Origin of the sequence: Streptomyces sp. NPDC093071, from assembly GCF_044754545.1 — a bacterium.
In the GTDB taxonomy this organism is placed as follows: Bacteria; Actinomycetota; Actinomycetes; order Streptomycetales; family Streptomycetaceae; genus Streptomyces.
The window spans coordinates 344,151-401,821 of the sequence record NZ_JBIVPH010000001.1; the positions used below are offsets into that span (position 1 = coordinate 344,151).

General features: G+C 74.7%; 44 protein-coding genes, 1 tRNA gene and 2 pseudogenes (2 of these 47 cut by a window edge). 20 read left to right on the forward strand and 27 right to left on the reverse strand.

What is annotated here, in order from left to right:
• Positions 1-209: the 3' portion of a hypothetical protein gene (locus ACIQD7_RS01390; RefSeq protein ID WP_121830067.1), read on the forward strand. The gene continues 10 nt to the left of window position 1, outside the view; the window shows 209 of its 219 coding nt (coding positions 11-219); the start codon falls outside the window, past its left edge; the stop codon is at positions 207-209.
• Positions 210-322: 113 nt separating this feature from the next.
• Entirely contained in the window at positions 323-553 is a 231-nt protein-coding gene (locus ACIQD7_RS01395) for a hypothetical protein (RefSeq protein ID WP_402438427.1), read from the forward strand.
• Between the two features lie 28 nt (positions 554-581).
• On the opposite strand, the gene ACIQD7_RS01400 is transcribed toward ACIQD7_RS01395, so the two are convergent.
• Both ACIQD7_RS01400 and ACIQD7_RS01405 read right to left on the reverse strand, forming a co-directional pair.
• A complete protein-coding gene (locus tag ACIQD7_RS01400; RefSeq protein ID WP_402438430.1) occupies positions 582-947 on the reverse strand; it encodes a hypothetical protein in 366 nt (121 codons plus the stop codon).
• Positions 948-1,089: 142 nt separating this feature from the next.
• The gene (locus ACIQD7_RS01405) at positions 1,090-2,052 is read right to left on the reverse strand and encodes a pirin family protein (RefSeq protein WP_402438433.1); all 963 of its coding nucleotides are present in this window, start codon (positions 2,050-2,052) and stop codon (positions 1,090-1,092) included.
• A 94-nt stretch (positions 2,053-2,146) separates the two neighbouring features.
• Here ACIQD7_RS01405 and ACIQD7_RS01410 point away from each other — a divergent pair, with 94 nt between their 5' ends.
• From ACIQD7_RS01410 to ACIQD7_RS01425, 4 genes are all read left to right on the forward strand, one after another.
• On the forward strand, positions 2,147-2,638 hold the full coding sequence (locus ACIQD7_RS01410; protein WP_402438436.1) for a carboxymuconolactone decarboxylase family protein: 492 nt from the start codon (positions 2,147-2,149) through the stop codon (positions 2,636-2,638).
• Between the two features lie 151 nt (positions 2,639-2,789).
• Entirely contained in the window at positions 2,790-3,284 is a 495-nt protein-coding gene (locus ACIQD7_RS01415; protein WP_391052986.1) for a SigE family RNA polymerase sigma factor, read from the forward strand.
• Complete coding sequence (locus ACIQD7_RS01420) at positions 3,281-3,754, forward strand: hypothetical protein (RefSeq protein WP_402438440.1); 474 nt, start codon at positions 3,281-3,283, stop codon at positions 3,752-3,754. The genes ACIQD7_RS01415 and ACIQD7_RS01420 overlap by 4 nt, the downstream gene beginning before the upstream one ends.
• Positions 3,755-3,862: 108 nt before the next feature.
• Positions 3,863-5,140: a mannosyltransferase family protein gene (locus tag ACIQD7_RS01425; RefSeq protein ID WP_402438443.1), complete on the forward strand. Its 1,278-nt coding sequence runs from the start codon at positions 3,863-3,865 to the stop codon at positions 5,138-5,140.
• Here ACIQD7_RS01425 and ACIQD7_RS01430 read toward each other — a convergent pair.
• The 5 genes from ACIQD7_RS01430 to ACIQD7_RS01450 form a co-directional block, all read right to left on the reverse strand.
• Positions 5,115-5,807, reverse strand: coding sequence for an HAD family hydrolase (locus ACIQD7_RS01430; protein WP_402438446.1), 693 nt, complete (start codon positions 5,805-5,807; stop codon positions 5,115-5,117). The two genes, ACIQD7_RS01425 and ACIQD7_RS01430, sit on opposite strands and share 26 nt — an antisense overlap.
• On the reverse strand, positions 5,800-6,891 hold the full coding sequence (locus ACIQD7_RS01435) for an ABC transporter ATP-binding protein (protein WP_402438449.1): 1,092 nt from the start codon (positions 6,889-6,891) through the stop codon (positions 5,800-5,802). The genes ACIQD7_RS01430 and ACIQD7_RS01435 overlap by 8 nt, the downstream gene beginning before the upstream one ends.
• A gap of 6 nt (positions 6,892-6,897) precedes the next feature.
• Complete coding sequence (locus ACIQD7_RS01440) at positions 6,898-7,821, reverse strand: ABC transporter permease (protein WP_402438452.1); 924 nt, start codon at positions 7,819-7,821, stop codon at positions 6,898-6,900.
• Positions 7,809-8,729 carry an ABC transporter permease gene (locus ACIQD7_RS01445; RefSeq protein ID WP_402438455.1) on the reverse strand — a complete coding sequence of 307 codons (921 nt, stop codon included), beginning with the start codon at positions 8,727-8,729 and terminating at the stop codon, positions 7,809-7,811. The genes ACIQD7_RS01440 and ACIQD7_RS01445 overlap by 13 nt, the downstream gene beginning before the upstream one ends.
• A 62-nt stretch (positions 8,730-8,791) precedes the next feature.
• On the reverse strand, positions 8,792-9,910 hold the full coding sequence (locus tag ACIQD7_RS01450; protein ID WP_402439671.1) for an ABC transporter substrate-binding protein: 1,119 nt from the start codon (positions 9,908-9,910) through the stop codon (positions 8,792-8,794).
• 296 nt (positions 9,911-10,206) lie between these two features.
• Between ACIQD7_RS01450 and ACIQD7_RS01455 the strand changes: the two genes are divergently transcribed.
• The gene (locus tag ACIQD7_RS01455) at positions 10,207-10,956 is read left to right on the forward strand and encodes a GntR family transcriptional regulator (RefSeq protein WP_161373649.1); all 750 of its coding nucleotides are present in this window, start codon (positions 10,207-10,209) and stop codon (positions 10,954-10,956) included.
• Positions 10,957-10,965: 9 nt separating this feature from the next.
• Here the strand turns inward: ACIQD7_RS01455 and ACIQD7_RS01460 are convergent, their stop codons facing one another.
• Together ACIQD7_RS01460 and ACIQD7_RS01465 are read right to left on the reverse strand one after the other, a co-directional pair.
• Positions 10,966-15,789 carry a DNA repair ATPase gene (locus ACIQD7_RS01460; RefSeq protein WP_402438459.1) on the reverse strand — a complete coding sequence of 1,608 codons (4,824 nt, stop codon included), beginning with the start codon at positions 15,787-15,789 and terminating at the stop codon, positions 10,966-10,968.
• A gap of 98 nt (positions 15,790-15,887) precedes the next feature.
• Entirely contained in the window at positions 15,888-17,939 is a 2,052-nt protein-coding gene (locus ACIQD7_RS01465; RefSeq protein ID WP_402438462.1) for a flotillin family protein, read from the reverse strand.
• Positions 17,940-18,492: 553 nt separating this feature from the next.
• Between ACIQD7_RS01465 and ACIQD7_RS01470 the strand changes: the two genes are divergently transcribed.
• Positions 18,493-19,554: a PucR family transcriptional regulator gene (locus ACIQD7_RS01470; RefSeq protein ID WP_402438465.1), complete on the forward strand. Its 1,062-nt coding sequence runs from the start codon at positions 18,493-18,495 to the stop codon at positions 19,552-19,554.
• 42 nt (positions 19,555-19,596) lie between these two features.
• On the opposite strand, the gene ACIQD7_RS01475 is transcribed toward ACIQD7_RS01470, so the two are convergent.
• Positions 19,597-21,552, reverse strand: coding sequence for a potassium channel family protein (locus ACIQD7_RS01475; RefSeq protein WP_402438469.1), 1,956 nt, complete (start codon positions 21,550-21,552; stop codon positions 19,597-19,599).
• Between the two features lie 344 nt (positions 21,553-21,896).
• Between ACIQD7_RS01475 and ACIQD7_RS01480 the strand changes: the two genes are divergently transcribed.
• A complete protein-coding gene (locus tag ACIQD7_RS01480) occupies positions 21,897-22,958 on the forward strand; it encodes a BTAD domain-containing putative transcriptional regulator (RefSeq protein ID WP_402438472.1) in 1,062 nt (353 codons plus the stop codon).
• Between the two features lie 20 nt (positions 22,959-22,978).
• Here ACIQD7_RS01480 and ACIQD7_RS01485 read toward each other — a convergent pair whose 3' ends face one another.
• The 8 genes from ACIQD7_RS01485 to ACIQD7_RS01520 all read right to left on the reverse strand — a co-directional run bounded on the left by ACIQD7_RS01485 (position 22,979) and on the right by ACIQD7_RS01520 (position 35,689).
• Positions 22,979-24,013, reverse strand: a complete 1,035-nt coding sequence (locus ACIQD7_RS01485; protein WP_402439673.1) for an alpha/beta hydrolase — start codon at positions 24,011-24,013, stop codon at positions 22,979-22,981.
• Between the two features lie 134 nt (positions 24,014-24,147).
• On the reverse strand, positions 24,148-26,631 hold the full coding sequence (locus ACIQD7_RS01490; protein ID WP_402438476.1) for a penicillin acylase family protein: 2,484 nt from the start codon (positions 26,629-26,631) through the stop codon (positions 24,148-24,150).
• A 48-nt stretch (positions 26,632-26,679) separates the two neighbouring features.
• Complete coding sequence (locus ACIQD7_RS01495) at positions 26,680-28,140, reverse strand: serine/threonine-protein kinase (protein WP_402438478.1); 1,461 nt, start codon at positions 28,138-28,140, stop codon at positions 26,680-26,682.
• Entirely contained in the window at positions 28,137-28,946 is an 810-nt protein-coding gene (locus ACIQD7_RS01500) for a serine/threonine protein kinase (protein WP_402438480.1), read from the reverse strand. Before ACIQD7_RS01500 ends, ACIQD7_RS01495 begins: the two co-directional genes overlap by 4 nt.
• A gap of 440 nt (positions 28,947-29,386) precedes the next feature.
• A complete protein-coding gene (locus ACIQD7_RS01505; RefSeq protein WP_402438482.1) occupies positions 29,387-31,414 on the reverse strand; it encodes a family 43 glycosylhydrolase in 2,028 nt (675 codons plus the stop codon).
• Positions 31,415-31,491: 77 nt separating this feature from the next.
• On the reverse strand, positions 31,492-32,988 hold the full coding sequence (locus ACIQD7_RS01510) for a hypothetical protein (protein ID WP_402438484.1): 1,497 nt from the start codon (positions 32,986-32,988) through the stop codon (positions 31,492-31,494).
• Positions 32,989-33,034: 46 nt separating this feature from the next.
• Positions 33,035-34,579 (reverse strand): peptidoglycan DD-metalloendopeptidase family protein, encoded by a 1,545-nt coding sequence (locus ACIQD7_RS01515; protein WP_402438486.1) that lies wholly within the window; start codon positions 34,577-34,579, stop codon positions 33,035-33,037.
• Between the two features lie 126 nt (positions 34,580-34,705).
• A complete protein-coding gene (locus ACIQD7_RS01520) occupies positions 34,706-35,689 on the reverse strand; it encodes an alpha/beta hydrolase family protein (protein ID WP_121831645.1) in 984 nt (327 codons plus the stop codon).
• Positions 35,690-36,265: 576 nt separating this feature from the next.
• On the opposite strand from ACIQD7_RS01520, the gene ACIQD7_RS01525 reads away from it, so the two are divergent.
• On the forward strand, positions 36,266-37,216 hold the full coding sequence (locus tag ACIQD7_RS01525; RefSeq protein ID WP_402438488.1) for an aldo/keto reductase family oxidoreductase: 951 nt from the start codon (positions 36,266-36,268) through the stop codon (positions 37,214-37,216).
• A gap of 99 nt (positions 37,217-37,315) precedes the next feature.
• On the opposite strand, the gene ACIQD7_RS01530 is transcribed toward ACIQD7_RS01525, so the two are convergent.
• Positions 37,316-37,477 (reverse strand): BTAD domain-containing putative transcriptional regulator, encoded by a 162-nt coding sequence (locus ACIQD7_RS01530; protein ID WP_402439675.1) that lies wholly within the window; start codon positions 37,475-37,477, stop codon positions 37,316-37,318.
• 47 nt (positions 37,478-37,524) lie between these two features.
• Positions 37,525-37,665: pseudogene (locus ACIQD7_RS01535) on the reverse strand (FAD-dependent oxidoreductase); the annotation flags it as partial.
• A 200-nt stretch (positions 37,666-37,865) separates the two neighbouring features.
• On the opposite strand from ACIQD7_RS01535, the gene ACIQD7_RS01540 reads away from it, so the two are divergent.
• Entirely contained in the window at positions 37,866-38,234 is a 369-nt protein-coding gene (locus tag ACIQD7_RS01540) for a hypothetical protein (protein ID WP_402438490.1), read from the forward strand.
• 83 nt (positions 38,235-38,317) lie between these two features.
• Positions 38,318-39,220, forward strand: coding sequence for an NAD(P)-dependent oxidoreductase (locus ACIQD7_RS01545; protein ID WP_402438492.1), 903 nt, complete (start codon positions 38,318-38,320; stop codon positions 39,218-39,220).
• A gap of 279 nt (positions 39,221-39,499) precedes the next feature.
• On the opposite strand, the gene ACIQD7_RS01550 is transcribed toward ACIQD7_RS01545, so the two are convergent.
• The 4 genes from ACIQD7_RS01550 to ACIQD7_RS01565 all read right to left on the reverse strand — a co-directional run bounded on the left by ACIQD7_RS01550 (position 39,500) and on the right by ACIQD7_RS01565 (position 44,354).
• Positions 39,500-40,120: a TetR/AcrR family transcriptional regulator gene (locus ACIQD7_RS01550; RefSeq protein ID WP_276209173.1), complete on the reverse strand. Its 621-nt coding sequence runs from the start codon at positions 40,118-40,120 to the stop codon at positions 39,500-39,502.
• 115 nt (positions 40,121-40,235) lie between these two features.
• Positions 40,236-40,961 carry a zinc-binding alcohol dehydrogenase family protein gene (locus ACIQD7_RS01555; protein ID WP_402438494.1) on the reverse strand — a complete coding sequence of 242 codons (726 nt, stop codon included), beginning with the start codon at positions 40,959-40,961 and terminating at the stop codon, positions 40,236-40,238.
• A 500-nt stretch (positions 40,962-41,461) separates the two neighbouring features.
• Positions 41,462-41,535: transfer RNA gene (locus ACIQD7_RS01560), tRNA-Pro, on the reverse strand.
• Between the two features lie 53 nt (positions 41,536-41,588).
• On the reverse strand, positions 41,589-44,354 hold the full coding sequence (locus ACIQD7_RS01565; RefSeq protein WP_402439677.1) for an AAA family ATPase: 2,766 nt from the start codon (positions 44,352-44,354) through the stop codon (positions 41,589-41,591).
• A gap of 200 nt (positions 44,355-44,554) precedes the next feature.
• Between ACIQD7_RS01565 and ACIQD7_RS01570 the strand changes: the two are divergent.
• A pseudogene (locus ACIQD7_RS01570) lies at positions 44,555-45,094 on the forward strand (DUF309 domain-containing protein); the annotation flags it as partial.
• Positions 45,095-45,325: 231 nt separating this feature from the next.
• On the opposite strand, the gene ACIQD7_RS01575 reads toward ACIQD7_RS01570, so the two are convergent.
• Positions 45,326-45,709 (reverse strand): DUF488 domain-containing protein, encoded by a 384-nt coding sequence (locus tag ACIQD7_RS01575; protein ID WP_402438496.1) that lies wholly within the window; start codon positions 45,707-45,709, stop codon positions 45,326-45,328.
• A gap of 29 nt (positions 45,710-45,738) precedes the next feature.
• Positions 45,739-46,341, reverse strand: coding sequence for a TetR/AcrR family transcriptional regulator (locus ACIQD7_RS01580; protein ID WP_121833008.1), 603 nt, complete (start codon positions 46,339-46,341; stop codon positions 45,739-45,741).
• A gap of 150 nt (positions 46,342-46,491) precedes the next feature.
• Between ACIQD7_RS01580 and ACIQD7_RS01585 the strand changes: the two genes are divergently transcribed.
• The 7 genes from ACIQD7_RS01585 (at position 46,492) to ACIQD7_RS01615 (ending at position 57,074) form a co-directional block, all read left to right on the forward strand.
• A complete protein-coding gene (locus tag ACIQD7_RS01585; protein WP_402438498.1) occupies positions 46,492-47,403 on the forward strand; it encodes a phosphatase PAP2 family protein in 912 nt (303 codons plus the stop codon).
• Complete coding sequence (locus tag ACIQD7_RS01590; RefSeq protein ID WP_402438501.1) at positions 47,400-48,431, forward strand: DMT family transporter; 1,032 nt, start codon at positions 47,400-47,402, stop codon at positions 48,429-48,431. The genes ACIQD7_RS01585 and ACIQD7_RS01590 overlap by 4 nt, the downstream gene beginning before the upstream one ends.
• Positions 48,432-48,513: 82 nt before the next feature.
• Positions 48,514-49,542 carry an SPFH domain-containing protein gene (locus ACIQD7_RS01595; RefSeq protein WP_351971798.1) on the forward strand — a complete coding sequence of 343 codons (1,029 nt, stop codon included), beginning with the start codon at positions 48,514-48,516 and terminating at the stop codon, positions 49,540-49,542.
• Positions 49,539-50,438: a hypothetical protein gene (locus tag ACIQD7_RS01600; protein ID WP_402438503.1), complete on the forward strand. Its 900-nt coding sequence runs from the start codon at positions 49,539-49,541 to the stop codon at positions 50,436-50,438. The genes ACIQD7_RS01595 and ACIQD7_RS01600 overlap by 4 nt, the downstream gene beginning before the upstream one ends.
• 343 nt (positions 50,439-50,781) lie before the next feature.
• Positions 50,782-51,639, forward strand: coding sequence for a GNAT family N-acetyltransferase (locus ACIQD7_RS01605; protein ID WP_402438505.1), 858 nt, complete (start codon positions 50,782-50,784; stop codon positions 51,637-51,639).
• Positions 51,640-51,987: 348 nt separating this feature from the next.
• Positions 51,988-53,790, forward strand: a complete 1,803-nt coding sequence (locus tag ACIQD7_RS01610) for a S8 family peptidase (RefSeq protein ID WP_402438507.1) — start codon at positions 51,988-51,990, stop codon at positions 53,788-53,790.
• 227 nt (positions 53,791-54,017) lie between these two features.
• On the forward strand, positions 54,018-57,074 hold the full coding sequence (locus ACIQD7_RS01615) for an AAA family ATPase (protein ID WP_402438509.1): 3,057 nt from the start codon (positions 54,018-54,020) through the stop codon (positions 57,072-57,074).
• Here ACIQD7_RS01615 and ACIQD7_RS01620 read toward each other — a convergent pair.
• Positions 57,064-57,671: the 3' portion of a 1,4-alpha-glucan branching protein gene (locus tag ACIQD7_RS01620; RefSeq protein ID WP_402438511.1), read on the reverse strand. Its footprint extends 79 nt past the window's final position; the window shows 608 of its 687 coding nt (coding positions 80-687); its start codon lies beyond the right edge, outside the window; the stop codon is at positions 57,064-57,066. The genes ACIQD7_RS01615 and ACIQD7_RS01620 overlap by 11 nt on opposite strands.

Consider the following 57,671-nt stretch of genomic DNA (forward strand, 5'->3'; position numbering starts at 1 on the left):
TCGACCTGGACAAGGTGCTGGACAAGGCGTGGGCGGACAAGAGCCTGCCCGAGATCCTCGCGGCCCCGGTCGCCGCGCTCAAGGGCGTGTCCGACCGGGACGGCGAACTGCTGCGGGAGGCCTTCGGGGTCGAGACGGTCTCCGACCTCGCGGAGCTGAAGTACGCGCGCTGGGCGCAGGCGCTCGCCGCGCTCGCCACCGCCAAGTAGCCCCGCCACCGCCGAGTGGTCCCGCCCCGTTCCGCCCGGCACCCCCACACCGCCCGGGGGTGCCGCCGCGGTCCGGCGCCCGCCCGCTCCCGTCCGGCCTTCGAGGTGCCGCCATGCCCAGGAACGAGGACGAGCACGCGTACAGGTCCGCCCTTCTCGTCGGCGGTCCGGCCGACGGCGTGCGCCTGGAGGTGCGGGGGTCCCCCGACGTGATCCAGGTGACCGTGCCGTGCCGGGTCGAAACCCCCGGCAGCGATGTGCGGGCGGCCGCCGTCTACGTCTACCGACGGGAATCCGGCGGGTCCGCGAGCCCGCGCTACGGCTTCGATCCCGCGAGCCCCTGAGGGCGGGAGCCCGTACGCCCGGATCCGGTCAGGCCCGGTCCGTCAGCTCTTCCGCGAACACCTGGGAGAGGGGCTGCGGACCCACGTACTGCTGGCAGTTGCACTGTCCGGCCTCGTAGCGCAGGGGCTTCTTGTTCTCGTCCCAGGCGGTCGGCACCTCGACGCGCTCGTGGCACCGGCCCTGCTTGTCGTGCTTGGCGAGGTGGTGCGTGCATCCGCACACGGGCTCCGGCGACTTGTGCGCCGCCTCGATCGCCAGCCGTTCCTGCTTGGCGGCCTCCAGCAGCTCCATCCTGCGCTCGTGCCGGTGCTTCAGCGCGGTGCGGACGTTGTCCGCCGCCCATGCGAAGCCGCCGGTCCAGAAGAGTATGAGGACCACCCAGATCCAGTTCATCCGCGTCACCTTCCCCGTTCCCCGAGGATTCCAGGATAGGGCGGGCGCCCCGAAGACCCCGAGGACTCCGCGCGGCGAACGCGCCGGGGCCCCGGGTGGCCGCCCGTGGAAGCACGGTCGCCCCGCCCCCAGGTTTCCCGCGTCAGCGCACTCGCCCGCGCGGCTTCAGCGGGGTCGTGGGCAGTTCCGGTGCGGGCAGGCGGTCGCCGGGGTAGCCGGCGACCTCGCCGAAGCGGTCGGAGGCGGCCGCCCAGTCCTCGCGCGCCTGCCGGATCTCCTCGTCCGTGCGGCCCACGAAGTTCCACCACATGACGACCTCCTCCTCGAACGGCGGGCCGCCGAGGAGGACCGTGCGGGCCGGTGCGTCCGATGCGTTCGTGAGGGTGAGGGTGGTGGAGCCGGGGGCGGTGTAGCCCAGTTCGGCCGGGCGCAGGAGGGTGCCGGAGAGGCGGACCTCGCCTTCGTCGACGAGCAGGCCGTGCTCGAAGGCGGGGTCCGTGGCGAGCGTGACGGTCGCCCCCGGGTCGAGGCGGAGTTCGGCGCCGAGCAGGGGGGTGAACGTCCGTACCGGGGAGGTCTCGCCGGCCAGGGAGCCGAGGAAGACCCTGACGTCCGCCCCGTCGAGGCGAACGGTCCCCGGCGCGTAGTGCTGGAAGTCGCGGGCCGCGTTCCGGTGCTCCCCGGGGAGGGCGACCCACAGCTGTACGCCGTGCAGGAGCGTGGTGCGGGCGGTGGAGACCTCCGAGTGGCTGATGCCGCGGCCGCCCGTCATGAGGTTGAGTTCGCCGGGCCGTACGAGCGCGTGGCTGCCCAGGCTGTCGCGGTGCTCGATCTCCCCGTCGAACAGCCAGCTCACGGTCTGCAGACCGATGTGCGGGTGCGGGGCCACGTCCATGCCGCCGGACTCCGCGACGTCGTCGGGGCCGTAGTGGTCGGCGAAGCACCAGGCCCCGATGAGGGTACGGGCCCGCTGCGGGAGCGTGCGCCGTACGGTCATCGCCCGCGGGCCGCCCAGGGGGACGTCCCGGGCGGACAGCACCTCGACCCCGGATCCCGCCGTTCCGGATCCTGCCGCCCCGGGCCCCGTCTCCGTCTTGCCGCTCATCCTCGACCCCTCCAGAAGCTTATAGTTTTATTTTAAACAATCATGGGCGATGATAGCTTCCGCAGCCGCGGAGATCCCGGAGAAGGAGTGCGCAGTGAGCGACACGGCAGGAGCCCCCGCCGCCGGGCGGATCCCCCTCGACAAGCAGAGCCCCCAGGCCTACCACGCCCTGGTCCGGACGGCCGAGGCGGTGCGGGCGACGGCCGCCGACGCCGGGCTCGACCGGCTCCTGGTGGAGCTCGTCAACCTCCGGGTGTCCCAGATCAACGGCTGCGCCTCCTGCCTCGACGTGCACACCCGGGCCGCCCTGCGCGCCGGCGAGACGACCCGCCGCCTCGGCGTGCTCGCCGCCTGGCGGGACACCGAGCTCTTCACGGCGCGCGAGCGCGCGGCGCTGGCCCTGGCCGAGGCCGCCACCCACCCCGCCGACGCCCTCGTGCAGGAGAGCGCCTGCGCCGACGCCCGCCGGACCCTCAGTGACGACGAGGTCTCCGCCGTGCTCTGGGTGGCGATCACCATCAACGCCTTCAACCGCGTGTCGATCCTGAGCAAGCACCCCGTACGGGACGCCTCCCCCAAGGCCTGAGCGACAGGGCACCCCTTAGGGTCGACGGTCTGCGGACGACCGCGCGGATCCGCGGTGTGACCGGGCTCACGCGCTTCCTCCGGAAACCGTGTAGACCGTCGAGGCCGTGCCAGGCGTATGCCCGGTGAAGCGAGAGACCCGGGAGTTGCCCTTGACCGTCGAAGAGTTCGAAGCGTTCTACGTCCAGTCGGTCGGGCGGCTCACCGGACAGCTCTACGTCATGCTCGGCGATCTGCAGGAGGCTGAAGACGTTGTCCAGGAGGCGTTCATCAAGGGCTGGACCCGGCGGCGCCGGCTGGACGGCGACAGCGGACCGGAGGCGTGGATCCGCACGGTCGCCTGGCGCCTCGCCGTGAGCCGCTGGCGCTTCCGGAGGCGTACGGCCGACGCCTGGAGCCGGCGGGCGGCCCCGGCCGACACGGCCGGGCCGGGACCGGAGCACGTGGTCCTGGTCGACGCCCTGCGCACGCTCCCCGCCCAGCAGCGGCGCACCGTCACCCTGCACTACCTGTGCGACCTCACCGTCGAACAGATCGCGGGCGAGACCGGGCTGTCCGCCAGCACCGTCAAGACCCACCTCGGCCGGGGGCGCGCCGCCCTCGCCGACCGGCTCAAGGACACCGAGCAGGAGGCCGGATCCCGGTGAACGATCACTCCGACCCCTCCCTGAGGGCCCTCTTCCGGGCCGCCGCCGACCACGGCAGCCGGGAGGCCACGACGCTCCCGGTCGCCCAGGTCGTCGCACGGGGCAGGCGGGCCCACCGGCGCCGGCTGGCCCTCGCCACGGCCACGGCGGGCGTCGCCGCCGTCCTCGGCGTGGCGACGGCCGCCACGCTCGCCCCCGGCCCCGCCGGTCCCGTCCTGCCCGCGACCAGCCCCTCCGTGCCCCTGCCCGGCCCCAGCTCCACCGACCTCCCCGGGCCTCCGCCCCGGGAGACGGAGAGCGCCCCTCCGCCGAATCCCGGCAGCACGACGGAGGGTCGGCGGACCTACCCGCCGGCGTCCCCCGGCGGGTCGGCGACCACGTCCCCCGGCGGCTCGGGCACGACGACCGAGCCCGTGACGACCGGACCGGCGACGACGGCACCGGCGACCGCGACGACGACGCGGGGCTGACCCGCCGCACCGCCCCCTCCTTTCACCGCACCCTCGCCCCTCGTGCCCCCCTCGCCGCCCCATGGGGGTGACCGTGCGTACCCATGCCCTCACGGAGAGACCTCACCCATGCCGATTTCGGCACCACCCTCCCCCCGGCGTGCCCCCGTACGGGGTGCCTCCGCCGTGCGCCCGGTTCCCTCGGAAGTGCCCTCCCGGGCCGCGTCGCCCCGGCTCCGCCCCGCCGACCGCGAGGTCCTGTGGCTGTACCTGATGACGCGGGCCGCCGTGTGGACGACCGCGTACTGCACCCGCTGGCTGTTCCCGGCGTCCGGTGACGCCCGGGTGCCCGCGCCGGTCCTCTCGCCCTTCGAGCACTGGGACTGGGGGCACTTCCTGAACATAGCCAGGGACGGCTACTTCCCCGAGGGGCCGGGTCCCGGGGACAACCGGGAGGCGTTCTTCCCCGGACTCCCCTTGGTCCTGCGCGCGGTGCACGTCCTCGTGCCGCACTGGACCGTCGCCGGGCTCCTCGTCTCCCTCGTCGCCGGGGCCGTCGCCGCCGTGGCCCTCGCCCGGATCGCCGAGCTCCACCTGCCCGGTTCCGGCGCGGGCCGCCGCGCCGCCCTGTTCCTCCTGGTGTCGCCCTGCGCGGTCTTCCTGGCCGCCGGATACAGCGAGGCCCTCTTCCTGGCTTTCGCCCTGCCCGCCTGGCTCGCGGCCCGGCGGCAGCGGTGGCTCCTCGCCTCGGTGCTCGCCGCCGGCGCCACCACTGTGCGCATCAGCGGGCTCTTCCTCGCCGCCGCGCTCGTCGTCCTCTTCCTGACGACCCTGACGACCAGGACGACCCTGACGACCAGAACAACCAGGACGACCCTGCCGACGCGGCGGGGCGAAGGAGCGAGCCGGAAGCGCGATGCCGTCTGGCTCGTCCTGCCCGGCCTGCCCGCGCTCCTCTACTTCTGGTACCTGTACGGGCGGACCGGCGACCCCATGGCGTGGAAGCACGCGCAGGAGCGCGGCTGGTACCGCCACTTCCGCGCCCCCTGGGAGGCCTGGTCGCAGACCTGGCACGAGGCCTTCGACCGCACCCAGGCCACCGGCTACGCGGCCCAGTTCCAGGCGGACCTGCTCGCCATGGTCCTCGGCCTGCTGCTGCTCGCCTTCCTCGTCGTGCGGCGCCGCTGGCCGGAGGCCGTGTACATCGCGCTGACGCTGTGGGCGCTCGGCACCTCGTACTGGTACATGTCGGTCGCCCGCAGCACCCTCCTGTGGTGGCCGCTGTGGGTCGGGCTCGCGGTCTGGAGCGCGCGCCGGCGGTGGGTCGCGATCGCGTACCTCTGTCTGGTCGCGCCGCTGAGCACCGTCCTGGCGATCACGTTCATGTCGGGACGCTGGGCGGGCTGACGGCCGGGGAGCGGCCGTGCCGCACGTGGCCGCGCAGGGTGGCAAGGGAGACCTCCTCCAGGCTCTCCGCGAAGACCCGCCCCGGTCCCGGCTCCACCGGGAGCAGGGAGGGGACGACCAGGACGACGCAGCCCGCCGCGTCGGCCGAGGCGGTGCCGTCCGGCGAGTCCTCGACCGCCACGCAGGCCTCGACCGGAACTCCCAGGCGCCGGGCGGCCGTTCGGTACGGATCGGGGTGCGGCTTCGTCCGGACGGTGTCGTCGGCCGAGAGGGTGAAGGCGAACGGGACGCGGGCGAGCGCGCCACCGGTCACCGCGTCGACCACCGACCGGGGAGAGGCGCTGACCAGGGCGAACGGCACGGCCGCGCGCTCCAGTTCGGCGAGCAGTCGGCCGGCTCCCGGGCGCAGCGGGGCGCCCGTGTCGACGCGCCGCCGGAACGCGGTGGTGAGTGCGGAGGCGACCCCGGCCGTGCCCGACATGCCGGTGGTCCGTACGAGGTGGGCGGCGGTGTCCTCGACGGCGCGGCCGACGACCTCGGGGGCGTCGGCGGCCGTCAGGCGGTGGCCGAGCCGGGCGGCGACCTCCTCGGTGGCGTCCCACCAGAGGGTCTCGGTGTCGACGAGGGTGCCGTCCATGTCGAAGAGGACCGCGGCGAGTTCACTCACCGGCCATCTCCCGGGCCACGACCAGGGCGGGGTGGTGGACGACGCCGAGGGCGACGCGCACGCCCGGGGCGAGCGCGCCGGCGTCCCGCGACGGCAGGTCGGCCTTGACCGGGGTGCCGGCGCGGTCGAGGTGGACGCGGGTGACCGGGCCGAGGAAGGAGGTGGAGACCACCGTCGCGTCGCCGTCGGGGTCCTCGGTCACGGTGAGGTTCTCGGGACGGACGAGGACGTCGACCCCGGGCCCCTTCGGCGCCTCGCCGTCGACGGGCAGCCGGACGCCCGCGACCTCGACGAGCCCGGGGCCCGCGAGGCGGCCCGGCAGCCGGTTCATGGTGCCGATGAACGAGGCGACGAACGCGGTCGCGGGGCGCCGGTACAACTCGGCCGGGGTCGCGCACTGTTCGAGGCGCCCGGCGTTGAGGACGGCGACGCGGTCCGCCATGGACAGCGCCTCCTCCTGGTCGTGGGTGACGAAGACCGTGGTGATGCCGAGGTCGAGCTGGAGCCGCCGGATCTCCTCCCGGAGGCTGAGGCGGACCTTGGCGTCGAGCGCGGAGAGCGGTTCGTCCAGGAGCAGGACGCGGGGGCGCAGGGCGAGGGCGCGGGCCAGGGCCACGCGCTGCTGCTGGCCGCCCGACATCTGGTGCGGGTAGCGGTCGCCGTGCCGCGGCAGGCCCACCAGGTCGAGGAGTTCGGCGGCGCGGGCGTGCCGCTCGGCCGCCCCGGCCTTCCGCACGCGCAGGCCGAAGGCGACGTTGTCGCGGGCGGTGAGGTGGGGGAAGAGGCTGTACGACTGGAAGACCATCCCGGCGTCGCGGCGGTGGGCCGGGACGTGGGTGATGTCGGTGCCGTCGACGAGGACCTCGCCCGCGTCGGGCCGCTCGAAGCCGGCGAGGACGCGCAGGGCGGTGGTCTTGCCGCAGCCCGACGGGCCGAGCAGGGCGAGGAGTTCGCCCGGTTCCACCGTCAGGTCGAGTCCGTCGAGGGCGGTGGTGGGGCCGAACGAGCGGCGCAGGCCGCGGAATTCGACGCGGGCGCCGGTGACGGGGGCGGTCCCCGTCCGTTCCGCTGTTGCTGAGGTCATGGCGGGTCAGGACTCCTTGGGGGCGGTGCGGCGAGCAGGGCGGGGGCCGGTCGGCTCCGTTCCCGCCCGGGACAGGACGAGCAGCAGGGCCCAGGTGACGAGCAGGCTGAGCAGGGAGACGGCCACCGACATCCGGGCCTGGGCGCCGGAGATGGAGACGATCCACACCGCGAACGGCCGGAAGCCGAGCAGCGAGGCGACGGTGAACTCGCCGAGGACCAGGGCCAGGGTGAGGAAGGCGGCGCCCGCGAGCGAGGGCCGCAGGTTGGGCAGGATCACGCGGACCAGCACGTACGTCCGGCCCGCCCCGCAGTTGCGGGCGGCCTCGACGAGGGTCGGGACGTCGACGGCGCGCAGTCCCGCGTCGAGGGAGCGGTACACGAACGGCAGGGCCATGACGGTGTACGCGAGGACCAGGACGACGGGGAAGTCCTCGTTCTGGACGGCGAGGAACGTCTGGTAGAGCGGGGTCCGCGCGAGGTGGTCGGGGCCCCAGCGCAGGACCGTGGTGATGCCGGTGACCAGGGCGATCGGCGGCACCACGAGCGGCAGCGTGCACAGCACCTCGATCACCGGGCGCAGCCGGGGCGCGCCGAGCCGTACGGCCACCAGGGCGGGCACGGCGAGCAGCAGGGACAGCGCGATCGTGGCGGCGGCGAGACCGAGGGAGAGCGTCAGGCTGCTCAGGAAGCCCTCGGCGCCCAGGAGTTCGGTGTACGCGGCGAAGGAGACGCCCTGGCCGGGGGTGTGCACCGTGAACACGAACGAGGCGATCAGCGGGACCAGGAAGTACGCGCCGCCGAGGCCGAGGACGAGTCCGCGCCAGACGCGGGGGCGGGGGCGGGCGTTCCGTACGGGAACGGCGGTCCCGGCCGTCCGCGCCCCGGTCTCCGGCGCGGTGTCCGGGACGGTGGGGGTCATCGCAGCCATCGGGCGCTCCTGCGCTGGAGGGGGAGGTAGAGGGCCATGACGAGTCCGGCGACGAGGACCATGTCGAGGCCGAGGGCGAGGGCGACGTTCTCCTGGCCGACCAGGACGTTCCCGGAGAGCGCGTCGGCGATCTTCAGGGTGACCAGGGGGACGGAGCCGCCGACGAGCGCGGCGGCCGTCGCGTGGGCGGCGAAGGCGCTGCCGAAGAGCAGCACGAACCCGCCGAGCAGCGAGGGCGCGAGGACCGGGAGGCCGACGTGGCGCCAGTACTGCCATCCGCCGGCGCCCGCGTTCCGCGCGGCCTCGCGCCACTGGGGCCGCAGTCCGTCGAGGGCGGGGGCGATCACCAGAACCATCAGCGGAATCAGGAAGTACAGGTAGACGACGGTGAGGCCGGTGAACGAGTACAGGTTCCAGCCGAGGGAGGTGAGGTCGGCGAGCTGGGTGACGACGCCGGAGATGCCGAGGGTCGCGATGAACGCGAACGCGAGCGGGACGCCGCCGAAGTTGGCGAGGACGCCGGAGGCGGTGAGGACCGCGCCGCGCAGGGCCCGGGAGCGGGAGGTGACGACGGCCTGGGCGATGAGGACGCCGAGGACGGAGCCGAGGAGCGCGGTGAGGGCGGAGAGCTGCACGCTGCCGGTCAGGGAGCCGAGGTAGGGGCCCTGGAGGGAGCGGGCCAGGTGCTCGCCGGTCGGGGCGGTGGCTCCGGTGGCCGGGTCGGTGCGGGTCACAGCCCCGTACAGGAGGGCGCCGAGCGGGAGCCCGAAGCACAGGGCGGTGAAGGCGATCAGCGGGAGGGCGGCGAGCCAGGGGCGGGGGCCGCGCCGCCGGCGGCGGGGGCCGCCGGCGGCTCCCGGGGAGGCCCCCGTGGGGCTTCCCGGGGTGGTCCCCGTGGGGCTTCCCATGGGGCTTCCCTCGGTGTTTCCCTCGGTGTTTCCCGGGGTGGGGGCGGAGGAGGCGGAGGACATCAGGAGACGGCCTTGTCCCACTTCTCGGCGAGGGTGGCCTTGGCCTTGTCGAGTTCGGCGGAGGCCGGGAAGGAGGGAGTGCCCTCGACCTTCGGCAGCTTGGCGACGAACGTCTTGTCGGCGGTGCCGTCGGCGGTCATGGCCGGGAGCAGGACGGGGCGGGCGTACCCCTTGAGCCAGAGGTTCTGGCCCTCGGCGCTGTAGAGGAACTCCATCCACAGGCGGGCGGCCGCCGGGTGCGGGGCGTCCTTGTTGATCGCCTGGGAGTAGTACTGGGCGTAGACGCCGTCGGTGGGGACGGCGACCTTCCAGTCGACGCCCTTGGACCTGAACTGGTCGGCGTAGCCGGCGTTGAGGTAGTCCCAGTCGAGGCTGATGGGCGTCTCGCCCTTCTCGACGGTGGCCGGGGTGGACTCGACGGGGATGAAGTTGCCGCTCTTCTTCAGCTGTCCGAAGAAGTCGATGCCGGGCTGGATGTCGGCGAAGGAGCCCTTGTTGGCGAGGGCGGCCGCGTAGACGCCGCCGAAGGCGGAGCCGGACTTGGTCGGGTTGCCGTTGAGGGCGACCTTGCCCTTGTACTCGGGCTTGAGGAGGTCGGCGAAGGTCGTCGGGCAGTTCGGGATCCGCTTGGCGTCGCAGCCGATGGAGACGTAGCCGCCGTAGTCGTTGTACCAGCGGCCGGCCTCGTCCTTCTGGCCCGCCGGGATCTTGTCCCAGGCCTCGACCTTGTACGGGGCGAAGAGGCCCTCCTCGGCGCCGCTGCGGGCGAAGGCGATGCCCAGGTCGAGGACGTCGGGGGCGCGCTTCTGGCCCTTGCGGGACTTGACGGCGGCGATCTCGTCGGCGCTGGAGGCGTCCGGGTTCTCGCTCTCGACCTCGATCCCGTACTTCGTCTCGAACGCCTTGATCAGCTCGCCGTAGTTGGCCCAGTCCGGCGGCAGCGCGATGACGTGGAGCGCGCCCTCCTTCTTGGCCGCCGCGACGAGGGCGTCCAGGCCGCCGAGGTCCCCGGCGGAGGCCGCGGTGGCGGCCTTCGCGCCGTCGCCCTTCGCTCCGGCCTCGCCCTCGGGGGCGGCGCCGCAGGCGGTGACGGTGGTGAGGACGACGGCGCCGAGCAGGACGGCGGCACCGCGGACGGGGGTTCTGCGCACGGGTTCTCCCAGGAGCGAGGCTGAAACTTGTCTGGACAAGACGCCCCCAGTTCGCCCGGACGTCCTGTCCGGCGGGTGAACGGGGCGTGACCGGTCCCCCACGCCTTCCGGAAGAGCCGGTGGTGGTCGATCGCAGGTGAACGCAACGGAGTTGGGACGATCCGGCGGGCGCCTCCCCGCGTCCGTACCCCGGGTTAGGGTGGGCGCGGAACAGCGCACGCCGTGACCGGGTGTGCGCGGTCGCGCGCGAGAAGGGGGACGCCGTGCCGGCGCTCTACGTGGAGATCGCCGAGGGACTCCGCCGCTCGATCCTCAGCGGCGAGTACCCCGTCGGCGCCCGTCTGCCGTCCGAGAGCGACCTCGCCGTCCGCTGGTCCGCCTCGCGCGGCACCGTGCGCCAGGCCGTCGCCCTCCTCACCTCGGAAGGGCTGATCGGCTCCCGCCAGGGCGCCCGCCGCATCGTGCTCCGCCGCGAGCGCCGGCACAGCTTCGCCGAGCTGCACAGCTTCGCCCAGTGGGCGCGGGCCATGGGCTACCGGGCGACGAGCCGCTTCCTGCACCGCGAGCGGCGCCCCGCCACCCCCGAGGAGGCGCGCCGGCTGGTCCTGCCGGAGGGGTCCGGGGTCCTGGACGTGCTGCGGCTGCGGTACCTGGACGGGGAGCCGGTGATGGTGGAGCGCACCGCGTACGCGGCCTGGGTCGCCCCCGCCGTGGAGGCGCTGCCGGTCGACTGCGCCTCGATCATGGACAGCATGGCGGAGGAGGCCGGGATCGTCGCCCACTACGGCGAGCACCTGATCGACGCCGTGCCGGCCGGCAGCGACGACGCCCGGCTGCTCGGCGTCCGCCGGGGCAGCCCCCTCCTGCGCCAGCGCCACCTCACCAGCAATCCGGACGGCCGTCCCATCGAGTGGACCGAGGACCGCTACCGGGCGGGGAGCGTCACCTTCAACGTGAGCAATTCCGTCGGTACGGCCCCGCTGGTCCGGGACCCGGGCGCGCTCCTCATGTGACCGTCCCCCTCATCCGTGGCGCGGGGCCCGCAGCAGGTTCCTCGGGTCCGCCACCCGGTCGATCGCGGACTCGACGGCGGCGACCCGGTCGGCGAGCAGCCCGAGGGCGGCGACCGCGCGGGCGAGGGGGTCGTCCTCGGAACCGCCGAGCGCCCGCGCCCGGACGTACGCGGCGCTCACCTCGGCCCAGCGCGCGGCCTGTTCGGGGGTGAGCGTGCCCCGGAGTTCGGCGAGGCGGAGGAGGTTGGCCTCGGCCTCGGTGGTGAGGGTCTGGGCCTCGGCGGTGTAGTGGTCGTCGATCACGGCGGCCAGTTCGACGTCGTTCATGGCGGGCGAGATCCGGGCCGCGATCTTGTTCATGGTGCGGTAGGAGCCCTGGAGCCGGAACGGCGGCGCGGTGCGGGACGCGTCGCTGCGGGCGGCGGAGGCGATGTACTCCTCGTTGACGGCGAGGACCGTCTCGCGGGCCGTGAGGAGCCGGCCGAGGACGGCGAGGATCCGCTCCAGCTCGGCCGGGGCGTACGGGTGGACGAGCCGGTCGCGGCGCGCGGTCGGGTCCCCGGCGGCGATCCGGACGAGCAGCTCCAGGTCGGCGCGGTCGCGTCCGGCGAGCGGGGCGAGGGCCGGGTGGGAGGTGAGGGCGTTCTCGACGAAGCTGAGCGCGAAGACGTCCTCCTTGCCGGTCAGGACGTCGCCGAGGTTCCAGACGTCGGCCCGGTTGGCGAGCATGTCGGGCACCCGGAAGGCCTGCCCGGACTCGGTGTACGGGTTGCCGGCCATGCAGACGGCGAAGCGCTTGCCCCGCAGGTCGTGCCCGTTCAGGGTGCGGGTGGCGTCGCAGAGCGGGATGAACTTCTGGAGGAACTCCGGCGAGGTGTGCTGGATGTCGTCCACGTACAGCAGGACATTGTTGGCGGCGGACAGCGCGAAGGCGATCTTCTCCAGCTCCCGGCGGGCGGTGGCGTCGGGCGCCTCGGCGGGGTCGAGGGAGGTGGTGCGCTGGCCGAGGGCCGGTCCGTCGACCTTGACGAGGAGCAGGCCGAGGCGGTCCGCGACGTACTCGATCAGGGTGGTCTTGCCGTAGCCGGGCGGGGAGAGGAGCAGCAGCAGGCCGTGGGAGTCGCTGCGCTTGGCGTCCCCGGCGGCGCCGAGCTGCTTGGCGAGGTTGTCGCCGACGAGCGGCAGGTAGACCTCGTCCACGAGCCGGTTGCGGACGAAGGAGGACATGACCCGGGGGCGGTACTCGTCCACGCGGAGCCGGGCGCGCTCGGCGGCGACGAGCCGCGTCCTGCACTCCTGGTAGGCGCGGAAGGCGGGCACGTCACTGGCGGCGAACTCCCCTGTCCTGGACAGGAATTCGTCCAGCCGCAGGTCGAGCGAGCGGTTCCGTACGCGGGGGTGGGCGCCCAGGAGTCCGGTGACCGTCGCGGTGGTCGGGGCGTCGACCCCGTACCGTGCGAGTCCGGGGCAGAGTTCGACGGCGACGGCCTCGGTGAGCACGCCCCCGCCGCACACGTCCCCGTCGAGCGGTTCGCCGGAGGCGGAGGCGTAGGCGGTGAGCCAGGCCTCGACGAGCTGGCGCCGCGCGCCGAGGTCCGCGAGTCCGGCGAGGGCGTCGTCGTACGCGGAACCTCCCACGGCGCGGCGGAACTTTTCGAGGAGGGTGCGGGCCGCGTCCGAGACGGCGAACCCCTGCGGGGCGGCGGCGAGTTCCTCGACGAGGTACGCGGCGGCGGTCGCGTCGCCGATCTCCCCGGCCAGTTCGTCGCGCAGCCCGTCGACGGCCGACGCGGCGCCGAAGAGGTCGCGGGCGCGGGTCAGCGAGACCGCGCGCCGGGTCCACTGCTCGCGGGCGTCCTCGTCGGTGGCGTGGGCCCAGAAGAGCTGGGCGGCGGCCCGCGCCGCCGCCGGGTACCGCAGCAGTCCGGCCTTCGCGCGGAGGCCGAGGAGCACGTCCAGGATCGCCGCCGCGTCGTGGTCGTGGACCCCGCGCTCGTAGCCCTCGTCGTAGGCGGCCCCGGCGGCGGTCCGGGCGAGCGCGGGCAGGTCGGCGTCCGCGAGGCCGTCCGCGCCGTGCTCGGCGAGCAGCCAGGCGGCCAGGTGCTCGGCCCGGTAGACGGCGGGCGACTCGGAGGGCAGGGTCCGGTCCCAGAACGGGCGGGTGGCGGCGAAGTCCGGGTCGGTGACGGGCGTGCGGTGGTCGGTCCCGGTGAGGGCGAGGGCGAGGGTGTCCCCGTACGGGACGAGGGTCAGTTCGGGCGCCTGCCGGTTGACGGCGAACCGGTGGCGGCCGAGGCGGAGGGTGTCGCCGCCGTCGGAGAACAGCTCGGTGCGGTCGCGCAGCGCGCGCCCGGCCTCCTGGCGGGCGGCGCCGAGCCGCCCCTCCAGCTCCTCGGCCCGCACCTGGTCCCCGAGTTCGCGCAGTTCGGCGGCGGTGCGCCGGACCTTGGCGACCATCGGGTCGGAGGCGAAGTACGTGTGCACCTCGTCCGGTCCCGTCAGGGTGGCGGCCCGGCGGGCGATCGTCTCCAGGACGCGGTCGGCCGATCCGGCGAGGCGCTCGGCGCGGCGGGCGCGGGCGTCCTGGAGGGACTGCTTGCGGGCGGTGAAGGCGTCGTGGATCTCGGTGCGGCGCTCGGCGATGTCGTCGAGGAAGCCGTCGTGCTCGGCGAAGCGGGACTCCAGGTTCTCCAGCTGGAGGAGCAGGAGGCCGAGCTGGTCGTCGCAGTGGTCGGGGGTGTCGGCGGCGGCGAGCGCGCCGGTGACGGCCTGGCCGAGCAGGGCGAACTCGGCGGCGAACTCCGCCCGGCCCTCCCGGTCGAGGAGTTCGGCGCGGCGGGCGGCGAGGACGGCGCGGGCGCGGTTGAGGACGCCCAGGGCGTCGGCGACGCGGCCCAGGATCGCGGTGCGGACGGTGGCGTCGCCGATGTCGAGCCCGGCGATGATCTCGCTGAGGGTCCGCAGGCCGGTGGTGAGGCCGTCGATCAGCTCCCCGACGGGGCCCGTCTCCGCGACGGTGGCGACCTCCCCGGCCTCGGCGGCGAGCCGCTCCGCCTCGGCGTGCTGAGCGGCGAAGGCGTCCTCGCCCCGGAGGAAGGCGACGGCCCGCCGGCCGGCCGCGGCGATGTCGGACTCGACGTCCGCCGCGAGGGCGTCGACGGCGTCCGCGTCGGCGTACCGCATCTCCTTCAGGTTGATCAAGTGGCCCTGGGTCTGCCGGAGTTCGGTGATGCGGGAGATCCACTCCTCCGCCGTGGCGGGCGCCTCGCCGCGGACGCGCCGGACGAGCCGGGCGATCCGCTCGGTGGTCTCCGCGAGGGCGTCGGCGGCCTGCCGGGTGAGGGTGGTGACGGTGGCGAACTCGTCGAGGACCTGCCCGGCGGTGTCCCGGAGTGCGGTCAGCGGGGTGCGCAGGTCCCCGGTCTCCGGGTCCCCCAGCCAGTGGTGGACGTCGGCGGCGCGCTCGCAGGCGGCGACGAGCGCCTCGTACACCTCGCCGGCGGGGGTGAGTTCGGTGGCCTGCCGGGCGATCGACAGGCAGTCGGAGACGCCCCGGACGAGGTCCGCGTTGCCGATGCGGGCCAGCGGGTCGTCGCTCACGGGGGCCACGTGCACGTCGGAGACGTACGGCGTCGTCCAGACCTGCACGGGGTGGACCCGGCCGGGCTCGCCGGACACCCCGCGCAGGACGACCATCGTCCCGTCGTCGAGCAGCGCGTACCCCCGGCAGGCGAGCGGGGCGGCGATCTCCTTGCGGATCAGGTTGTACGGCAGGAGGAGGCCCCGGCCCTCCGCCTCGGCATGGAAGGCGAAGAGCAGGTCCTCGCCGTTGGGCGAGCGGACCGCCCGGTCGAAGGCGAGGCCGGAGGTGTCGGTGTCGAAGGTCTTCACGGCCCCGGAGGAGAGGCAGTAGCCGCCGGGGAAGACCACGCCCTCGTCGTCGGGCAGCCGCAGACAGGCCTGCCCGATGCCGTCCAGCCGGACGACGCTCCCGGTCAGCGCGTTGAAGACAAGGTACCGGACGACGTCTTCCTTGTACGGGCGGACCCGGATCAGGGTCAGGGCGCCGACGACGGCGTGGGCGACCTCGGCGTCGGCGAGGGACTGCAGCGGCTCGTCGACCGGCTCCGCGTGGATGCCGTCGGCGCTCTCGGGGTCGTTCTCCGTCTTGACGGTGAGCGCCCCGCCGGTCGTGGAGACGTAGAGGCGTCCGCCGAGCGAGATGTGCGGGTGGCGGCCGGAGACGTGGTCGTCCCGGGTGCTCTCCGTCCAGTCGAGGTCGTGCGCGGGCGGGAGGACGTGGTCGCGCTCGCCCCGGGCGTCGAGGAAGCGCGCCCCGCCGGACGGTTCGAGGGCCCAGCGCAGCACCCGCAGGTCGTCGGCCTTCTCCCCGGTACGGAAGACGGCGAGGAGCCGGTCCTCCACGCGCCGCAGCCGGAGCAGCCGCGCGCCCCGGAAGTAGCGGTGCAGCGCGGCGAACTCGCGGAGGAAGCCGGGGTCGTCCAGGAGCCCGGGGACCGCGTCCCCGGGGAGCGGGTTCAGGTCCCGGTCGTGCAGGGTGAGGACGTCGGCGACCGCCGGTCCCTCGCCGCCCGTGGCGACCGCGCGGCCGCCGAAGAGCAGGACGCCGTCCCCGACGGCGGCGACGTCGAGGAGCGTCCCGGCGCGTTCGGTGCGGACCCGGTCGGTGCCGGTGAGGGCGAGTCCGCCGGAGCCGAAGGCGGCGGTACGGGCGGTGTTGAGCGCCTCGGCGCGCCGGGCCAGTTCGCCGGCCTGCGCGGTGAGGCGGTCGCGGAGCACCGCGTACGTGTCCTGGTCGATTCCGCCGCTCATCCCTGTGCTCCCTCATACCGTAGTGACTGCGGGTCCGGTGCCGGCCACTCCCCCGTTCGCCGGCACCGGACCCGTGCTGACCACCCCCCCGTGGGCGGTCAGTCCTTGGCCGCGCCGTTCAGCGCGGCGGTCCCGACCGGCGCGGACGGCGTCGGCAGGTGGCCGTCGAGCGCGCCGGACTTCATGAGCTTCGCGAGCAGCGCCGAGACGCTGAGGTCGCGCACGTCGGAGCTGGAGAGCGAGCCGAGCACGTTCGTCAGGTCCTCGGTGAAGGGCTGCGAGCCGTCCAGCCACGGGCCCGCGAGGGCCTGCGCGGTCTGCGAGCTGCCGACGAAGCCGTCGACGGACTTGCCGAGCGAGACGGACTGCACGAGCCGGTCGAGGAAGACGGACTCGCCCCCGACGATGTTGATGTCGGCGTTCTCCAGGCCGGTGGCGAGGACGGTGGCCTGCGCCTCCGCGACCTGGCGCTGCACGTCGAGGCCGGCGAGCCGGACCTCCTTCTCGGCCTCCAGGCGGAGGCGGTACTCCTCGTGGGTGCGGGACGCCTCGTCGAGGGCGGCCATCGCCGCCGCCTTCTCGGTCAGGCCCGCGGCCTCGGCCTTCAGCTTCTCGCCGATCGCGGTGGCCTCGGCGAGGGCCTTCTCGCGGGCACCCTCGGCCTCCGCGAGGGCCTTCTCGCGGGCACCGGCGGCCTCGGCGCGCAGCCGGGCCCCGGTGGCCTCGGCCTCCGCGCGGCCCGCCTTCTCGATGACGTCGGCCTCCTTGTCCCGGACCTGGACCGCCGCGAGCCCTTCGGCGGCGGCCTCGGCCTGGATGCCCTCGGCGAGGCGGATCTTGGCGCGGGCGTCCATGTCGGCGGCCTTGTTGCGGGCCTCGGCGAGGGTGAGCTCCTCGGCGGCCCGGTGCACGGCGGCCTGCTCGGCGGCCTCCGCGGCCTTGATGTCCTTGACCAGCCGCTCCTGGGCCTCGGCCTCGGCGGCGATGACGATGGCCTGACGGTTGCGCTCGGCCTCCTCGACCGCCCGCAGCCGCTTGATCGACTCCTCCTGCTCGGCGACCGTGCGGTCCACGGCGACCCGCTCGCGGATCACCTCGGCGATGTCCCGGCGCTCCGCCTCGACCTCCTTCTCGGCGGAGATGCGGGTCAGCTCGGTCTCCCGGTCGCGGGCGATGACCTCCAGGAGGCGGTCCTTCTCGATCCGCTCGTTCTCGACGGCGATGACCCGCTCGCGGTTCTTCTGCGCGACCGCGACCTCACGGGCCTGGTTCTCGCGCTGGACGCCGAGCTGCTCCTCGGTCTTCAGGAAGGCGCTCTGCGCCCGCAGCCGCTCCTCCTCCACCACCCGGGCGGTCTCGGCCTCCTCGCGGGCCCGTACGGTGTCGATCTCGCGCTTCTGCTTGATCTCGGCGTCGGCCTGGCGCCGCTCCAGCTCCAGGATGGCCTCGCGGGCGTCGACGTTCTGCCGGGTGATCTCCTTCTGCTCGTGCTGGCGGAACTCGTTGGTGCGCACGTTCTCGGCGGCGGTCAGCTCGGTGATCTTGCGGATGCCCTGGGCGTCGAGGATGTTGCCGGGGTCGAGCTGGTTCAGCGGGGTCTGCTCCAGGTAGTCGATGGCCGCGTCCTCCAGGCTGTAGCCGTTGAGGTCGATGCCGATGATCTCGATGATCCGGAAGCGCAGTTCCTCGCGCTTGGTGTAGAGGTCGGTGAAGTCGAGCTGCTTGCCGACGGTCTTGAGGGCCTCGGAGAACTTGGCGTTGAACAGCTCCTGGAGGGTGTCCTTGTCGCTGGCGCGGGCGGTGCCGATGGCCTGGGCGACCCGGATGACGTCCTCGGCGGTCTTGTTGACGCGGACGAAGAAGGAGATCCGGATGTCGGCGCGGATGTTGTCCCGGCAGATCAGGCCGTCGCGGCCGGTGCGGGAGATCTCGATGGTCTTGACCGAGATGTCCATGACCTCGGCCTTGTGCAGCACGGGCAGGACGACCTGTCCGGTGAAGGTGACGTCGACCTTCCGCATCTTCGAGACGATCAGCGCCTTGCCCTGTTCCACCTTGCGGAACAGTCGGCCGACCACGAGGACGAGGAGGAGGGCGAAGAGCAGGACGACGGCGACGAGCACGCCGATGCCCAGGGTGATGGCATCCATGGAAACCCCGTGTGTATGAGGGAGGTGGGAGAGCAGGGCGGCGTCGCGTCCGCGCCGCGGGCCGGTGGGGGCCGCGGCGGGGCCGCCCCGCGCGGGCGCTGTCGCCCGCCGGCCGTGGAGGAGCCGTGCCCGGGGACCGGAGTCCGCCCGGGACGGCTACGGTTCGTCGGGGAAGAGCTTCGCCGTGCGCCGCGCGAGACCGCGGCACGCCGGCGCGGCCGGGAGGCGGTCGCGGGACGGGAAGCGTTCGTGGACCGGAAGGCCGGAACGAACCGGAAGGCCGGAACGGACCGGGAGATCGGCACCGGAGGGGAAGCGGGCACCGGTCGGGGACTCACTCATCGTGCTTCCCTCCCCCTCGGTGCGCGGCTTTCGTTGCCCGTTCACGGCATCCCGCCGGTGGACGTGCCCTCCGTGGAACCATCGTGGCACGGCCATCTACTTGTTCGCGTTGCCGGTTTCCGGCAATCTTGACGCATCCTTGATGCCGGTGACCGCCCCTGGGCGGCGCGCCGAGGGGGGGTTCGAGTGACGTGGAGGGGCGGGGAGTCCGATGGTGGAACGGGTGATGTCCGGGGAGTACCTGGAGGGGTACGCGGAGATCCTGGCGGGGGCCTCGGCGACGGGCCGGCGGCTGACCCGCGACGAACTGGAGACGCTGCGGGCCCGCGGCGAGCGGGCCGCCGAGGCCGGGGTCGGGCTGCGCGCCCTGATACGGGCGCACCTCTCGGCCGCCGGGGAGCTGCGGACAGGGCTGCCGCGCGCCTCCGGCGACCACCTCCTCACCGCCGTCGAGCAGGCGGTCGACGCCTTCGCGGAGGGGCACGAGCGGGCGGGGCTCCTGGCCGTGCGCCAGGAGGAGGCGTCACGGCGCGAGTTCATCGACGACCTGCTGTACGGGCGGAGCGACCTCGGGCGCCTCGCCGAACGCGCCGAGCGCTTCGGCCTGCTGCTCGCCCACGCGCACGCGGTGGCCGTGGCGCAGGGCAGGGAGCCGTACGAGGACGGGGCGTCCGTCACCCGGACCGTCGAGACGGCGCTCACGGCCCGGTTCGGCCGGCGGCGCATCCTGATCACCACGAAGGAGGGGCGCCTCGTCTGCGTCGCCCCGGCCGACCAGCAGGAGGTGCTGTCCTTCTTCGCAAAGCAGGCGTACGCGGCGACCGACGGCGGACAGGTCGCCCTCGGGCGCGCCCACTCGGGTCCGGGCGGTGTCGTCCACTCGTACGAGGAGGCCCTGAACGCGCTCGACCTGGCGGCCCGGCTCGACCTGAACGACCCGGTGCTGCGCGCCGCCGACCTCCTCGTCTATCCGGTCCTCACCCGTGACCGCCAGGCCATGGCCGACCTGGTGGTCAGCGTCCTGGGCCCGCTCCAGGAGGCGCGGGGCGGCGCCCGGCCGCTGATCGACACGCTCTCGGCGTACTTCGACACGGGCTGCGTCGCCGCCGAGACGGCCCGGCGCCTCTCCCTGAGCGTCCGGGCCGTGACCTACCGGCTCGACCGCGTCCACCGGCTCACGGGCACCGACCCCGGCGACCCGGCCCAGCGCTACACCCTCCAGACCGCCGTCATCGGCGCCCGTCTCCTGGGCTGGCCGGGTCAGGAGCTGTGACGGCCGCTCCCGCTCCTGAATCCAAGGGCCGGGGGCCGGGGGTCACCGCCTCCGGTCGGAGGGTGTGCGGGAGCGTTCGAGGAGTTCGGCGAGGCCGGCGCGGGTCGCCGCGATCACGACGCGGTCCTCGGGGCGCAGGACGTAGCCGGAGTGGAGGTCCCACAGGAGGCCCGGCGGGGCGTCGCGGTCGTGGGCTGCGGTGAGGTCGGGGCGACGGGCCTGGGGGGCGGTGGTGTCGAGGGCGAGGACGCGCCAGGCGCCGGGCCGGAAGGCCTCCTGGACCGTGCGCCCCTCCAGCTGCGGCTGTCCGGCGACGTCGAGCGCGGCGAAGAGCAGCACCCGGCGTTCGACGGGGATGGCGCCGAGGATCTGACGGCCCATCATCGCGGTGGCGAAGGCGGGCGCGGCGAGGGTGGAGACGCTGCGGCTGCGGGTGAGGGCGTCGGGGTGGGCGGCGCGCAGGGTGCGGTAGACGGCGGTGGCGAAGTCGTCGTCGTACAGGCGCAGGGCGACGAGCAGCTCCGGCGCGAGCGTGCGCGCGTACAGCGCGGCCTCCAGGTTGGTGGTGTCGGCGCTGGTGAGGGCGAGGAGCGCGTGCGCGCGGCGCACCTTGGCCGCCTCCAGGACGCCTTCCTGGGTGACGTCGCCGAGGACGACGGGGACGCGCAGGCTCCGGGCGAGCGCGACGCCCCGGGCGTCGGGGTCGTCCTCCACGCACACCACGGGGATGTCGAGCTCGCGGAGCTGTGCCAGGACGCGGGTGCCGATCTTGCCGAGGCCGAGCAGGACGACGTGCCCGGCGAGTCCGCGCGGCGGCCGGCGCAGCGCGGCGGCGCTGCGGTAGGCGCCGAGGGCCTCCAGGGCGCCGGCGACGAGCAGGGGCAGCAGGGCGAGGCCGACGAAGCCGGTGAGGAGCTGGAGGATCTGGCGGGGGGCGGAGTCGTCGACGGCGGGTTCGGCGATGGCGAACAGGTCGAGCAGGGTGATGTAGACGGCGTGCAGCGGGGAGTCGTCGGTGATGACCGAGGAGACGACGGCCAGGACGGTCACGGCCGCGACGACGCCCGCGAGGGCCCAGCGCAGCCGGCGCGAGAGGAGTTCCTTGAGCGAGGCCCCCCGGCTCGTGCGCCTGCGGGGCGTGACCGGCTCGTGGGTGACGGCCTCCAGGACGATGGTGCCGCGGCCGGTCGCGGCCCGTACGGCGGCGTCGTCGGGGAGCAGGTGGGGGGCGTGCGGGCCGCTGCGGTCGGAGCCCTCGGCACCGGCCGGGTCGCTGGTGGTGGAGGACAGCAGGGCGAGGGTCGCGAGGCCGGGCGCGGCCACGTCCCCGGGGCGGCTGGGCAGCCGCTCGGCGGCGCGCAGCAGCAGTCCGTCGGCCTGGACGATCTTGCGGGTCCCGGCGACGGCGGTGGCGGCGAGCGCCGGGGCGGTGGTGTCGGCGTCGGAGAGGACGATCGTCGAGGCGTCGTGCCGGCCGCGGTCGTTCTCGGGGAGCGTGAGGTCGGTGGCCTGGTCGAGCAGCTCGGCCATGCGCCGGCCGAGGTTCCGGTTGTACATCCGGAGGACCAGCCGGATCCTCGGGTTGAGGCGCCGGGCGAGGAACGCGGCCCGCATGTTGGCCTCGTCGTCCTCGTAGAGCAGGGCGAGGGCCGCGGCCCGTGCCACGCCGACCTCCGACAGGGTCCGGTCGTCGGGCACGGCGGCGGTCACCTCCCGCACCCCCGCGCCCGGCGAGGCCTCCACGACCTCGCCCGGCGGTCCGCCGGGCCGCCCGACCGCCGCGCTCATCCGGCCGAACAGCGCCGAGGCCCGGGAGAGACCGGCCGGCGGGCCCGCCGCCCCCTCGAAACCGGGCGGCGGCGGGACGACCAGGGTGACGGACTGCCGGTACACGTCGGCGAGTTCGGCGGCGATCCGGTGCGCGAGCGCGTCGTCCCCGCACACGACCATGCGCCCGCCGGTCTGCAGCCGCCCGTTCGCCTGAGGCACTACGGTCATGGTTCCCCCTCGGATGCCAGGGGCCGGAACCGGCGCCGTTCCCGATGGCCCCTCATGATCGCTCCGGCGCGGGCCGGTCCATGGTGCCACGCGGCGGTACGGGGGTTCACTGCCGGATCCCGGAAGTCTTCCCGGCCGCCGGCTGCCGCCTCCCGCTCCCCCTCGGCGGCCGGGCGGCCGTCCGGTGCCGTCCGGGACCCGGCCGCGCGTGTCACTCCGGATCGTTCCGGATGCCCCGCGCGGCGCTCCCGTGGCTACCTTGTCGACGGCGTCCGCCGGACCGGCCGGTTCGCGGGCTGAAGTCCTCGACTCCCATGTCGGGGTTCGCAGTTCGGGGGGCAGTGTTGTCGACGACCGCCACCACGGACCGGCCGACGGCCGCCGTGCTCGGGCCCCGGGAGCGCGAGGTGCTCTCCGCGGTCGGCTGCGGCCTGCGGGACGACGAGATCGCCGCCGCCCTCGCCCTGCCGGAGGACGCCGTGGCCGAGCACCTCGCGCGGATCCTGGTGAAGCTCGGGCTGCGCGACCGGGCCGCCGCCATCGTCCACGCCTTCGACTGCGGTCTGGCCGTCCCCGGCCGCGGCCCCCGCGCACGGCGGGCGGAGCGGGTGCCGGGGGCCGCCGTCCGCCGGGCGGCCGGGCCTGAGGTGCGGATCTCCGTGCTCGGGCCGGTGCGGGCGTGGCGGGACGGGCGGCCCCTGGCCCTGGGGCACCTCCGCCAGCAGGCCGTCCTGGCGGCGCTGGCGCTGAGCGCGGGGCGGACGGTCAGCCGGCGGGTGCTGCTCGACGGGGTGTGGGGGACGGAACCGCCGGTCGCGAACGTGGTCCCGGTGTACGTCTACCGGCTGCGCAAGGCCCTGTGCGCCGGGGACGGCCCCGACCGGGTCATCGAGTACGACCGGCGCGGCTACCGGCTGGCTCCCGGCGCGGTGGACGTGGACGCGGCGCGCCTGGAGGAGCTGATCGCCCGCGTCGGGGCGGCGGAGCGGGCGGACGCCCCGGACGAGGTGGTCCGCCTGTGCTCCCTGGCCCTGGGGCTGTTCCGCGGGGAGCCGCTGGACGGTCTGCCCGGTCCGCTGGCCGAGCTGGAGCGGCTGCGGCTCGGTGAGCGCAGGATCGCCGTCGTCCAGCGGAAGCTGGAGTGCCAGCTGCGCCTCGGGCGGTACTCCGAGACGATCGCGGAGCTGTTCGCCCTGTCGGCGGCCCGTCCCCTGGACGAGCCGGTGGCGGCGATGCTGATGCGCGCGCTGCACCGGACGGGCCGGCAGGCCGACGCGCTGAGCGTGTTCGACGGCGTCCGGCGCCGGCTCGCCGAGGAGCTGGGGGTTCCGCCGAGCCCGCTGCTGCGGCGGACGCACCGGAGGATCCTGCGCGGGGACGAGGCCGGTCCCGTCACCGGGCGGTGACGGGACCGGCCCCCGCGGGGTCAGGAGGCGAAGGACCGCTCCAGACGGGGGATCAGGTCCCGGAGGTCCTCCTCCCAGCAGCCCGCGTTGTGGTCGCCGTCGCACCGGGTGCCCCAGCCGGAACCGTCGCCGTAGTTGACGTAGTAGTACGGCATCCCGAGGGCGTCCAGCCGGGCCTTGACGTTCTTGGCCGCGCCCGCGACCCAGAACTCCAGGGTGCCGATCGAACCGCCGCCGTCGCCCGTGTAGATGGAGATCCCGATCCCGGCGAGCTTGTCCATGTGCTGCTGCGGGTCCACCTGGTTCCACCGCCAGTCGGCGTTGAACACCGGGTAGGGCGAGCCGAACGCGGCGTCGCTGTCCACGCCGGGCTTGTACGGCGAGTCGTTCGGGTCGCAGAACCCGGACGCCGAGGCGCAGGCCGCGCCCTGGGCGTCGATGAGGGAGGCGACCACCGCGAACCGCAGGTCCATGGACCTGGCCGACAGGTCGATGTCTCCCGACAGGGACGCGGTCTGGCTGAACAGGTCGGGCCGGACCTGGGCGTAGTGGAAGGCGCCGAACCCGCCCATGGAGACCCCGGCGACGGCCCTGCCCTTCTTGGTGGCGACCGTCCGCAGGTTGGCGTCGATGAACGGGATGACCTGCTTGAGGTGGAAGTTCTCCCAGTTCTGGGCACCGGCCGCGGTCTTCTGGTTGAGCCAGTTGGCGTACCAGCCCCGGGCGCCGCCGTCCGGGATGACGGTGATCATCTGGTCGGACATCCGCAGCGCGGGATAGTTCTGCCCGACCGGGTCGTCGGGCGAGCCGTGCAGGAAGTAGAGCACGGGGTAGCGCCGGGTCGGGTCGTCGTAGTACCCGCTCGGCAGGATGATCTTGATGTGCTGCTCGCCGGCCACCTCGGGCGTGGTGACCGTGAGGTGGAAGTCGCGGGCGGTGCCCACGGGCGGGGCGGCCTGGGTGAGGCCGAACCCGTCCTCCAGCTTCGGCGGGACGGTGGGCTCGGCGGCCCGCGCCGTCCCGGCCGGGGCGAGGACGGCCACGGCCGCGACCATCCACGCCACGGCGGTCCTCCACCAGTGCGACGCCCTGTGAGACGCCCTGCTCGGTGTCCTGCGCGGTGTCCCCTGGGATGTTCCGTGCGGTGTTCCTGTCATGGCGTTCCCTTTCGTGAGGGTGCGGAGCGGTTTCAGTCCAGGACCTCGATCCGCAGTTCCGGCGAGGCCGCGATCTGCTCCTCGGTGAACCGCCCGGTGACCCATCCGCTCGCCGCGAACAGCCTGGTCTGGTCGGCGTGGTGGGGCGAGGTCGGGTCGGCCGACTGGGAGTAGGCCGTGACGGAGTACGCCTCGGGCGGGCCGTCGGCGGTGAACCGCACCTGCTGGACGAAACTGGATCCGAAGGTGACGTCGAACTTCCCGTCGACCTGGCCGGGAGTGATGACGTTCAGCACGCCCAGCTCCCCGAGCGAGCCGTGGATCGGGATCTGCTCGCCGGCTCGGGTGATCCGCTGGACGTCCGACAGTTGCGCGTTCAGCGGGACGCCCGCCTTGCGCAGCGCGAGTACGGCCCGGGCGAGGGCGTCGCGGACGGCGGAGTTCCCGGAGTCCAGCGAATTCGGCGTGTGCACCGGGCTCTTCGGGTCGAAGGGAACCTTCCACGGCAGGTCCCCGAGCCTCTTCCCGCCGCTCAGGTACGCCCAGTAGTGCGCGAACAGCCAGGATCCCCGGCTGTCCGCCGTGAAGTCGTGGCTCTTCCAGGCGGCGAGGACCGGGCACGCCTCCCGGACGTCGACCAGGTTGCCGTCCACCAGGACGAGTCCGAAGGGGACGTCCCGGCAGGCCTTCACCGTGGCGTCGAGGGTGAGGTCGGCGGCCCTGCTGTTGTCGGCGAAGAGCAGCCGTCCCATGGTCTCCGGCGTGAAGCCCCGGCCCGGGAGGCCGTCGGTGCCGTCGATCCGCTTCCGCGCGGTCAGGATCAGTTCCTGGGTCCGCAGCGACCGGGGCGCCGCCGTGTCTCCCATCACCCGAGGGTAGGACAGCGGCTGTTCGGGGTTGGCCAGCCAGGGGCTGTCGTTGGCGTTGCCCACGAAGTCGGAGCGGATCAGGCGTGGTTGTACGTGCGGGTCGAGGAGGCCCGGCGCGGCCGCGTCGGGGTCGTCGGGCCAGTCGCAGGCGCTGCGCTTGCCGTCGAGGATGGAGACCGGCGGGGCGTTCGACCCGGGGACCGTCTGGTGGAAGAGGAGCTTCCCGGTCTCGGTGAGGCACGCCCGCGCGTGCTCGTCGGTGATGTTCGGTACGGCCTGGATGTTCGCGTACAGCGCGTTGCCCGCGCGGTCGGCGGCGACCGTGTTGAAGAAGGGGACGCCCTGGGTGGTCTCCAGGACGTCCACCACGTCGTGGACGTCCCGGGCCCGGTCGAGGCCGAACCAGGTGTTCAGCGCCCGCAGGTTGTCCCTGTTCGGGTCGCGCACCACGTGCGCGCTGACCACCCAGGGCAGCGGGTAGCCCATGATCGAGGTGGTGACCGGCCCGTAGCGGGTGGACCACAGCGTCCGGGTGACCTTGCCGAGCGAGCCGTCCGCGTTCCGCACGTCGACGGAGACCCGCTGCGAGGTCATCCGCTCCCAGACGCCGTCGACCAGGTACGCGGTCGGGTTCAGCGGGTCGACCTGCACGTCGAAGAGGCCGAAGGGGGCCACCGTGGCGACGGTGTGGCTCCAGGCGACGTCGTCGTTGTGCCCGATGTTCACGGCGGGCAGCCCGAGCAGACTGGCGCCGGAGACGTTGAGCTTCCCCGGGATCGTCAGATGGCTCTGCCACATCCGGTTCTTGCCCTGCCAGGGGAAGTGGGGGTTGGCGAGCAACATGCCGGTGCCGCCGGAGACGCCCTGCGCGCCGACCGCGAGCGCGTTGCTGCCCATGCTGTCCCGGCGGTTGGCCTCCAGGGCGGCGCGGATCCCCTTCGCGACCTCCTCGGGCTTCGCCGGCTTCACCGGTTTCGAGGGCTTCGGGGACTTCGGCAAGCTCGCGCTCCCGGCGCCCGGGGGCACGGCGTTCACCTGTCCGTCGAGGAGGGCGTCGGCGCCGCCCATGATGATCTCGGCGTGGGCGTGCCGGTAGACGTCCAGCTCCGTGATCGGCCGCACCCAGGCCGCTCCCTTGCAGGCCGGGTCGGTGATGCCGGACGCGCCCGTCTCCGCCAGGTACCGGTTGTACCCCCGGACGTAGCCGCGCACGGTCTCCCGGACCTCCGGCTCCGGCCCGTCGGGCGCGGGCAGGTCGAGCAGCCGCTCCACCACGCGGTCGTCCTTGAGGCGCTGGAAGTACAGGTCGCTGTTGAGGTTGGTGGTGGTGTTCTGGTTCTGCCCGGGGCTCGCTCTGCCGTCGGGGCCCAGGTACCGGGACCGCTGGGCGTCGACCATCAGATAGGTGTCGGCCAGGGTGCAGATGTTGTCCTTGGCCGCGGCGTACCCGTAACCCGTTCCCAGCCCCTCCCAGTCCGAGGCGATGATGTGCGGGATCCCGTACTCGGTGTAGCGGATCGTCGGCCGGTCCGGCCCGGCGGCGGGCGCCGCGGCGGCCGGTGTCCCGGCGGAGGCCGTCGTGCTCGTCACCGCCAGCGCGGCCATGACCGCGATCGGCAGTCTCGCTCTGGTTCTCCTGCGTGGCACGGAGGCGTCCTTCCCTGGGGTGCATGCCTTCGTCCGGACGCGGCCACGCTAGGGAGGACCGATGAAATCCCGATGACGCCACCGCGTATCGGGGCAGCGCGGCAGCGCCGGGCGGTCCTTCGTCCGTACGGCGGGGAGCCAGGCGTCGGACGGTTCGGAGCCGTACGGGAGGCGGACGCGGAACCACCGGGTGGACCGCAGGTCCTCCTCGTCGACGATGGGTTCCCCGTCGGGCACCTGGCAGTCGGCCGTGAGGAGGTCGCCGTGCCACACCCGGGTCGGGACGACGTTGTCCGCGGTGTACGGGCTCCGGGGGTCGACCGCCAGGCCGAGGCTGCACTGCGGGTCCCGGTCGGTCCGGTCCTGGCAGCCCCGCTCCGCGTTGAAGACCCGGACGGCCGCGCCGCCCTGCGGTGCGGGGGCGCCGCCCCGGACGGCGTCCGACCAGAGGGTCGCGCCGGCGGTTCCGCAGAGCGCGGCGGCGAGGACGACGGCGCGGGTCCTCCGGCCGCGCGGCCGTCCCGCTCCTCCCGTCTCCCGCTCCTCCGGCCGGGCGGCGGCGCGGGCGAGCAGGCTCTCGGCCGTGTGCGGGGCGCGGGCCGCGTGGGTCGGGGCGAGGCAGTCGGTGACGAACGCGCGCCAGAACGGGGGCAGGGCATGGCTCGTCCGGAGGGGCGCGCGCCCCTCGCCGTACGCCTGGACGGCGGCGCCCCGCGCGACGGGCGTGGCCCCGGGGAACGGCGGGACGCCGGAGGCGAACAGCTCGTGGACGACGATGCCGAGGGCCCAGACGTCGGCGCTGGGCCGGATCCGGACGCCGAGTTCCCCGAGGGGCGCCCGCCAGCGCTCGGGCGGGAGGTAGTCGAGGGTCCCCATCGGGGGCACGTAGCCGTGGGTGCCGGTCAGTTCGGTGGCGAGGCCGAAGTCCGAGAGCTCCACGGAGCCGTCCCTGCCGAGGAGGACGTTCTCCGGCTTGAGGTCGGCGTGGACCCAGCCCGACCGGTGGAGGTGGGCGAGCCCTTCGCAGATGCCCTCGACGATCCGGCCGCGGTCGGCCCCGGGCACTCCCGCGTCGATGAGGTCCCGGAGGCTGCGCTCGGCCCGCTCCATGACGAGCACGATCGCGCCGTCCAGGGAGGGGCGGTCCGGCGCGGAGAGCACGAAGGAGTCCAGGAGGCCGATGAGCCGGGGGTGCCCGGCCCTGCGGCCGAGTTCGACCTCACGGCGCGCGGACTCCACGATCCCCCGGGCCTGACGCGGCGCGAGCCCGGCGGTCGGCATGACCTTGAGGGCGACGTCCGCCCCGCCGGGCCGGGAGGCCCCGCCGGTACGGGAGGTCCCTTCGGACCGGTCCTCGGGGCCGTCGGCCGGACGGCCCACGTAGACGGTAGCCCAGCCGCCGGATCCGATCGGTGTGACGACCTCCCACCGCCCCACCCGGTGGCCGGGCGGGAGCAGGTCCGTACCGTCGCGTCCCGTGGTGCCGTCCACGGCGTGCGGCGGTGTCATCGCGCGGTCTGCCGCTCCCGCCCGCCGGCCCCGGTCACGGGCGGCAGCAGCGCGAGGTGTTCCTCCCGTACGAGCCCGAACCTGAGGGCGAGCCCGACGATCTCCTCCCGTTTGCCGTTGCGGCGTTCGCCCTTGCCCGGGTCGTGGGCGCCGGGGACCTCGATGCGCAGCTTCTCCTCGGCGAGGTAGTCGATGTGCGAGCTGATCGCCCGGGTGGTGAGGGCGGCGTGGGCGGGGTGGGCCCTGAGCCGCTCGGCGATGCTGGGGGTGGTGGGGACCGCCACGCGGGACTGGTCGCGCAGGCGCGGCTCGCAGAGCGCGACGAGGACGAGGAAGTAGGTGGCGGTCTCGTCCAAGGAGTACGCGGTGACCGTACGGCTTCCCCAGGGGCCGCCCACGGCCTCGGGGTCGAGGTAGACGTGGTCCGGGGCGAACACCTGGAAGGAGACGGGGGTTTCACCCCGGGCGGGCAGGACGACCCGGGCGAACTCGAAGGGGACGGGCGCCCCGACCCGCCGGGGCGGGACCCTGAGGTACTCGCCCGCGCCCTCCGGGTTCTCCACCAGGTAGCTGTGGCTGGTGCTGTGGTTCGTCAGCTGCCAGTGGTCGTCGGTCACGCGGATCTCCCCGGCGAGCCGGGAGACCGCCGCGTCGGCCAGGCGGAGTTCGACGGGGACGGCCGGGGAGCCGCGCCCGAAGCGGGCGACCTCGCCCGGGCCGAGCCGCAGCGTCACCGCGCCGGTGCGCCGTTCGTCGCCGTCGGCGCCCCCGACGCCCTGCGGAAGATGGACGACCACGCCGCTCACCGTTCCCCCGTTCCCCGTCCCGGTTGTCGGACGAGCGGAACGATACCCACCCGTCCGGGCGGTTCACCGGCGTGCTTCGGCCACTTCGGCCGGGACTCGCCGTCTGGGTTCCACGGCCGTCCGGCGGGCGGACGAAGGGGTGTTCCGGGGCGCGGGGCCGCTCCGGCCGCGTTGTGACGCGGGACACCACGGCTCCCCCGCCGAAACGGTCATGAGAGTGTTTTTCCGGTTTCCGGAACGCCGGAAGATGGCGTTCCGGCGTCTTCGGGGAGACGGGTCCGGGCGGGAGGGACCCGGTCCGGGGGCGGGCACAAGGTGGGAAAGGTCACTGCTCCGGACGGCGGCGGAGGCCGGTCCGTCACGGTCTCCGCCCCGCCGGTCCCCCTTTCTCCCGCGCCTCTCTTGGCGCGATCCGAGCGGCGCGGCCGGAGGGGCGGGGGTCAGCCGGAAGGGGTTCCGGAGACGAGCGGCGCGACCGGGCGGTCGCCGAACGCGCTCCACGGGCGCCAGCCGCCGCTGGGCCGTTCCTGCACCCGGGTGCGGACCAGCCCGTCGACGGTGACGGCGAGGACGTGGATCCGTCCGGTGGCGTCGACCGCGGCCGTGGGCGTGGCGGCGAGCCGGAGGCCGGGCTCGCCGAACTCCCGGGCGGGGTCCCAGGGTCCGCCGGGGCCGGTCTGCCAGCGGTGTACGAGTCGGGCGCCGCCGGGGGCCAGGGAGAAGGCTTCGAGGCGCCCGTCGGCGTTGACGGCGAGCGCGGGGGCGGCGGCGCTCCAGCCGAAGAGCGGGAGCCACTCGTCCCAGCCGCCGCTCGGCACGGTCTGGCGCCGGGCGAAGGTTCCCGCGCCCGAGGGGCCGACGGCGGTCACGGTGAGCCGCCCGCCGCCGTCCCTGGCCGCGCGCGGTGCGGTGCCGGCGGCGGTGCCGAACCGGTGCCAGGCGGGGGTCCAGGCCCCGCCGGGGCCCTCCTGCCACCGGTGCCGGATTCCGGAGCCGCCGGGTTCGAGGGCGAAGACCTCCAGGCGCCCGTCGGCGTTGACGGCCACCGCGGGCGGTGCGCCCACGGCCCCGCCGAAGCCCGGCTCCCACGGGTCCCAGTCGGGCGATCCGGGCGTCCGCTGCCGGCGCCGGGCGACGGAGGCGCCGCAGGGGCTCGGCGCGAAGACCTCCAGACGGCCGGCGGCGTCACGGGCGACGGCGGGGGCTGCGCCCGCCGGGCCGCCGAACTCCTCCCAGCCGTCCCAGCCGCCGTCGGGCCGCTGGACCCGGTGGTGCAGGTTCGCGCCTCCCGGCGCGAGCGAGAACACCTCCAGGCGGCCGTCCGCGTTCCGGCCCAGGGTGGGGACCGCTCCGGCCGGGCCGCCGAAGGTCTCCCAGCCCGACCAGGTGTCGTTGGCCGGGTCGAGCTGGACGCGCCGGAGCATCGAGCGGTCGGCGGCGGCGAGCGCGAACACCGTGAGGCGGCCGGAGGCGTCGAGGGCGGCCACCGGGTTGTCCGGGCTCTGCCAGGGCGGCGGGGTGTCCCGCCACTCCAGGGGCGCCACGTACAGCCCCTGCCGGAACCAGCCGGCGGCACTGGCGTACCAGGTGTCCCCGTCGGCGACCACCTCGACGGCGTGGCCGGCCACGTGGCCCGCGTACCCCGTGACGTCGAAGCGGTGGGGGTCGCGGGACGCCAGGACGTCGGTCCCCTCGTAGCCTCCCCTGGGGCCGAGGAACAGGTAGTACCAGCCGTCGCGTGCGACGACGTACGGCGACTCGGTGACCGAGACGGTGGCGTCCGTGCTCGCGTCGGTGAAGGCCACGCCCGGCGCGCTCCAGCGGACGAGGTCGGCGGACCTGCGGTGGGCCACGACGTGGTGGCCGCCCGGGCCCGAGAGCTCGGTGTAGTACATGGTCCAGGCGTCGCCGGTCCGCAGCACCATCGGGTCGCGCGCGACGAGGCCCCGGAAGAGCGGTCCGGACGGCTCGCGGGTCCAGGTGAACAGGTCGGTGGAGGTGGCGAGGTTGATCGCCGCGCCGTTCGCGCCGCCGGCGGCGTAGAACATCCAGAACCGGCCGTCCGCCTCGACGACGTGCGGCGCCCACAGGTGCTCCTCGCCGTGGTACGACGGGTCGACGGTGAGGGCGTCGGCGTGGGTGGTCCACGGCCCGTACGGGGTGGGGGCGGAGGCGTGGGCGAAGGAGGTCTCCGCCGCGCTGTCCGGGGACTCGCCGCGCGGGGCGCTGTTCCCGACGATGCTGAACAGGTGCCAGCGGCCCCGCGCCCTGATCAGCGTGTGGTCGTTGAGGTAGCGCGGACCGGCGGCGGTGGAGGGGTCGTACACGTGCGTGAAGGGGCCCGCGCCGATCCAGCGCGGGGCCGGGACGGTTCCCGCCGCCGCCGTGGTCGCGCCGGCTCCGAGGAGGGGGAGGGCGCCCGCCGCCGCGGTGCCCCGCAACAGGTTCCTTCTGCTGATCGGTCGCATGTACGTCTCCGGAAGGGGCTCGCGGCCGGCCGGGCGGGGGGGATCGGCCGGCCGCGGGCCGTGAGGGTGGTGGCGGGTCAGTCGAGGGCGGGGCCAGCGGTGTTGTTCACCCAGGCCCAGTCGGACCAACTGGCGAACCCGGTCTGCCACTTGTGGTAGACGCCCGCGTGACTGGTGCCGAAGACCTCGATCCGGCCGTCCGCGTTGGTGGCGGCGACGACTTCCGTGCCGCCGGTGCCGAAGGTCTCCCACTGGCCGTACGGAGCGTTGACCCCGGTCTGCCAGATGTGCGCCGCCGTACTGCCGTTGATCGCGAACACCTCGACACGCCCGTCCGGAGTGCGCTCGCTGCTGAGCTGCGAGTCGGCGGGCCCGCCGGTCGGCTCCCAGCCGGACCAACTCGTCGCACTGGTCTGGTACTTGTGGAAGACCCCGACGGGCCCGGAGGCGAATACCTCGATCCGGCCGTCGGCGTTGTGGTCCACGGACACGTCCTTGCCACCGCCGCCGAAGTCCTCCCATCCCGACCAGCCGCCGCTCGGCGCCGTCTGGTACTGGTGCTGGAAGGTGCTCCCGTTGATGGCGAAGACCTCGAGGCGTCCGTCCTTGGCCTTCTCCATCTCCACGCGGCTGTCGGCGGGGCCACCGCCGGTCGGCTCCCAGTCCGACCAGCCGCCGTTCGGCGCGGTCTGGTACTTGTGGAACAGGCCCACCGGACCGGAGGCGAACACCTCGATCCGACCGTCGGCGTTGACTCCGGCGGCCACGTCCTTCCCGCCGCCGCCGAAGGACTCCCAGCCCGACCAGCCACCGGAGGGGGCCAGCTGGTAGCGGTGCTGGAAGGTGTTGCCGTTGAGCGCGAGCAGTTCCAGGCGTCCGTCCGCGTTCGGCGCGATCGCCAGTTCGGCGTTGCCGGGGCCGCCGAGGGGCTCCCACGCGGACCAGGCGCCGTTCGCCTCGACCTGCCAGGCGTGGTGGATCCCGTCGGCTCCGGCCGCGAAGACCTCCAGGCGCCCGTCCGCCGACCGCGCGGAGACCACACGGCCCGACTCCGCCGGGTACACCAGCGGCTTGGGGCCGGGTTCGCCGGGACGGCCGAGGCGGTCCACCGCCGACCGGGCCTCGCCCAGGTGCCGCTTGTGCGCACCCTGGTTGTAGGTGGACCAGGGCTGCCAGTTCGTACCGCCGGAGGAGATGCGGAAGGCCTCGTCGGCGTTGCACTGGGCGTTGTACGCGCAGGCGTCGCTCACCTCGGAGTGCCAGTAGTCGTTGATCTGCCACAGGCCCCGGTCGGTGGAGGGGGGCGTGTTGTTCTGGACGTTGGACGCCGACGGGTTGCAGCTGGACTCCGCGAGGGCGACGGCGACGGCGGTCACCAGGCTGTCGCCCCGGAAGCCGGCGTTGTAGCCGACCTGGGCGCACAGGTCGCTCGGGGCGGCGTGGGCGGGCGAGGCCCCGACGAGGACGCCGGCGGCGACGAGCAGGGACGTCAGGGCCGACAGGGCGAAACGGTGCGGGGCGCGGCGTCGGGGTGGCGTGGTGCTCGTCGGCGAGAAGCGCTGGACGCTGGTCACCTGCTGTCTCCTTCGGTGTCGTGGTGCGTGGGGTGAGCGCGGCGGGTCAGTCGAGGGCGGGGCCGGCGGTGTTGTTCACCCAGGCCCAGTCGGACCAACTGGCGAACCCGGTCTGCCACTTGTGGTAGACGCCCGCGTGGCTGGTGCCGAAGACCTCGATCCGGCCGTCCGCGTTGCCGGCCGCCGTGATCTCCGTGCCGCCGGTGCCGAAGGTCTCCCACTGGCCGTAGGGAGCGTTGACCCCGGTCTGCCAGATGTGCGCCGCCGTGGTGCCGTTGATCGCGAACACCTCGACGCGCCCGTCCGGGGTGCGCTCACTGGTGAGCTGCGAATCCGCCGGCCCGCCGGTCGGCTCCCAGCCGGACCAACTCGTGCCGCTCGTCTGGTACTTGTGGAAGACGCCCACGGGTCCCGAGGCGAAGACCTCGATCCGTCCGTCCGCGTTGTGGTCCACGGTCAGATCGCGTCCGCCTCCGCCGAAGTCCTCCCACCGCGACCAGCCGCCGCTCGGCGCCGTCTGGTACTGGTGCTGGAAGGTGCTCCCGTTGAGCGCGAAGACCTCAAGACGGCCATCGGGTGCCTTCCCCATCTCCACCCGGCTGTCGGCGGGACCACCGCCGGTCGGCTCCCAGTCCGACCAACCGCCGTTCGGCGCCGTCTGGTACTTGTGGAACAGACCCACCGGACCCGAGGCGAACACCTCGATCCGACCGTCCGCGTTGACCCCGGCGGCCACGTCCTTACCGCCCCCGCCGAAGCCCTCCCAGCCCGACCAGCCCCCCGACGGAGACAGTTGGTAGCGGTGCTGGAAGGTGTTCCCGTTGAGCGCCAGCAGCTCCAGACGCCCGTCCGCGTTCGGCGCGACCGCCAGCTCGGCGTTGCCCGGACCGCCGAGGGACTCCCAGGCCGACCAGGAACCGTTCCGTTCCGTCTGCCAGGCGTGGTGGATCCCGTCGGCTCCGGCCGCGAACACCTCCAGGCGCCCGTCCGCCGACCGCGCGGAGACCACACGGCCCGACTCCGCCGGATACACCAGCGGCTTGGGGCGCGGACCGCTGCCCGGGAGGCAGGGCAGGGTGATGCCGCCCTGCGCGAGGTAGATCTCGGGGTCGATGCCGTACGAGGTGGAGGCGTTCGCCCAGATCCGCAGGTGGAGGTGGGGGCCGGTCGAGTTGCCCTCCTGGCCCATCAGCGCGATCTGCTGGCCGGCCACGACGCGGTCGCCGACGGAGACGTCCCTCCGGTACATGTGCCCGTACTCGGAGATCTTCCCGTCGGGGTGTAGGACGCGGATCCACTGGCCGTAGTCCGGGGTGTGACCGGAGATGGTCACCTCTCCGTCGCCCACGGCGTAGATCGGCGTCCCGACGGCGTTGGCGATGTCGACGCCGTTGTGGCCGCTGTGGAAGGGCTGGCTCACCATGCCGGCGGCCGGGCACGCCGAAGCGGACACGGCGGCCGCCGCCCGGGGCGCGGCCGGGGCGGCGGCCGCCGGAACCGCCAGTGCGGGCAGCAGGGCGGCCGCCAGGACGAGGACGCGGCTCAGCACGCGTCGGGAGAGACCGGGGAATCCGGAGGGACCGGGAGACACGAAACGCTCCTCACCTTGGGTGGTCTGGCTTCGCCCCGGGACGGGCGGCCCGCTGCCGGGGTGTCGTGCGGAGGACGCGGAGGACACGGAAGAAGCGGAGGGCGCGGAGGACGAGGACGAGTCCGCTCACGCCTTGCGGAGACGGGCGATGACGCCGTCGATGTCCCGGCGCATCATGTCGTGGCGGATGAAGTGGCCGCCCGACGGCTCGTGCCACTCGTGCGGGATCCCCGCGTTCCCGAGGAGGGAGCGGAACTCCCGCTGTCCGGCGAGGACATGGGTCTCGTTGGCGGTGTCGAACCAGTTCACGGGGTCGGGACTGGTGCCGGCGACCAGGAAGACGCGCTTGTGGCGGTAGCTCTCGATCCGCTGGACGGGGTTGTCGGCGTTGACCCGGGCCTCGTCCCAGAACGGCGCTCCGTAGACCGTGCCGCCGCCCAGTTCCAGGGCCGCGGAGGTGGCGTTGGCCCAGTGGACCACCATGCCGTTGTCACGGCGGAGGCTGGCCGGGCCGGAGTGGGCGCTGACGGAGGCGAAGTGGCCGTAGTACTTGGCGGCGTACTTCAGCGCCCCGAAGCCGCCCATCGAGAAGCCGGACACGGCACGGCCGTCGTACTCGGCGTAGGTGCGGAAGTTCGCGTCGATCCACGGGATCAGCTGCGCGATGTGGAAGTGCTCCCAGTTGCGCGGGCCGACGTTGGAGCTCACGGGGTTGGAGTACCAGCCGGTCCGGCCGCCGTCGGGCATGACGACGATGAGCGGCTTGCCCGCGGTCCAGGCGCGGACGCCCTCGCGGTCGAAGGTGATGAAGTCCTGTTCGCCGCCGTGGAGGAGGTAGAGCACCGGGTAGCGGCGGCCGCTGCCGTGGTAGCCGTCGGGCAGGAGGACGTTGACGGCGGGGTTCCAGCCGATCGCGCTGGTGGCGAACCGGTAGTACCACATGCGGTGGTCGGCCTCGCCGCGCTCCACGATGCGCAGTCCGAAGCCGTCGCCGACGGCGGAGGCCGGTCCGGCCGCGGCGAGGACGCCCGCGCCGCCCAGGGCCGCCGCGGCCGAGAGGCCGCCCGCGGCCCTGAGGAGGTTCCTGCGGGAAGGGTGCTGTGCGCTCAACGTGTCCTCCGGGTCGGGAAGCGTGGGAAAGTGCCGGGCACGGCGGAGAGCACCGTTCCGCCGCCGGACCGCGCGGACCCGGCGGCCGGGCCGTGCGGCCGGGCGGTCTGGAACGTAGCAACGGGGTGGCGTCCGGGAGACCCCGGAAGGTTACGGACTGACAGCCGGGGGGCGGATGGGGTAGGGGGTGCCCTGCCGGCCGGGCCGGACACCGCGCGCCCGGCGTGACACCCCTACGGGGTGTACGCCTCGGGTCCGTGGCGTGGGATCCGGCGCTGCCCGGGGCCCTCCGGGGGGCGTCGCTCCCGACCGTGGCCGAGGGGGCCGGCGTACGGACGGGCGGGACGCGGTGCGTGGACGGACGGGCGGGACTCGATACACGTACGAGCGTGGCGTGAGTACGGGTACGACCGGCCCTTCGCGCCCCGTACGGGCACGCCAGGGCGGCCGCATCCCGCCGGATGCCGCCCGGGGTAGCATTCCACCGGCCGATCCACCACCGGCCCACCACCGGTCGGGCGTGCCGGCCGGCCCGGTGCCGGGTCGGTCGCCCCGTGCCCCGCAGGAGGCTCCCTCGTGACCACATCCCCGAGAACGGAGCGGTTGGTCCTCGGCTGCATGGGGCTCGGCGGCCCCTGGGACGCCGACGCGTACGCGGCCGCCGACGTCGAGACCGCGGAGAAGGCCGTCGAGGCGGCGCTGGACAGCGGGATCACCACCTTCGACCACGCCGACATCTACGGGCAGGGCAAGGCCGAGGCGGTCTTCGGCGAGGTCCTGTCCCGGAACCCCTCGCTCCGCGCGCGCATCGGCATCCAGTCGAAGTGCGGCATCGTGCTCTCCCGCGACGACCGGCCGGGCCTGTACGACCTGCGGGGCCCGTCGATCAGGCGGAGGGTCGAGGAGAGCCTGACCCGGCTGCGCACCGACGTGCTCGACACGCTCCTGCTGCACCGCCCCGACCCGCTCGCGGACCCCGAGGACGTGGCGGAGGCCCTGCACTCGCTCCACGCGCAGGGGCTCGTCCGCCGGTTCGGCGTCTCCAACATGAACGCCCCGCAGATCGCCCGCCTCCAGGCCCACCTCTCGCTGCCGCTCGCGGTCAACCAGCTGGAGATGAGCCTGGCCAGGCGCGACTGGCTGGAGGACGGGGTCCTCGTCAACACCCCGGCCTCGGCCGCCAACGGCTTCCCCGCCGGGACCGTCGAGCACTGCCTGGCCCACGGCGTCGGCCTCCAGGCGTGGGCGCCGCTCGCCCAGGGGCGCTTCACCGGGCGGCAGGAGACGAAGGAGGAGCACGCCACCGCCGAGCTGGTGGCCCGGCTGGCCGAGGCCAAGGGCACGACCCCGGAGACGATCGTCCTGTGGTGGCTCCGGCGGCACCCGGCCCGCATCGTCCCCGTCATCGGGACCACCAGCCCCGCCCGCATCAAGGCCTGCGGGGACGCCGCCACCGCCGAGCCGCGCCTCACCCACGAGGAGTGGTACGAGCTCTGGATCACGGCGCGCGGCACGCCCCTCCCCTAGGGACCTGGGGGCGTGGGGTCTGGGGGCCGCTACAGGGGAGCGCCGCTCGGTGTGCCCGTGCGGGGCGCGGCGCGGCTCGGGGACTTCGGTGTGGAGGATCTAGGACTGGAGGCGCTGGAGTTCCGCCGAGGGCTCCAGGCCCGGTTCGCTCCTGAGGATGCGGTAGAGGCTCTGGTAGGCCTGCAGGGCCTCGCCGCGGCGGCCGGCGCCGCGCTGCCGTCGAGCCGGTGGAACCGTACGGGGTCGCCCTCGGCGAAACAGCTGGCATTCGGCATGATCATGCGCGTGGCGGCCGCGTCGGTCACCGTGGCGCGTCCGTAGTGCCGGAACTCGGCCATGAGGTGGCGGTGTTCGGGTCCCAACCGACCGCCGCCGATCTCGACCCGCTCACCGGCGAAGGTGCCCGTCCGGATCCGGCCGCCGATTCTGTCGCGGACCTCCAGCGCCAAGGGCTTCGTCCCCGGACGCCGAACTCGCGGGCGACCGTCCCGCCGGCGTAGTCGGCACCCACGACGACGGCGTCCAGCGCGGCGTTCTCGGCGAACGCGGGACGCGCGCAGTCGGCCGCCACTGGTACTACGAGGGCTGGACCGTGAACAGGTGCGCCGACCGCGGGCGCGTCCTCGGATTCCGTCCGGGCACGGACCCCATGGAGGGGCCTGCCCGGGCCATCGCGGACCGCTCCGGCACGGAGGTCGACGACGAACTGCTCCTCGGGCAGTGGACGGTGGACCCGACGCCGTCCGGCAGGAGGGCTTCCGACCCGTACGCGCACGCTGCCGATACAGCCGCGGCCCTGCCGGAGGCCCTGGACGGCATGGACATCAAGATGGTGGCCACGTTCGACAAGGACCAGCTGCGCGACGTCCCGGTCCCCGACAACGTGCGGACCGTCGACCACCTGCCGCTCGATCCGCTCAGGACGGATTTCACGCTCGACCACGGAGATCATCTCCGTTCCCGAACGGCTCACCGAGGTCCACCACTCGCGTACCTGACGGCGCGTCGCCAGCGGTAGACCGCCCCGACTAATTAGAGCGTTCGTACTAGAGATGTGCTACGTTCTGCCCAGGCGCTGGATAAAGCGCTCGTTCCAGTCCTTTGAACAGCGAGAGACTCCGGAGGTCTTTCCCCATGAGCAGCAAGCAGGCCGTCACTGTCATCGGACTCGGCCCCATGGGGCAGGCGATGGTCACCGCCTTCCTCGACAAGGGACACCCGGTCACCGTCTGGAACCGCACCGCGTCGCGCGCCGACGACCTGGTGGCCCGCGGGGCGGTCCTCGCGGGAAGCGTCGAAGAGGCGGTCAGGGCAAACGAGTTGGTGGTGCTGAGCCTGACGGACTACGACGCGATGTACGCCGTGCTCGAACCGGTGGCCGACGCGCTGTCGGGCCGGGTCTTCGTCAACCTGAGCTCCGACACCCCCGACAAGACCCGCGCCGGCGCCCGGTGGATCGCGGAGCACGGCGGCACGCACATCAGCGGCGGCGTCACCGTCCCGCCGTCGGGCATCGGCGACCCCGAGTCCTCGACGTTCTACAGCGGCGCGCGGGCCGAGTTCGACCGGCACAAGGCCACGCTGGAGGCGCTGACCAGCACCGACTTCCGCGGCGAGGACCCGGGGCTCGCCGCGCTGGAGTACCAGATCGGCATGGCCATGTTCTGGACCTCCATGCTGGGTTACTGGCAGGCCGTCGCGCTCGCCGACGCCAACGGCCTGAAGGCCTCCGACATCCTGGCGAACGCGCAGTCCACCGTGGAGTCCCTGCCGGGGTTCCTGGCCTTCTACGCGGAGCGCATCGACGCCGGCAACCACGAGGGCGACGTCGACCGGCTGTCCATGGGCCTGGCCAGCGTGGAACACGTGCTGCACACGATCGCCGACGCGGGCGTCGACACCGCCCTGCAGGCCGCCGTCGTCGACGTCTTCCGGCGCGGCGTGGAGGACGGCCACGCGGCCGACAGCTTCTCCAGCCTCGTCGAGCTGCTGAAGCGCAAGTAGGCGAGACAGGACCGGCCCCGAGACGAAGGGCCGCATGGAAGGGTCACGCGGAGTCGGGCGACGACCGTGCGTCGTACGACTCCCCAGGGCCCTTCGCCCGTTCCCGCCGGCCCCCGCATCGCGTGTTCAGTCCCGGTCCCCGGGCGGGGCGGCCGCGCTGCGGCGCCGCGGCCGGGAGGTCCTCGCCTCGGCGCCGGGCCTCCCGGATCCCGAGGGACACGGGCCCCCGTACCGTACGGCGGGCGCTTCCGGCGGGGCTCCGTCTCAGGGGCGCGGCTCCTACCGGTACGCGTCGACCAGCCGGGACAGGTGCTTGGCGGCGATCTCCAGGGGCTCGCGGCTCCCGGAGACCTGGGCGGCCAGCTCGGCGCCCTCCAGGGTGCTGATCACGGTGTGGGCCAGCTCGTGCGCGTCCTCCCCGGGGATCCCGGCCTTGGCCAGCGCGTCGGAGACCACTTCGCGCCAGTGCCCGAAGGCCCGGGCGGCGGCGGAGCGGACGTCGGGCAGGCGGCCGACGGAGCCCAGCGCGGTCGTGGAGACCGGGCAGCCGTCGACCCAGTCCGACTCGGCCAGCCGGTCGGCGAGGGAGACGGTGAAGTCGGCGATCGCCCGGGCGGGGTCGTCGGCACCGTCGAGGGCCGCGCCCAGGGCCTCGGCGAATTCGCGGTCGCCGTGGTCGATGGCCACGGTGGCCAGCTCCTGCTTGCCCCCGGGGAAGAAGTGGTAGACCGACCCGAGGGTGGCGTCGGCCTCCTGGGCGATCTGCTTGATGCCCGTCCCGTCGTACCCCTGCCGCTGCATCAGCAGCGAGGCCGCCCGGACGATGCGCGCGCGGGTGCCGAGGGCGGGCTCCGGTGCGGGACCGGCCTGCTCCGCGTTGCTCCGTGGCGATTCCTTCACCCCGCGAGGATAACAGCTAGAGCGTTCTTTCCAGAGGGCGGAGCGGAAGGCCGGACCGTACGCGTTCACGTGGGTCACGGAACGCGGAAGGCAGGGCCCTGCGCGTCCGCGCGGGTCACGGGACCAGGATCAGTTTGCCCGTCGTACGCCGCGCCAGCAGGTCCTCGTGCACCCGGCGGGCCTCCGCGAGGGGGTACGGGGCGGCCGCCACCGGGGTGAGCCTGCCCTGCTCCACCAGGGCGAACAGTTCCTTGAGCGGCTCGTCGAAGCCGCCCGGGGCGGCCAGTGCGGGCCGCAGCCAGAAGCCGACGACCGAGGCGTTGAGCCGGCTCAGACGGGCGGGGTCGACCGGCGTGAAGGCGCTCCGCGAGGCGTTGCCGTAGCTCACCAGCCGTCCGAAGGAGGCCAGGGACCCCAGGGCCCGGTCGAAGAGTTCCCCGCCGGCCGCGTCCAGGACGACGTCGGCCTTCTCGTCCAGGGGGTAGCTCACGACCGCGTCCGCCCCCAGCTCCAGGGCGAGCCCCTCCTTGCCCGGGGACACCTGGGCGAGGACGCGTCCCGCGCCGAACTCCCTGGCCAGCTGCACCGCGAGGCTGCCCACGCCGCCCGCCGCGGAGTGGACGACCACTGTCTCCCCGGGGCGCAGCCGTGCGGCGGAGCGCAGCAGGTGCCAGGCGGTCAGGCCCTGCGTCACGAGCGCCAGGGCACGGCCGACGACCTCGCTGCCCGGGACGTACGGCAGCAGGTCGGCGCTCAGGTACGAGCCGTCGACCTGGTGCGTGTCGGCGAAGTTCACGCCGGCGGCCTCGACGTCGAGGAGCGTCTCGTCAGGACCGGGCACGGGCGCCGACAGCTCCACCGCGGAGAGGACCTCGGGCCGCCGAAACGGTCGAACTGGCTGGCAAGCATGGCGCACCCTATCGAGCCGCCGGGCCGGCTCCCGGTTGCCGTCCGGCCGCCGGACGTACAGGCGCCCCCGCACACACAGATGCTCAAGAGCCGCGCCACGGGGGCGCCGACGTGGTGAGGGGGGCCACGCGACGGGCACCGGCCGACGAGGGCGCCGGGCGGATCGAGGGGCCCCTACCCCCTTCTTCGGCCACAGCCATGAGCGCGGTCTCGTCCACGAGGTCGCCCGGCGGCTGGCGGCGGATGGGACGGGCTGTTCCGGGTGTTCCTGGCCGGAGGTGCGGGCTCGGGAGACGGCGGCCGACCTGTCGGGGTAGGTGAGGCCTGGGGCCTGGCCCGCCGGTCCCGGCGACGCGTCCGTAGCCGCCCGGAAACACCCGAGGGCCGCTCCGGATTCCTCCGGAGCGGCCCTCGGGTGACGACTCTCACGAGTCGGGACGACAGGATTTGAACCTGCGACCCCTTGACCCCCAGTCAAGTGCGCTACCAAGCTGCGCCACGTCCCGATGCGCGTCTTCGGCGAGTTGCCCCCGCGTCGGCGTGCAGGGAAAACATTACCTCACTCCGGAGGGTGGGACGACGCACGGGCTGTCACCGCGTCGGCGGTGAGGAGGGACGCGCCGCAGGCGGTGGCCAGGGCGGTCGCCTCCGCGAGGGCGGCCCGGGAGCCGGTGACGCGGGCCAGGTCGAGGCGTGCGCGGGCCTCCTCGTAGCGGGAGGGTGACGCGGCCAGGTGGGCGACGGCCTCGGTGAGGAGGCGGCGGGACTCGGGCGGGTCGGCGAGGAGGGCCGCGCAGCGGAGGGCTTCGCCGAGGGCCGTGGGGGTGCCGATGCGCTCGGCGTGGGCACGGGCGCCGGCGGCGATCCCGGCCGCCCGGTCCGGGTCCGTGGGAGCGAGCGCCCGCGCGAGGTCCAGGGGCCAGGGAGCCCACACGACGTGGTGGCGGCCCCGGCCGACCAGCGCCTCGGCCGCGGCCTCCAGGGTGGCCACCGCCTCCTCGACGCGACCTTCCGCGAGCAGCAGGCGGCCGAGGACGCTGGGACCGTCGGGCAGGACGATCGCGCCGGGCCACGGCGGTCCGAAGGAGTAGCGGTCGGCCACGCTCCGCGCCTCCGCCGTGCGTCCCCGGGCGACGAGCGTGTCGACGAGGAGGCAGGCGGTGTCCCAGTGCACGGGGAGTCCGTTGCCGACGCGGTCGGCCAGGCGCAGGCCCTCCTCCAGGTAGTGCTGCGCCTTCGGCAGGTTGCCGCGGCGCCGGTGGACCAGGCCCAGGAGGGTGTGGGCGAAGGCGAGGTGGGCGCCGCTCCAGCCCGAGATCTCGAAGGCGCGGACCGCCTCCGTGAAGAGGATCCCGGCCCGGTCGGGACGGTCGGAGAACGCGTACGCGATGCCGGTGAGGGCCGGGATCTCGAAGCCCCAGGTCGCGTCGGTCCAGCCGAGTCCCCGGGCCGGTATGCCGTCGACGAGGGCGAGGTCGCAGAGGCGGACGACCTCGTCGGCGGGTTCGCCGCGCATCATGGCGTCGAATCCGCGCACCGTGAGGAGGGCCCGCTCGGAGTTGTCCGCGCCGGTGAAGTTCGCGGTGAGGTCGGCCAGACGGCGGGAGCGGCCGGGGCCGTCCTCCTCGACGGCCTGGAACCCCTCGTACATGAAGTTCGCCGCCTGGAGGCGGCGCCGGTCCGTGCCGGGCGGGGTGCGGACGGCCTCGGCGGCGAGGACCCGCGCGGCCTCGCGGAGCTGGTTGTTGTGGGCGAGGGCCTGGGCGAGCCGGTAGGTCGCGTCGATGCGCAGGTCGTCGCCCAGGCCGGGCAGGTCGAGCGCGGAGCTCAGGTGACGGACGGTGGCGGCGGGCGCGGTCAGCAGGGAGGCGCAGCCGAGTTCGTAGAGCACCGTGGCGTACGCGTCGGGGCCCGGCGGTTCGGTCAGGGCCCGCTCCAGACAGCGCCGGGCCGCGTCCGGGGCACCCACGGCGAGGTGTTCCACGGCGGCGGCCCGCAGCTGGCGGACGACCTCCTGGTCTTCCTCCGGGTGCACTTCGAGGAGGTGCCGGGAGACGGCGGCCGGTCCGTGGCCCGCCGCGGTGAGCGCCCAGGCGGCCTGTCCGTGCATGGCGGTCCGCACGGCCGGTGACATCGAGCCGTAGATGGCGGACGCGATGAGGGGGTGGGCGAACTCCAGGTGGGCGGACCCCTCCGGGATCGTCGCGGCCGGGTCGCTCCCGGTGCCGGGTCCGGTGGTCGTCGCGGCGTCCCGTACGGGTTTCGCGGCGGGTCCGGACCGGGCCTCCCGGTCCGCCCTCGTGGTCACGATCCGCGCCTGGCGGAGGAGTTCGGTGTGCTCGGCGACCTCCGGCTCGCTCGTGCCGGTGAGCGACGCCAGGAGGCGCGGCGTGCTGTCCGCGCCGAGGACGGCGATCGTCCAGGCCAGGCGGGTGGGGCCGACGCCGAGTTCTTCGAGGCGGGCGACGAGCCCGCCGCCGCGCGCTTCGGCCCCGAGGCCGCGCAGGAGGGAGGCGGAGCCCGCGACGGGTTCGAGCATCCGGTCGCGGGCCTTGGCGAGGAGTTCGACCGTCTCGTACGGGTTGCCGGAGGTCACCGTCCACAGTTCGCGGCAGAACGGTTCGTCCGCGTGGTCGCCCAGCGTCTCCCGGGCGAGCGCGGCGGTGGCGCCGAGCGTGAGGGCGTGCAGGCCGAGGGTCACGACGGCGCGGTCGGCGAGCGCCGCGAGGACGGCCGGCACACCGGTGCGGTGCGGCCCCTCCGCCAGGGGACGGTGGGCGAGGACGACGAGGGCGGGCAGCCTGCGGTCCCGCCGGATCCGGGTGAAGGCGTCGAGCCACGCCAGGGATTCGGCGTCGGCCCAGTGCGCGTCGTCCACGAGCAGGACCGGCGGCCGGTCCCGCAGCCGGTCCGCGAGCCGTCCCAGGAGCTTGGCCAGCCCGTCCCGTACGCCCTGCGGGTCGGCCGGCGCGGCCGACGGCGGAGGCGGCGGGGCGAGCCCGAGCGCGGGGGCGAGCAGGTCGAAGTGGTCGCCGAAGAGGAGGCGGACGTCCTCCTCGTCGAAGCGGTCGAGCGCGGGCTGGAGCAGCTGGCGGGTGACGTGGAACGGGACCGAGGTGAGGGTCTCGCCGCCCCGGGCCGTCAGGACGGTGCACCGGTCGCCGGCGGTGCGGCGGATCTCGCGGAGGAGGGTGGTCTTGCCGATGCCCGCCTCTCCCCGGTAGACGAGGATGCCTCCGCGCACCGGGCCGCCCGCCGCCGCTCCGGCGACGAGTTCGTCGACTGCATGGGCGGCCGCGGCGAGCTCCGGGTCCCGTTCGAGCAGCCCGCCGTGGGACCCGTCCGGGACCGCGGGAACGAACGGCGTGGCGGGCGACGGCTGTTCGGGATCCGACGGCACCGGTGACTCACTCCCCTACCCGAGCTCCTTGCGCGCCACGGCCGGCGAGACCCACGCGGACCGGCACGAAGCGCTTGTCGGACGAGCCTAGCGTTCCTGATCGTTCCGGGGGCGACAATGGTGGGGTGAACCGGACCACGAGTGACCGAGGCAGGGACCGCGACGAGGAGGGGCGGGCCCGCAGCGCCCGCCCCCGCGACGGGCTCGGCCGGCCGCTGCCGTACGGGGCGGAGGGGGTGCCCCGGCAGCCCGAGGGGGTCGTGCGGGATCCGGACGCGACCCTGCGCGAGGCGCAGCGGCTGCTGGACGCCGGGATGCCGTTCCACGCGCACGAGGTCTTCGAGGACGCCTGGAAGTCCGGCCCGGAGGCGGAGCGGGACCTGTGGCAGGGGCTCGCCCAGCTCGCCGTGGGCCTGACGCACGCGGCCCGGGGCAACGCGGCGGGCGGGGCGCGCCTGCTGCGGCGCGGCGCGGACCGCCTGGCGGACGCAGCGGGGGCGGGCGCATCGGTGACGGACGTATCGGTGGCGGGCGGGCCGGGGACGGGCGTACGGGGAACGGGCGGGCCGGGGACGGGCGTACCGGGGGCGGCGGAGTCCGGGCCCTACGGGATCGACGTCGGCGGGCTCGTCTCCTGGGCGCGGGAGTTGGCCGACCGCGCGGGGAGGGACGCGGGCGTGGGGAAGGGCGGGGGCACGGAGACGGACGGAAGCGCGGGGAAGGGCGGAGGCGCCGGGAAGGACAGGGGTGCCGGGAAGGACAGGGGTGCCGGGAAGGACGGGGGTGCCGGGAAGGACGGGGGTGCCGGGAAGGACAGGGGTGCCGCCGTCGTCGACGCGGCCGCCGAAGCGCCTCGGCTGCGCCGAGACGCCCCCTGACCCCGTGCGCCGGTTCCGCTACCCCCCTTGCTCCCCCGCCGCCTCGATCTCCCGGCGCAGTACGGCCGTGTGACCGGCCGACGGGTCCTTGGCCGCCGTGAGGAGCGTGACGGTCCCCCGGGTCGCGAGGTCCCCGAGCCGGGCGAGGGCCTCGGCGGCGGCCGGGGCCGCCAGTTCGGCCTCGTAGCGGCGGCGGAACTCCCCCTCCTCGCCCTCGGGGCCGTGGTACCAGCGGCGGAGTTCCGTGGAGGGCGTGAGGGCCTTGGGCCACTCGTCGACGTGCGCGTCCGCCTTGGCGAGGCCGCGCGGCCAGAGGCGGTCGACGAGGACCCGCACCCCGTCGTCGGGCGACGGGGTCGCGTAGACGCGGCGGACGCGGACGGCGGGGGCGGTGGCGGCCATGGGCCCAGGGTGCCGGACGGCACCCCGGCTCATCCGGCGACGCGCAGCGCCGGGAGGAGGACGGCGTCGACGAAGGCCCGCATGGTCGAGGTGTCCGTGAACCGCTCCTCGCAGATCCGCTCGATGCGGAGCATCCCGAGGAAGCTGGGGGCCACGAAGCCGACGGCCGGGTTGTCCGCCGCGACCTCGCCGCGCTCGACCGCGCGGGCCACGATCGCGTCGATGGCGGCGATCTCGGGGGCGATGACGGTCTCGCGGAAGGCGGCGCGCAGGTCGGGGTACTGGATGTACGCCTGGGCGACGGCCTCCATCAGTCCGGCGTCGCGCTCGTGGTGGGAGGCGGCGATGCGGGCGGCCTCGCGCAGGTCGCCGGCGAGGGTGCCGGTGTCGATGCCGGCGAAGACGACGCACCGGCGCCGGGCGAGGGCGGCGGTGACGAGCCGTGGCTTCGTGCCCCACTGCCGGTAGAGCGTGGCCTTGCCGCACTTGGTGAGGGCGGCGACGCCCTCCATGGTCACCGCGTCGTAACCGCCTTCGCGGAGGAGGCGGAGCACCGCGTCGTAGAGCTCGGTCTCGCGCTCCGGCGTGATCTTGCTGCGCCGGGCCGCGGCGGTGGCGGCCTGTGTGGACATCGGTCCCTCCCGTACGGGTCTCCCTCTGCACATCCGAGAGTAGGGGGTGCACAATCGAGACGCAAACGTATCGAGACGCTTGCGTCTCGCTGGAAACGGATCTAGGCTTCCTCCGTTTGTTGCCGATTTGACGGATTAGAGGGCCGCGCGATGGCTGCCGGGATACGCGGGATACGAGGACCACGTCCTGCCGGACCCGGGGCGACGCCTACCCCCGGCCGCGCCGGAGACGCCGGTCGCGGCGCCGGCGCGGAGGACGGGGAGACCCGTGGAACCCGCGAGACCGGCGAGGCTCCGAGAGGGACCCCGCGAGAGGCCTCGCGGCCGCCCCTGCTGCGCGAGCTGCTGCTCGTCACCGCGCTGTTCCTCGTCTACAAGTTCGGCCGGCTCTTCGCCAACGGCCACGAGACCCGCGCCTTCCGGAACGCCGACCGCGTCTGGGACGCCGAGCGCGCGCTCCACCTGCCGGGCGAGGGAGCGGTCCAGCAGCTCCTGATGCACAGCGAGCCGCTGGTCCGGGCCGCGAACACGTACTACGCGGCCGTGCACTTCCCCGCCACGGTCGCCTTCCTCGTCTGGCTGTACCTGCGCCGCCCGGACCACTACCTGTGGTCGCGGCGCGTGCTCGCGCTCCTCACCGGCGCCGCGCTCGCGCTGCACCTGCTGGTGCCGCTCGCGCCGCCCCGGATGCTCGCCGCCGCCGGACTCGTCGACACCGCCCGCGTCTACGGCCCCTCCGTCTACGGGGCGGTGCCGGAGACGGACTCGATGGCGAACCAGTTCGCCGCCATGCCGTCGCTGCACTTCGGCTGGGCCCTGATGGTCGCGATCGGCCTGATCGCCGCCACCCGCTCCCGGTGGCGGGCGCTCTGGCTGCTGCACCCGCTGGTCACCCTGTTCGTCGTCGTCGGCACCGCGAACCACTACTGGTTCGACGCGCTGGCCGCCGCCGCGCTCCTCGGCCTGGCGCTGCTCGCCGTCCGCGCCCCCGGGCCCCGGACGGCACCCCCACCCGTACGCCGCCCGAAGACGGCCCCCCTCCCGGTCGGAGCCCTGCGATGAACCCCGCCGCCGGCACCGCGCTCGCGGTGCTCCTCTCCCTCGTCTCCGCCGCCGGGTACGCGCTCGCCGCCGTCGCCCAGTCCCGGCTCGCCGCCGCGTCGCCCGCCGCCCCCGGCGGGCGCGGGGCGCTGCGCGCGCTGCTCGCCCGCGGGCAGTGGTGGTGGGCCGTCGGCCTGAACGCCGCCGGGGCCCTCGCCCACGTGGCCGCCCTGCACTACGGGCCGCTGACCCTGGTCCAGCCGCTCGGCGCGCTGACCCTGGTGGCGGCGCTGCCACTCGGCGCGTACTGCGCGCACCGGCGGGTGACCCGTACCGAGTGGCGCGGAGCCCTGTGGACCCTGGCCGGTCTCGTCGGCCTGGTCGCCGTCACGGGGCCCGCCGCCCCCGGCGAGGCGCTCAGCCTGCGCGAGTCGCTGGTCGTCGCGGCCGCGACGGCGCTTCTGATCGCGGCGCTCGCCTCGGGCCGCCTCCAGGGGAGCGGCGGGCGGGCCGGGCGCGGGCTCGGGCACGCCACGGCGTCCGGGATCGCCTCCGGCGTCGCCTCGGCGCTCACCCAGACCCTGACGGCCGCGCTCGCCCTGGACCTTCCCGGCGCCGAGCCGACCTGGTGGCAGACCGCGCTGCTCGCGGTCCTCATATCGGGCTTCGCGACGGGCGGGCTGCTGCTCTCGCAGGCCGCCTACCGGGGCGGGCTCGCGGCGCCGCTGGCCGTCGTCAACCTCTCCAACCCGGCGGCCGCCGCGGTGATCGGCGTGGCCCTGCTCGGCGAGACCTTCCGGGCCGGGGCCTGGGGCTGGCTCGCCGCCGCCGGCGCGTCGCTGATCGCGGCGCGGGGCGTGGTGCTCCTGACGAAGGGCGGCGGCGGGGCGGGAGAGGCCGGGGCCGCCACCGGGACGGGCGCCGGGGCTGTCGTCGGTACGAGCGCCGGGGCCGGGACCGTCGCCGAGTCCGGGGGCCTTCCGGCGGCCCGGATCGCCGGTCTCGCCGCGCCGGAGGCCGAGCCGGTGGGCGTCCCGCTCGCGGGGTGAGGGCGGACGGCACCCCTCATTCGTCACCTTGACGACAACGGAATCCACCCCCTATCGTCAACGTGACGACAAGGGGGTTTCCATGGCCGACATCACCCGGCGGGCCGGCTGGCGCCATCTGCGCTCCGCGCCCACCGCGCACATCCGCCACCAGCGACGCGGAAAGCTCGTCCACGACGGCGAGGGGCTCAGCTTCTGGTTCCGGCCGCGCACCGCCGCCCTCTCCGAGGTCCCGGTGAACGACCGGGAGCTGGCGATGGCCTTCCACGCCCGCACGGCCGACTTCCAGGACGTGAGCGTGCAGTCCACCGTCACGTACCGGATCGGCGACCCCGGCGCGGCGGCCACCCGGCTCGACTTCTCCGTCGACCCCGACACGGGCGCCTGGCGCGGCACCCCGCTGGAGCAGATCGCCACCCTCCTCACCGAGACCGCCCAGCAGCACGCCCTCGACGTCCTCGCCCGCACCACCCTCGCCGCCGCGCTCGTCGACGGCGTGGCGGCGGTCCGGGACCGCGTCGCGACCGGCCTCGCCGCCGAGCCGCGCCTGCCGGACACCGGCATCGAGGTCGTCGCCGTCCGGGTCGTGGCCATCCGCCCCGAGCCCGAGGTCGAGCGCGCCCTGCGCACCCCCGCCCGGGAGCAGATCCAGCAGGAGGCCGACCGGGCCACCTACGAACGGCGGGCGGTCGCCGTCGAGCGGGAGCGCGCCATCGCGGAGAACGAGCTCGCCAGCAAGATCGAGCTGGCCCGGCAGGAGGAGCGGCTGGTCGAGCAACGCGGCACCAACGCCCGCCGCGAGGCCGAGGAGAACGCCGCCGCCGACGCGGTGCGGGCCGAGGCCGAGGCCGTACGGAAGGTCCGGCTCGCCCGCGCCGAGGCGGAGGCCGCGCGCGAGGTCGGCGAGGCGCGCGCCGGGGCGCAGTCCGCGTGGCTGCGGGCGCACGCGGAGACCGATCCGGCCGTCCTGCACGCCCTCGCCGTGCAGCGGGCCGCCGAGAACCTGCCCCGGATCGAGCACCTGACGCTCTCCCCGGACGTGCTCACCGGCCTGCTCGCCCGGCTCGGCGGCGAGCACGGCGGAGGCGGGACCGGCGGGGTCCGGCCGTGAGCCTCGCGCCGCGCGCGGTGCTCGTGCACCGGACGACGGAGTACGAGGAGCTGCTCGCCCGGCACGGCACGCACGGGCAGGCCGCGTTCTTCCTCTCCGCGCGCGGCCGCTCGGTCGAGGCCGTGCGGGAGCGGCACGAGCGGGCCCACCGGGCGCTCGCCGAGGTGGCGGGCGCGGTGCCGCTGGCGTGGCGGCAGAGCCGGGTGGAGCGCGCCGATCTGGACCGGTTCCTCTTCGGTCCCGAGGACGTCGTCGTGGTGGTCGGTCAGGACGGCCTGGTCGCCAACGCGGCGAAGTACCTGACCGGACAGCCCGTCGTCGGCATCGACGCCGATCCGGGTCGCAATCCGGGCGTCCTGGTCCGGCACCGGGCGGCGCAGGCGCGGCGGCTGCTGCCGTACGCGGCGGAGGAGGGCGCGGCGGCCGACGAGCTGACGATGGTCGAGGCCGTCACCGACGACGCGCAGCGGCTCCTCGCGCTCAACGAGATCTACGTCGGCCCTCCGGGCCACCAGACCGCCCGCTACACGCTCGGGCTCGACGGTACGGACGCCCCGGCCGAGGCCCAGGCGTCGTCGGGTGTGCTCGTCGGCACCGGCACGGGGGCCACGGGCTGGCTGCGCTCCCTGTGGGAGCAGCGCTCCAGCGCCCTCGCGCTGCCCGCGCCCTCGGACCCCCGGCTCGCCTGGTTCGTACGGGAGGCCTGGCCGTCGCCGACGACCGGCACCACCCGCGTCGAGGGCCTCCTCGGCCCCGGCCGGGGCCTGCGCCTCACCGTCGAGTCGGACCGCCTGATCGCCTTCGGCGACGGCGTCGAATCGGACGCGCTCGAACTGACCTGGGGCCAGACGGTCCGCCTCACGATCGCCTCCTCCCGCCTGCGCCTGGTGCACTGAACCGGGCCTGCGCCCCTGGGGGCGGGGTCGTTTCCGGACGCGCCCGCGCGGAGGCGGCGGGGCAATGCGGACGGCCCGACGAGACCGCCGACAACCGGCGCACGTCGGCGGGCCGCGCCCGCAGAGAGGTGGCGGGGGCCGCACGGGCGCCCGGCGAGGCGCCGTTCACGGACCCGCCGGCAACCGGCGCACGCCCCCGTCCCCGGCACGGCCGGATTCCATCGGTCCAGGTCGGGCGGCAGCCCGTACGGCGTTATGCTCGGCGCGCTTTGCCCGGATATCCGCCCCGCCGTCCGGGCATCGCGGCACTCCCCGTCCGCTCCCGGCCGTTGAAGGACACCCCATGGCCCCCGGCACGCCGACCGTCTCCCCCGCCACGCCGCAGGACTGGGCGCTGGTGCGTTCCTGGGCCGTCGAGGAGGGGTGGAACCCGGGGGTCTCCGACGTCACGGCGTTCTTCGCGCAGGACCCCCGCGGGTTCTTCCTCGGGCGGATCGACGGGGAGCCCGTCTCCGCCGTCTCGGTGGTCGGCTACGACGACGCCTACGCCTTCCTGGGCTTCTACCTCGTACGGCCCGAGCTCCGCGGCCTCGGGTACGGCCTGGCCACCTGGCGGGCCGCGCTCGTCCACGCGGGCGACCGGGCCGTCGGGCTCGACGGCGTGCCCGCGCAGCAGGACAACTACCGGCGCTCCGGCTTCACGACGGCGTACCGCACGGCGCGGTACGTGGGCGGGGTCCCGGCCCCGGACGCCCCGCCGGCCGGACTGGTGCCCGCCGGACGGGTCGGTCCGGACGCCCTCGCGGCGTACGACGGCGCCTGTCACCACGCCGACCGGCCGCGGTTCCTCTCCGCCTGGCTGACGACCCCCGGACACCGAGCCCTGGCCCGGGTCGTCGACGGGCGTCTGACCGGATACGGGGTGGTTCGTCCCGCCCAGGACGAGGCCCGGATCGGGCCGCTGTTCGCGGACGGCCCGGCGGACGCGGCGGCCCTGCTCGACGGACTCGCGGCCGAGGCGCGGGGCTTCGGCGCGGACCGGATCGCGGTCGACATGCCGGAGGTCAATCCGGCGGCGGCGCGCCTGGCCCTGGAGCGCGGTCTGGAGCCGACGTTCGAGACGGCCCGGATGTACACCGGTCCCGTCCGCCCGGTGGCCCGGGAGCGCGTCTTCGGGGTCACCACGCTCGAACTGGGCTGAACCGGCCGGAACCCCCTCCCCCTCACCGACCCCCCGCCACCCCCTGAGGGGTGACAAGGGTTTTCCCCGTATCGGGTTCACCCCCCCGTTCCCTACTGTCCTCCGCACCGGCAGATATCATCCTCCGAGTCGCACCATGACAGGTGCATGAGAAGGGTGGCATCCGCCGGTGACGGCCTTGACCCGGGCCGTCGCGCCGGTGGCGGCGCACGGGCCCCCCAAGCCCAGGGAACGCCGGATCGCGACCCCACTTCGCCCCGTGTGTCCCGCGCCGCCGCCACTGCTTCGCAGTTACGTCGTCATCGAAAGGGCCACACCTTGAACGGTTCCAGGCGGAGAGTCATATCCGTGGTCGCGGGTGCCGCGATCCTCGGTGCCGCTGCCACCACCTCCGGGGCGTTCGCCGCCGCCCCGGCCGCTCCCACCCCGAAGCCCGCGCCGGTTTCGCAGGCGATCCAGGCGCTGCCCAGCGCCCCGGTCGAGAAGCTCATCGTCACCTACAAGAACCAGGCCGCCGAGGCCGGTTCGAACGCCGCCGCGAAGAGCGACACGGCCGAGAAGGCCGCGAAGACGGGCGAGAAGCTCTCCTTCGAGCGCCGGCTCGCCGCCGGCGGCGCCCTGGTCGACCTGGGCGACGGAGCCACCAAGCAGGACGTGACGAAGGTCATGGACGCGTTCCGCGCCGACCCGGCCGTCGCCTCCGTCGAGCCCGACATCCGCGCCTACGCGATGGCGGTCACGCCGAACGACACCGACTACGCCAAGCAGTGGGACCTCTTCGAGCCCACCGGCGGCATGAACGTCCCGACGGCCTGGGACAAGACGACCGGCTCCGGCGTCACCGTCGCCGTCATCGACACCGGCTACGCCGCCCACTCGGACCTGGCCGCCAACGTCGTCGCCGGTTACGACTTCATCTCGACCTCCGCCGACGCCCGCGACGGCAACGGCCGCGACGCGGACGCCAAGGACGAGGGCGACTGGAACGCCACCGACAACGAGTGCGGCGCCGGCTCCAAGGCCTCCACCTCCTCCTGGCACGGCACCCACGTGGCCGGCACCATCGCCGGCGTCACGAACAACGCCAAGGGCATCGCGGGCATCGCGTACAACGCGAAGATCCAGCCCGTGCGCGTGCTCGGCAAGTGCGGCGGCTCGTCGGCCGACATCGCCGACGCCATCACCTGGGCCTCCGGCGGCACCGTGCCGGGCGTCCCGGCGAACCCGACCCCGGCGAAGGTCGTCAACCTGAGCCTGGGCGGCGCGAGCTCGACCTGCCCGAGCGTCTACCAGACCGCCATCAACGGCGCCGTCTCGCGCGGCACCACCGTCGTCGTGGCCGCGGGCAACAGCAACGCCAACACCTCCGGCTTCACCCCCGCCAACTGCTCGAACGTCATCACCGTGGCGTCGACCAGCCGCGAGGGCAACCGGTCGTTCTACTCCAACTACGGCACCATCGTGGACGTGGCCGCGCCCGGCGGCGAGACCCGCCGCGCCACCGACACGCCCGGCACCGTCACCACCCCCGAGAACGGCATCCTCTCGACGCTGAACTCGGGCACGACGACCCAGTCGGCCGAGAACTACAAGCCCTACCAGGGCACCTCCATGGCGGCGCCGCACATCGCCGGCCTCGCCGCCCTCCTGAAGTCGGCCAAGAGCACCCTCACCCCGGCCGACATCGAGTCCGCGATCAAGGCCAACGCCCGTCCGCTGCCGGGCACCTGCACCGGCGGCTGCGGCGCGGGCATCGCCGACGCGGCGAAGACGGTCAACGCCGTCACCAGCACCACGCCGCCGACCGGCACCGTCTTCAGCAACTCGACGCGCGTCTCGATCCCGGACAACACCACCGTGTCGTCCTCGATCGGCGTCACCGGCCGCACCGGCAACGCCCCCGCCGCCCTCAAGGTCGGCGTGGACATCAAGCACACCTGGCGCGGGGACCTGGTCATCGACCTGGTCGCCCCCGACGGCACGGTGCGCAACCTGAAGACCTCGTCGTCCTCGGACAGCGCCGACAACGTCGTGACGACCTACACGGTCGACGCGTCGAGCGAGGTCGCCAACGGCACCTGGAAGCTTCAGGTCCGCGATGTGGCCACGGGTGACACCGGCTACATCAACGGCTGGAGCCTCACCTTCTAAAGCACCACCGCACCACCTTCGACCCACCCCCCACATCAGCATCATTGCTGGTCAGCGACGCGCTCGTGGTCTACACCACGGGCGCGTCCTGGCGTTGTGGGAGCGCGTGCGACCGGAGCGCGCTGTCCGTATGCCGGACAAGGGGCCTGGACTCCGCCGGTGGGCTCCGTATTCTCTGCGCACGGGGCTCATGGGCCGGGGGCCCGAGCGGCCGGAGGTGGTGGACAGTGACGACAGCTCCGCACGTCGCCCTGCGCCCCGCGGGCGTGGGGGCCAATCCCGCGCCGGTGGGCCGCGAAGAACTCCTCGCCCGGCTGGAGCGCGCCCTGCACACACGGGGCCGCGCCCTGCTCACCGGACCCGCGGGCGTGGGCAAGACCGAGGTCGCGCTGGCCGGGGCGGCCCGCGCCGAGGCGCGCGGCGAGACCGTGCTGTGGCTCGCGTCGCTGCCGTCCGACCGCGAGATACCCGGCGCCTCGGCCGCCGCGCTCGTCGCCTCCGTGGCGGCGACGGTGACCTGGCCCGGCTCCGGCGCCGTCCGCACCGAACCGTCCGACGCGGCCGCGCCCGGGACGCCCCTTCCCGCCCTCCCGGCCCCCGGCGGCCCCAAGACCCCCGCAGCTCAGACCGCCGGGGCCCACGGCACCGGCCCGTACGCGAGCGGCCCCTACGCCGCCGATCCGGCCGCCCCGGGGCCGTACACCACCGGCGTGTTCGCCTCCGGGGTCTTCGACGAGCTGCCCGGTCCGCAGCGCACCGCCGTCGCCATGCTCTGCCGCGAGGCGCCGATCGACGCGGACGGCTGGGACCCGATCGCGCTGCGCCTCGGCATCGCCCAGATCCTGCGCACCCTGACCTGCCGGGGGCCCGTGCTTCTCGTCGTCGACGGGGTGCAGCACGTGGATCCGGACAGCGCGGACCTGCTGCGCTTCGCGCTCCATCTGGCGCCGCCCGCGCTGCGGGTGGTGGCCGTGGAGACCCCCGAGCCGTACGGGGAGGCCCACGACCCGTACGGCGAGCCCCACCGCTCCGAGGACCCGCACGCCAGCCACCTCTGGGTGCCGTCGGAGGCGGACGTGCTGCGCGTCCCGCCGCTGCACGCCGACGAGATCGCCGAACTCCTCATCCACCACCGGCTGCCGTCCCGGATGGCCGGCCGCATCCACCGGGCGAGCGGCGGCAATCCGCGGCTCGCGCTCGCGGTGGGCCGCTCGCTGGCCGACGCGCGGACCCCCGTGCACCACGCCGAGGCCCTGACCCTCTCCGGGCGCGCCCGCGACCTGGCCCGCCAGCTCCTGGGCGCCGCGCCGCCCGCCGTACGGGAGACGCTGCTGCTCGCCGCCCTGGCGCTGCGCCCGTCGGCGACGCTGGTGCGGCGGGCCGGGCGGCCCAACGCGGAGGCGGACCTGGCGGCGGCGGAGCGGGCCGACCTGGTGTCGCTCGCCGAGGACGGTTCGGTGACCTTCACCGCCGGGCTGCTGCCCTCCACCCTGGTGCACGACGCCTGTTGGGCCGAGCGGAGCGCCGGGCACGCGGCCCTCGCGGAGGTGGTGGACGACCCCGTGGAGGCCGTACGGCACCGGGCGCTCGCCACCGACAGTCCGGACGAGGAGCTGGCCGCCGAGGTCGCGGCCGCCGCCGATCTGGCCCGGCGGCGCGGGAACAGCGCGCTCGCCGCCGAACTGGCCCTGCTCGCCGCCGAGTCGACGCCCGGCCGGCACGGCACGCGGCGGATCGCGCGGCTCGTGGACGCGGCCGAGGAGGCCGCGCGGGCGGCCCGCGCCGACCTGGCGATGCGGGCCGCGACCGACCTGCTCGCCCGGGACGCGGTGCCCGCCGACCGGGTGCGGGCGCGCCTCGCCGTCCTCGACACGGCGGGCCAGGGCCTGACCGGCCTGGACGAGATGTACGTCCACGCCATGGAGGACTCCGAGGGCGACACCGCCCTGCGGGCCGCCGTGCAGCTCCGGCTCGCCCTCAAGTACGTGCTCGCGGACGGCGATCCGGAGCGCTCGCGGACGGCGGCGGTCGAATCGGCCGCGCTGGCCGCCTCGATGGGCGATCCGCGCACGGCCTCGCAGGCGCTGACCGTGCAGGCGCGGATGGAGCGGGCGCTCGGCTCGCCGGACGCGGAGGCCGTGCTCGCGCAGGCGCGGGCCCTCGAACTGGCCGAGCGGCCCCTCGGCATCCGCAACGCCGCCCAGATCCTGACGATCCGTCACGCCCTTTTCGACGACCGGCTCCTGGAGGCCCGCGACGAACTGGGCGCGCTGCTGCCGTTGGTGCAGCGGCGCGGCTCCGTCGAGGACGCCATCGAGCTCTTCCGCACGCTGGCCGAGATCGAGTCCCGGATCGGCCCGTGCGGGGCGGCCCTCGCGCACGCCGGGCAGTCGCTCGCCCTCACCCTGGAGGCGGGGCTCTCCCCCGGGCCCGCCTGGTACGCGCTGGCGCTCGCGGAGACGGCGGGCGGCAGCTTCGCGCGGGCCGCGAGCTACGCGCGCCGCAGCGTGCAGGCCTCGGAGGAGGAGGGCGACCGGGTCTTCCTCTCCCGCAGCCGGTACGCGCTCGGCCGGGTCCAGCTGATCAACGGGGACGTGGCGGCCGCCCTGGAGACCCTGCGCCGGGTCCAGGCCGACGAGCGCGCCCAGTCGACCGTGGACCCGTCGATGCTGCGCTGGCACGAGGAGCTGGCCGAGGCGCTCCTCGCGCACGACGCCGTCGGGGAGGCCCTGGCGCTCCTCGCGGAGGTGCGGCCGGTGGCGGAGCGGCTCGGGCGGTCCACGGTCCTGCTCGGCTGCGACCGGGCACACGCCCTGTGTCTGGCGGCCGAGGGGCGTACGGACGAGGCGGCGGAACTGCTGACCCGTACGGCCGGGGACTTCGGGCGGGCCGGGCTGCCGCTCGAACGGGGCCGGGCGCTGATCGCGCTGGCCCGGGTGGAGCGCCGCAGGAGGCGCAGGTCGGCGGCGCAGAGCGCGCTACAGGAGGCGGCGTCGGTGTTCGAGCGGGCCGGGGCGGCGCCGTGGTTGGCCCTGGCGGGCGAGACCCCGGCGGGCGAGGGCTCCGCGGCGGGCGCCGGGGGCGAGGAGACGGTGTCCGCGCTCTCCTCCCTCACCGAGGCGGAGCTGCGCCTGGCCCGGCTCGTGGGCCAGGGCGCCAGCAACCAGGAGGCGGCGGCGAAGCTGTACCTGAGCGTGAAGACGGTGGAGGCGCGGCTCACCCGCATCTACCAGAAGCTCGACGTGCGCTCCCGGGCGCAGTTGGCGACGGCGCTCAGACCGTGAGCGCGGTGATGTAGGTGCCCCGGGCGGTGGTCCCGTCGGGCCGCCGCCATGCGCCCGTCACCCGGCCCCGGTCGCCGTCGGCCGGTCCGTCCTCCGTCCCGCCGTCCGGTCCGTCGTCCGTGCGCAGGACGCGCCGCACCCGCAGGGTGAGCGGCGCGGGCGCGCCGGGCTCCTGCACCACCACGTCGGTGTGGTCGGGGCCCTCCTCGACCCGTACGGGCTCCGCTCCGGTCCCCGTGCCGCCCGGGGCGAGGGGCGAGACGGTGACGGTGGGGTCGGGGGTGTCGGTCGCGTTCCGGTCCTGCGGCTCGGCGCGGCCGTCGAGCAGGGCGTGCAGCCGCTCGACGAGGACCGGGTCGTGGAGGCCGTCGTAGATCCAGCGCTTTCCCAGGACCCCGTGCTCGGCGGTGCCGACGAGGGCGTGCCCGGCGCCCGCCAGCGGGGCCGGACGGTAGGTCAGGGGGACCTGGTAGGCGACCGCGTCCGGGCCGGTGCCGTCGGTCACGACCATGAACTCGATGCCCACCTCGCCCTCGGGGTCGTCGAGCCGGAACCCGCCCGCCCCGACCGGTCGCGGGCCGCCGGCCCCGCCCGCGT

What these genes read in the sequence shown, in the direction of transcription:
- ACIQD7_RS01395 (WP_402438427.1), top strand. Translation starts at nt 323, where the DNA reads ATGCCCAGGAACGAGGACGAGCACGCGTACAGGTCCGCCCTTCTCGTC.
- ACIQD7_RS01400 (WP_402438430.1), bottom strand. Translation starts at nt 947, where the DNA reads ATGAACTGGATCTGGGTGGTCCTCATACTCTTCTGGACCGGCGGCTTC.
- ACIQD7_RS01405 (WP_402438433.1), bottom strand. Translation starts at nt 2,052, where the DNA reads ATGAGCGGCAAGACGGAGACGGGGCCCGGGGCGGCAGGATCCGGAACG.
- ACIQD7_RS01425 (WP_402438443.1), top strand. Translation starts at nt 3,863, where the DNA reads ATGCCGATTTCGGCACCACCCTCCCCCCGGCGTGCCCCCGTACGGGGT.
- ACIQD7_RS01435 (WP_402438449.1), bottom strand. Translation starts at nt 6,891, where the DNA reads ATGACCTCAGCAACAGCGGAACGGACGGGGACCGCCCCCGTCACCGGC.
- ACIQD7_RS01440 (WP_402438452.1), bottom strand. Translation starts at nt 7,821, where the DNA reads ATGGCTGCGATGACCCCCACCGTCCCGGACACCGCGCCGGAGACCGGG.
- ACIQD7_RS01445 (WP_402438455.1), bottom strand. Translation starts at nt 8,729, where the DNA reads ATGGGAAGCCCCACGGGGACCACCCCGGGAAGCCCCACGGGGGCCTCC.
- ACIQD7_RS01460 (WP_402438459.1), bottom strand. Translation starts at nt 15,789, where the DNA reads ATGAGCGGCGGAATCGACCAGGACACGTACGCGGTGCTCCGCGACCGC.
- ACIQD7_RS01465 (WP_402438462.1), bottom strand. Translation starts at nt 17,939, where the DNA reads ATGGATGCCATCACCCTGGGCATCGGCGTGCTCGTCGCCGTCGTCCTG.
- ACIQD7_RS01470 (WP_402438465.1), top strand. Translation starts at nt 18,493, where the DNA reads ATGGTGGAACGGGTGATGTCCGGGGAGTACCTGGAGGGGTACGCGGAG.
- ACIQD7_RS01475 (WP_402438469.1), bottom strand. Translation starts at nt 21,552, where the DNA reads ATGACCGTAGTGCCTCAGGCGAACGGGCGGCTGCAGACCGGCGGGCGC.
- ACIQD7_RS01485 (WP_402439673.1), bottom strand. Translation starts at nt 24,013, where the DNA reads ATGGTCGCGGCCGTGGCCGTCCTCGCCCCGGCCGGGACGGCGCGGGCC.
- ACIQD7_RS01495 (WP_402438478.1), bottom strand. Translation starts at nt 28,140, where the DNA reads ATGACACCGCCGCACGCCGTGGACGGCACCACGGGACGCGACGGTACG.
- ACIQD7_RS01505 (WP_402438482.1), bottom strand. Translation starts at nt 31,414, where the DNA reads ATGCGACCGATCAGCAGAAGGAACCTGTTGCGGGGCACCGCGGCGGCG.
- ACIQD7_RS01540 (WP_402438490.1), top strand. Translation starts at nt 37,866, where the DNA reads ATGGAGGGGCCTGCCCGGGCCATCGCGGACCGCTCCGGCACGGAGGTC.
- ACIQD7_RS01575 (WP_402438496.1), bottom strand. Translation starts at nt 45,709, where the DNA reads ATGGCCGCCACCGCCCCCGCCGTCCGCGTCCGCCGCGTCTACGCGACC.
- ACIQD7_RS01580 (WP_121833008.1), bottom strand. Translation starts at nt 46,341, where the DNA reads ATGTCCACACAGGCCGCCACCGCCGCGGCCCGGCGCAGCAAGATCACG.
- ACIQD7_RS01585 (WP_402438498.1), top strand. Translation starts at nt 46,492, where the DNA reads ATGGCTGCCGGGATACGCGGGATACGAGGACCACGTCCTGCCGGACCC.
- ACIQD7_RS01590 (WP_402438501.1), top strand. Translation starts at nt 47,400, where the DNA reads ATGAACCCCGCCGCCGGCACCGCGCTCGCGGTGCTCCTCTCCCTCGTC.
- ACIQD7_RS01595 (WP_351971798.1), top strand. Translation starts at nt 48,514, where the DNA reads ATGGCCGACATCACCCGGCGGGCCGGCTGGCGCCATCTGCGCTCCGCG.
- ACIQD7_RS01605 (WP_402438505.1), top strand. Translation starts at nt 50,782, where the DNA reads ATGGCCCCCGGCACGCCGACCGTCTCCCCCGCCACGCCGCAGGACTGG.